The organism is Streptomyces sp. NPDC098781, from assembly GCF_044759995.1.
GTDB lineage: Bacteria > Actinomycetota > Actinomycetes > Streptomycetales > Streptomycetaceae > Streptomyces.
The window spans coordinates 1,022,959-1,079,576 of sequence record NZ_JBIWAK010000003.1 but is presented as its reverse complement, the minus strand read 5'-3'; the positions used below and the strand labels follow the sequence as shown (position 1 = coordinate 1,079,576).

The 56,618-nt window shown below is 70.8% G+C and carries 51 protein-coding genes, 1 tRNA gene, 3 pseudogenes and 1 riboswitch (2 of these 56 only partly in view); of the genes and pseudogenes, 30 read left to right on the top strand and 25 right to left on the bottom strand.

The features are described from left to right. The 6 genes from hpnH to ACIQWG_RS16575 form a co-directional block, all read left to right on the top strand. A protein-coding gene (hpnH, locus tag ACIQWG_RS16600) for an adenosyl-hopene transferase HpnH (RefSeq protein ID WP_404095681.1) crosses the window boundary here: on the top strand, window positions 1–129 show its 3' end. 894 nt of this gene lie to the left of the window's left edge; 129 of the gene's 1,023 nt are visible here — the last part of the coding sequence; the start codon falls outside the window, past its left edge; the stop codon is at window positions 127–129. 4 nt (window positions 130–133) lie between these two features. After that, window positions 134–1,309, top strand: a complete 1,176-nt coding sequence (gene ispG, locus ACIQWG_RS16595; RefSeq protein ID WP_404095679.1) for a flavodoxin-dependent (E)-4-hydroxy-3-methylbut-2-enyl-diphosphate synthase — start codon at window positions 134–136, stop codon at window positions 1,307–1,309. Window positions 1,310–1,340: 31 nt separating this feature from the next. Further along, window positions 1,341–3,284 carry a 1-deoxy-D-xylulose-5-phosphate synthase gene (gene dxs / locus ACIQWG_RS16590; protein WP_404095676.1) on the top strand — a complete coding sequence of 648 codons (1,944 nt, stop codon included), beginning with the start codon at window positions 1,341–1,343 and terminating at the stop codon, window positions 3,282–3,284. Further along, window positions 3,281–4,666: an aspartate aminotransferase family protein gene (locus ACIQWG_RS16585; RefSeq protein WP_404095673.1), complete on the top strand. Its 1,386-nt coding sequence runs from the start codon at window positions 3,281–3,283 to the stop codon at window positions 4,664–4,666. Before dxs ends, ACIQWG_RS16585 begins: the two co-directional genes overlap by 4 nt. Window positions 4,667–4,811: 145 nt before the next feature. Further along, on the top strand, window positions 4,812–5,456 hold the full coding sequence (locus ACIQWG_RS16580) for a helix-turn-helix domain-containing protein (protein ID WP_404095670.1): 645 nt from the start codon (window positions 4,812–4,814) through the stop codon (window positions 5,454–5,456). Continuing rightward, window positions 5,453–5,575: a DUF6126 family protein gene (locus tag ACIQWG_RS16575; RefSeq protein WP_108709603.1), complete on the top strand. Its 123-nt coding sequence runs from the start codon at window positions 5,453–5,455 to the stop codon at window positions 5,573–5,575. The genes ACIQWG_RS16580 and ACIQWG_RS16575 overlap by 4 nt, the downstream gene beginning before the upstream one ends. Window positions 5,576–5,605: 30 nt before the next feature. Here the strand turns inward: ACIQWG_RS16575 and ACIQWG_RS16570 are convergent, their stop codons facing one another. Then, window positions 5,606–6,403, bottom strand: coding sequence for a tyrosine-protein phosphatase (locus tag ACIQWG_RS16570; protein ID WP_404095667.1), 798 nt, complete (start codon window positions 6,401–6,403; stop codon window positions 5,606–5,608). A 180-nt stretch (window positions 6,404–6,583) separates the two neighbouring features. On the opposite strand from ACIQWG_RS16570, the pseudogene ACIQWG_RS16565 reads away from it, so the two are divergent. From ACIQWG_RS16565 to ACIQWG_RS16555, 3 genes and pseudogenes are all read left to right on the top strand, one after another. After that, window positions 6,584–8,655, top strand: a pseudogene (locus tag ACIQWG_RS16565) (alpha-galactosidase). 307 nt (window positions 8,656–8,962) lie between these two features. Beyond that, window positions 8,963–9,120, top strand: a riboswitch (cyclic di-AMP (ydaO/yuaA leader). Between the two features lie 4 nt (window positions 9,121–9,124). Continuing rightward, window positions 9,125–10,087 (top strand): LysM peptidoglycan-binding domain-containing M23 family metallopeptidase, encoded by a 963-nt coding sequence (locus ACIQWG_RS16560; protein ID WP_404095665.1) that lies wholly within the window; start codon window positions 9,125–9,127, stop codon window positions 10,085–10,087. A gap of 264 nt (window positions 10,088–10,351) precedes the next feature. Further along, the gene (locus ACIQWG_RS16555; protein ID WP_404095663.1) at window positions 10,352–11,137 is read left to right on the top strand and encodes an SGNH/GDSL hydrolase family protein; all 786 of its coding nucleotides are present in this window, start codon (window positions 10,352–10,354) and stop codon (window positions 11,135–11,137) included. A 166-nt stretch (window positions 11,138–11,303) separates the two neighbouring features. On the opposite strand, the gene ACIQWG_RS16550 is transcribed toward ACIQWG_RS16555, so the two are convergent. Together ACIQWG_RS16550 and ACIQWG_RS16545 are read right to left on the bottom strand one after the other, a co-directional pair. Then, entirely contained in the window at window positions 11,304–11,924 is a 621-nt protein-coding gene (locus tag ACIQWG_RS16550) for a TetR family transcriptional regulator C-terminal domain-containing protein (RefSeq protein ID WP_404095661.1), read from the bottom strand. A 68-nt stretch (window positions 11,925–11,992) separates the two neighbouring features. Next, a complete protein-coding gene (locus ACIQWG_RS16545) occupies window positions 11,993–13,171 on the bottom strand; it encodes a Glu/Leu/Phe/Val dehydrogenase dimerization domain-containing protein (RefSeq protein ID WP_404095659.1) in 1,179 nt (392 codons plus the stop codon). A gap of 275 nt (window positions 13,172–13,446) precedes the next feature. Here ACIQWG_RS16545 and ACIQWG_RS16540 point away from each other — a divergent pair, with 275 nt between their 5' ends. From ACIQWG_RS16540 to ACIQWG_RS16515, 6 genes are all read left to right on the top strand, one after another. After that, window positions 13,447–14,622, top strand: a complete 1,176-nt coding sequence (locus ACIQWG_RS16540) for an MBL fold metallo-hydrolase (protein WP_404095657.1) — start codon at window positions 13,447–13,449, stop codon at window positions 14,620–14,622. Between the two features lie 677 nt (window positions 14,623–15,299). Continuing rightward, a complete protein-coding gene (locus ACIQWG_RS16535; protein ID WP_404095654.1) occupies window positions 15,300–17,960 on the top strand; it encodes an ATP-binding protein in 2,661 nt (886 codons plus the stop codon). Window positions 17,961–18,052: 92 nt separating this feature from the next. Next, entirely contained in the window at window positions 18,053–18,487 is a 435-nt protein-coding gene (locus ACIQWG_RS16530) for a roadblock/LC7 domain-containing protein (protein WP_404095651.1), read from the top strand. A 2-nt stretch (window positions 18,488–18,489) separates the two neighbouring features. Next, entirely contained in the window at window positions 18,490–18,861 is a 372-nt protein-coding gene (locus ACIQWG_RS16525; protein ID WP_383401643.1) for a DUF742 domain-containing protein, read from the top strand. After that, window positions 18,839–19,438, top strand: a complete 600-nt coding sequence (locus ACIQWG_RS16520; protein ID WP_126396810.1) for an ATP/GTP-binding protein — start codon at window positions 18,839–18,841, stop codon at window positions 19,436–19,438. Before ACIQWG_RS16525 ends, ACIQWG_RS16520 begins: the two co-directional genes overlap by 23 nt. A 61-nt stretch (window positions 19,439–19,499) precedes the next feature. Next, complete coding sequence (locus tag ACIQWG_RS16515; RefSeq protein ID WP_404095648.1) at window positions 19,500–20,078, top strand: GAF domain-containing protein; 579 nt, start codon at window positions 19,500–19,502, stop codon at window positions 20,076–20,078. A gap of 161 nt (window positions 20,079–20,239) precedes the next feature. On the opposite strand, the gene ACIQWG_RS16510 is transcribed toward ACIQWG_RS16515, so the two are convergent. Then, entirely contained in the window at window positions 20,240–20,845 is a 606-nt protein-coding gene (locus tag ACIQWG_RS16510; protein WP_404095645.1) for a GPP34 family phosphoprotein, read from the bottom strand. Window positions 20,846–21,213: 368 nt separating this feature from the next. Between ACIQWG_RS16510 and tdh the strand changes: the two genes are divergently transcribed. The 9 genes from tdh (at window position 21,214) to ACIQWG_RS16465 (ending at window position 28,184) form a co-directional block, all read left to right on the top strand. Beyond that, complete coding sequence (tdh, locus tag ACIQWG_RS16505; RefSeq protein ID WP_404095643.1) at window positions 21,214–22,242, top strand: L-threonine 3-dehydrogenase; 1,029 nt, start codon at window positions 21,214–21,216, stop codon at window positions 22,240–22,242. Between the two features lie 28 nt (window positions 22,243–22,270). Next, window positions 22,271–23,464: a glycine C-acetyltransferase gene (locus ACIQWG_RS16500; protein ID WP_404095640.1), complete on the top strand. Its 1,194-nt coding sequence runs from the start codon at window positions 22,271–22,273 to the stop codon at window positions 23,462–23,464. Between the two features lie 37 nt (window positions 23,465–23,501). Next, a complete protein-coding gene (locus ACIQWG_RS16495) occupies window positions 23,502–24,404 on the top strand; it encodes a LysR family transcriptional regulator (protein WP_404095637.1) in 903 nt (300 codons plus the stop codon). Window positions 24,405–24,450: 46 nt separating this feature from the next. Continuing rightward, window positions 24,451–25,041: a helix-turn-helix domain-containing protein gene (locus ACIQWG_RS16490; RefSeq protein WP_404095634.1), complete on the top strand. Its 591-nt coding sequence runs from the start codon at window positions 24,451–24,453 to the stop codon at window positions 25,039–25,041. After that, complete coding sequence (locus ACIQWG_RS16485; protein ID WP_404095631.1) at window positions 25,038–25,568, top strand: GNAT family N-acetyltransferase; 531 nt, start codon at window positions 25,038–25,040, stop codon at window positions 25,566–25,568. The genes ACIQWG_RS16490 and ACIQWG_RS16485 overlap by 4 nt, the downstream gene beginning before the upstream one ends. Before the next feature lie 82 nt (window positions 25,569–25,650). Then, entirely contained in the window at window positions 25,651–26,136 is a 486-nt protein-coding gene (locus ACIQWG_RS16480) for a YfbM family protein (protein WP_404095628.1), read from the top strand. Window positions 26,137–26,206: 70 nt separating this feature from the next. Continuing rightward, window positions 26,207–26,566, top strand: coding sequence for an MmcQ/YjbR family DNA-binding protein (locus ACIQWG_RS16475; protein ID WP_404095625.1), 360 nt, complete (start codon window positions 26,207–26,209; stop codon window positions 26,564–26,566). A 140-nt stretch (window positions 26,567–26,706) separates the two neighbouring features. Next, window positions 26,707–28,008 (top strand): MFS transporter, encoded by a 1,302-nt coding sequence (locus ACIQWG_RS16470; RefSeq protein WP_404095623.1) that lies wholly within the window; start codon window positions 26,707–26,709, stop codon window positions 28,006–28,008. A 102-nt stretch (window positions 28,009–28,110) separates the two neighbouring features. Further along, window positions 28,111–28,184, top strand: a tRNA-Pro gene (locus ACIQWG_RS16465). Window positions 28,185–28,261: 77 nt separating this feature from the next. Here ACIQWG_RS16465 and ACIQWG_RS16460 read toward each other — a convergent pair. From ACIQWG_RS16460 to fae, 5 genes are all read right to left on the bottom strand, one after another. Next, a complete protein-coding gene (locus tag ACIQWG_RS16460; RefSeq protein ID WP_404095620.1) occupies window positions 28,262–29,422 on the bottom strand; it encodes an iron-containing alcohol dehydrogenase family protein in 1,161 nt (386 codons plus the stop codon). 54 nt (window positions 29,423–29,476) lie between these two features. Then, window positions 29,477–30,403, bottom strand: a complete 927-nt coding sequence (locus tag ACIQWG_RS16455; protein ID WP_404095617.1) for an NAD(P)-dependent oxidoreductase — start codon at window positions 30,401–30,403, stop codon at window positions 29,477–29,479. 74 nt (window positions 30,404–30,477) lie between these two features. Continuing rightward, window positions 30,478–31,998 carry an aldehyde dehydrogenase gene (locus ACIQWG_RS16450; protein ID WP_404095614.1) on the bottom strand — a complete coding sequence of 507 codons (1,521 nt, stop codon included), beginning with the start codon at window positions 31,996–31,998 and terminating at the stop codon, window positions 30,478–30,480. After that, the gene (locus ACIQWG_RS16445) at window positions 31,995–33,107 is read right to left on the bottom strand and encodes a mandelate racemase/muconate lactonizing enzyme family protein (RefSeq protein WP_404095612.1); all 1,113 of its coding nucleotides are present in this window, start codon (window positions 33,105–33,107) and stop codon (window positions 31,995–31,997) included. The genes ACIQWG_RS16450 and ACIQWG_RS16445 overlap by 4 nt, the downstream gene beginning before the upstream one ends. Continuing rightward, window positions 33,104–33,643: a formaldehyde-activating enzyme gene (gene fae, locus ACIQWG_RS16440; protein ID WP_404095609.1), complete on the bottom strand. Its 540-nt coding sequence runs from the start codon at window positions 33,641–33,643 to the stop codon at window positions 33,104–33,106. The genes ACIQWG_RS16445 and fae overlap by 4 nt, the downstream gene beginning before the upstream one ends. Before the next feature lie 228 nt (window positions 33,644–33,871). On the opposite strand from fae, the gene ACIQWG_RS16435 reads away from it, so the two are divergent. The 3 genes from ACIQWG_RS16435 to ACIQWG_RS16425 all read left to right on the top strand — a co-directional run bounded on the left by ACIQWG_RS16435 (window position 33,872) and on the right by ACIQWG_RS16425 (window position 37,722). Then, window positions 33,872–34,660, top strand: a complete 789-nt coding sequence (locus ACIQWG_RS16435; protein WP_404095607.1) for an IclR family transcriptional regulator — start codon at window positions 33,872–33,874, stop codon at window positions 34,658–34,660. 166 nt (window positions 34,661–34,826) lie between these two features. Next, window positions 34,827–36,302 (top strand): NAD-dependent succinate-semialdehyde dehydrogenase, encoded by a 1,476-nt coding sequence (locus tag ACIQWG_RS16430; RefSeq protein ID WP_404095604.1) that lies wholly within the window; start codon window positions 34,827–34,829, stop codon window positions 36,300–36,302. A 64-nt stretch (window positions 36,303–36,366) separates the two neighbouring features. After that, window positions 36,367–37,722, top strand: a complete 1,356-nt coding sequence (locus ACIQWG_RS16425) for an MFS transporter (protein WP_404095601.1) — start codon at window positions 36,367–36,369, stop codon at window positions 37,720–37,722. A gap of 62 nt (window positions 37,723–37,784) precedes the next feature. Here ACIQWG_RS16425 and ACIQWG_RS16420 read toward each other — a convergent pair whose 3' ends face one another. The 4 genes and pseudogenes from ACIQWG_RS16420 to ACIQWG_RS16405 form a co-directional block, all read right to left on the bottom strand. Then, window positions 37,785–38,543: an NPP1 family protein gene (locus ACIQWG_RS16420; RefSeq protein ID WP_404095599.1), complete on the bottom strand. Its 759-nt coding sequence runs from the start codon at window positions 38,541–38,543 to the stop codon at window positions 37,785–37,787. Between the two features lie 13 nt (window positions 38,544–38,556). Continuing rightward, on the bottom strand, window positions 38,557–39,666 hold the full coding sequence (locus tag ACIQWG_RS16415) for a glycoside hydrolase family 19 protein (RefSeq protein WP_404095895.1): 1,110 nt from the start codon (window positions 39,664–39,666) through the stop codon (window positions 38,557–38,559). Between the two features lie 93 nt (window positions 39,667–39,759). After that, window positions 39,760–41,910, bottom strand: coding sequence for an RICIN domain-containing protein (locus tag ACIQWG_RS16410; protein ID WP_404095894.1), 2,151 nt, complete (start codon window positions 41,908–41,910; stop codon window positions 39,760–39,762). Between the two features lie 144 nt (window positions 41,911–42,054). Then, window positions 42,055–42,942, bottom strand: a pseudogene (locus ACIQWG_RS16405) (chitinase); the annotation flags it as partial. Between the two features lie 346 nt (window positions 42,943–43,288). Between ACIQWG_RS16405 and ACIQWG_RS16400 the strand changes: the two are divergent. After that, window positions 43,289–43,930: a TMEM175 family protein gene (locus ACIQWG_RS16400; protein ID WP_404095596.1), complete on the top strand. Its 642-nt coding sequence runs from the start codon at window positions 43,289–43,291 to the stop codon at window positions 43,928–43,930. A gap of 21 nt (window positions 43,931–43,951) precedes the next feature. Here the strand turns inward: ACIQWG_RS16400 and rox are convergent, their stop codons facing one another. The 11 genes and pseudogenes from rox to ACIQWG_RS16345 all read right to left on the bottom strand — a co-directional run bounded on the left by rox (window position 43,952) and on the right by ACIQWG_RS16345 (window position 54,172). Further along, on the bottom strand, window positions 43,952–45,379 hold the full coding sequence (rox, locus tag ACIQWG_RS16395) for a rifampin monooxygenase (protein ID WP_404095593.1): 1,428 nt from the start codon (window positions 45,377–45,379) through the stop codon (window positions 43,952–43,954). 185 nt (window positions 45,380–45,564) lie between these two features. Then, window positions 45,565–46,092 (bottom strand): NUDIX hydrolase family protein, encoded by a 528-nt coding sequence (locus tag ACIQWG_RS16390; RefSeq protein WP_404095891.1) that lies wholly within the window; start codon window positions 46,090–46,092, stop codon window positions 45,565–45,567. Between the two features lie 42 nt (window positions 46,093–46,134). After that, a pseudogene (locus ACIQWG_RS16385) lies at window positions 46,135–47,288 on the bottom strand (amidohydrolase family protein). Window position 47,289: 1 nt separating this feature from the next. Then, window positions 47,290–48,693, bottom strand: a complete 1,404-nt coding sequence (locus ACIQWG_RS16380; RefSeq protein ID WP_404095590.1) for a glutamine synthetase — start codon at window positions 48,691–48,693, stop codon at window positions 47,290–47,292. A 57-nt stretch (window positions 48,694–48,750) separates the two neighbouring features. After that, a complete protein-coding gene (locus ACIQWG_RS16375) occupies window positions 48,751–49,560 on the bottom strand; it encodes an SAM-dependent methyltransferase (protein ID WP_404095587.1) in 810 nt (269 codons plus the stop codon). Between the two features lie 161 nt (window positions 49,561–49,721). Next, complete coding sequence (locus ACIQWG_RS16370) at window positions 49,722–50,540, bottom strand: hypothetical protein (RefSeq protein ID WP_404095585.1); 819 nt, start codon at window positions 50,538–50,540, stop codon at window positions 49,722–49,724. A gap of 163 nt (window positions 50,541–50,703) precedes the next feature. Beyond that, window positions 50,704–51,516, bottom strand: a complete 813-nt coding sequence (locus ACIQWG_RS16365) for an SAM-dependent methyltransferase (protein ID WP_404095582.1) — start codon at window positions 51,514–51,516, stop codon at window positions 50,704–50,706. 48 nt (window positions 51,517–51,564) lie between these two features. Then, on the bottom strand, window positions 51,565–52,221 hold the full coding sequence (locus ACIQWG_RS16360; protein ID WP_404095580.1) for an endonuclease: 657 nt from the start codon (window positions 52,219–52,221) through the stop codon (window positions 51,565–51,567). Between the two features lie 57 nt (window positions 52,222–52,278). Continuing rightward, on the bottom strand, window positions 52,279–52,611 hold the full coding sequence (locus tag ACIQWG_RS16355) for a DUF3140 domain-containing protein (RefSeq protein ID WP_404095577.1): 333 nt from the start codon (window positions 52,609–52,611) through the stop codon (window positions 52,279–52,281). 140 nt (window positions 52,612–52,751) lie between these two features. Beyond that, window positions 52,752–53,234, bottom strand: a complete 483-nt coding sequence (locus ACIQWG_RS16350; protein ID WP_404095574.1) for a Dps family protein — start codon at window positions 53,232–53,234, stop codon at window positions 52,752–52,754. Window positions 53,235–53,362: 128 nt separating this feature from the next. Next, entirely contained in the window at window positions 53,363–54,172 is an 810-nt protein-coding gene (locus ACIQWG_RS16345; protein ID WP_404095573.1) for a lysophospholipase, read from the bottom strand. A 135-nt stretch (window positions 54,173–54,307) separates the two neighbouring features. Between ACIQWG_RS16345 and ACIQWG_RS16340 the strand changes: the two genes are divergently transcribed. Beyond that, a complete protein-coding gene (locus tag ACIQWG_RS16340) occupies window positions 54,308–55,495 on the top strand; it encodes a thiolase family protein (protein WP_404095571.1) in 1,188 nt (395 codons plus the stop codon). A gap of 66 nt (window positions 55,496–55,561) precedes the next feature. Next, a complete protein-coding gene (locus tag ACIQWG_RS16335; protein WP_404095568.1) occupies window positions 55,562–56,335 on the top strand; it encodes a sulfite exporter TauE/SafE family protein in 774 nt (257 codons plus the stop codon). Here the strand turns inward: ACIQWG_RS16335 and ACIQWG_RS16330 are convergent. Next, window positions 56,321–56,618 carry the final stretch of an HAD-IIA family hydrolase gene (locus ACIQWG_RS16330; RefSeq protein WP_404095566.1) on the bottom strand. Its footprint extends 521 nt past the window's final position, so 298 of the gene's 819 nt are visible here — the last part of the coding sequence; its start codon lies beyond the right edge, outside the window; the stop codon is at window positions 56,321–56,323. The genes ACIQWG_RS16335 and ACIQWG_RS16330 overlap by 15 nt on opposite strands.

Below are 56,618 nucleotides of genomic sequence, written 5' to 3'. Positions count from 1 at the left end.
AAGGACCCGCGCTGCGCCAACTGCATGGCGCACTGCGGCTACGAGCCCACCGCCGTCCTCGCCACCATGGGCTCGCTGAAGGAGTCGCTGCGCGCCATGCGCGAGACGGTCTCCGGAAACCGGGAGTGAGGCCATGACCGCCATCCCCTTGGGCGTCCCCGAGGTACCGGTCCGGCCGATCGCCGAGCGGCGAGTGTCGCGGCAGATCCAGGTCGGCCCGGTGGCGGTCGGGGGCGATGCCCCGGTGTCGGTGCAGTCGATGACGACGACCCGTACGTCCGACATCGGCGCCACCCTCCAGCAGATCGCCGAGCTGACGGCCTCCGGGTGCCAGATCGTGCGCGTCGCCTGTCCGACACAGGACGACGCGGACGCGCTGGCGACCATCGCCCGCAAGTCGCAGATCCCGGTGATCGCGGACATCCACTTCCAGCCCAAGTACGTGTTCGCCGCGATCGAGGCCGGCTGTGCGGCCGTACGCGTCAATCCCGGCAACATCAAGCAGTTCGACGACAAGGTCAAGGAGATCGCGCGGGCCGCGAAGGACCACGGCACTCCGATCCGGATCGGCGTCAACGCGGGGTCCCTCGACCGGCGGCTGCTCCAGAAGTACGGCAAGGCGACACCCGAGGCGCTCGTGGAGAGCGCGCTGTGGGAGGCGTCGCTGTTCGAGGAGCACGACTTCCGGGACATCAAGATCTCGGTCAAGCACAACGACCCGGTCGTGATGATCGAGGCGTACCAGCAGCTCGCGGCCCAGTGCGACTATCCGTTGCACCTCGGCGTGACCGAGGCCGGGCCCGCCTTCCAGGGCACGATCAAGTCGGCGGTCGCGTTCGGCGCGCTGCTGTCGCGGGGCATCGGCGACACCATCCGGGTCTCGCTGAGCGCCCCGCCCGCCGAGGAGGTCAAGGTCGGCATCCAGATCCTGGAGTCGCTGAACCTGCGGCAGCGGAGGCTGGAGATCGTCTCCTGCCCTTCGTGCGGGCGCGCGCAGGTCGACGTCTACAAGCTGGCCGACGAGGTCACGGCCGGCCTGGACGGCATGGAGGTGCCGCTGCGGGTGGCCGTCATGGGCTGTGTGGTCAACGGCCCCGGTGAGGCACGGGAGGCCGATCTGGGGGTCGCCTCCGGCAACGGCAAGGGGCAGATCTTCGTGAAGGGCGAGGTCATCAAGACCGTTCCCGAGTCGAAGATCGTCGAGACGCTGATCGAAGAGGCGATGAAGATCGCCGAGCAGATGGAGCAGGACGGGGACGCCACGGGCGCCTCCATCGTCACGGGGGAACCAGAAGTGACTGTGAGTTGAGGCAAGGCACGGACCGAGAGGGGGCCCGAGCGTGACGATTCTGGAGAGCATCCGGGGACCACGCGACCTGAAGGCGCTGTCCGAGGCGGAACTCGGCGAACTGTCCGACGAGATCAGGGAGTTCCTGGTGCACGCGGTCGCCAGGACCGGCGGACACCTCGGACCCAACCTGGGGGTGGTGGAACTCTCCATCGCGCTCCACCGGGTCTTCGAGTCGCCGGTGGACCGGATCGTCTGGGACACCGGTCACCAGAGCTATGTGCACAAGCTGCTGACCGGCCGTCAGGACTTTTCCAAGCTGCGCGGCAAGGGCGGCCTGTCCGGCTACCCCTCCCGTGAGGAGTCCGAGCACGACATCGTCGAGAACAGCCACGCCTCCACCGCGCTCGGCTGGGCCGACGGGCTCGCCAAGGCGCGCCAGGTGCAGGGGGAGAAGGGGCATGTCGTCGCGGTGATCGGCGACGGCGCGCTGACCGGCGGGATGGCCTGGGAGGCGCTGAACAACATCGCGGCGGCCAAGAACCGGCCACTGATCATCGTCGTCAACGACAACGAGCGGTCCTACGCCCCGACCATCGGGGGTCTCGCCAACCACCTGGCCACGCTGCGCACGACCGACAGCTACGAGCGGGTCCTGGCCTGGGGCAAGGAAGTACTGCAACGCACGCCCGTGGTCGGCAACACCGTCTACGAGGCACTGCACGGCGCCAAGAAGGGCTTCAAGGACGCCTTCGCGCCGCAGGGGCTCTTCGAGGATCTGGGCCTGAAGTACGTCGGCCCCATCGACGGACACGACATCGGCGCCGTCGAGTCCGCGCTCAGGCGTGCCAAACGTTTCCACGGGCCCGTGCTGATCCACTGCCTCACGGAGAAGGGACGCGGCTACGAACCCGCCCTCGCCCACGAGGAGGACCACTTCCACACCGTCGGCGTGATGGACCCGATGACCTGCGAGCCGCTCGCCCCGTCCAACGGGCCTTCCTGGACGTCGGTGTTCGGCGAGGAGATGGTACGGATCGGGGAGGAGCGGGAGGACGTCGTGGCGATCACGGCGGCCATGCTGCACCCGGTCGGGCTCGGCAAGTTCGCGGAGCGGTTCCCGGACCGGGTGTGGGATGTGGGGATCGCCGAACAGCACGCGGCCGTGTCGGCGGCGGGGCTCGCGACGGGCGGGCTGCATCCGGTCGTCGCCGTCTACGCCACGTTCCTGAACCGTGCCTTCGACCAACTGCTGATGGACGTCGCGCTGCACCGCTGCGGAGTGACGTTCGTGCTGGACCGGGCCGGCGTCACGGGCGCCGACGGGGCCTCCCACAACGGCATGTGGGACATGTCGATCCTCCAGGTCGTCCCCGGCCTCAGGATCGCCGCCCCGCGCGACGCCGACCAGCTGCGGGCACAGCTGCGCGAGGCCGTGGCCTGCGACGACGCGCCCACGCTCGTACGGTTCCCGAAGGAGTCGGTCGGGCCGTCGATCCCGGCGGTCGACCGGGTGGGCGGGCTGGACGTGCTGCACCGGTCCGGGCCGGAGGCGGACGTCCTTCTGGTCGCCGTCGGCGTGATGGCTCCGGTGTGCCTCCAGGCGGCCGAGCTGCTCCAGGCCCGCGGGATCGACTGCTCGGTCGTCGACCCGCGCTGGGTGAAGCCCGTCGACCCCGCACTCGCGCCGCTGGCCGCACAGCACCGGATGGTGGCCGTGGTCGAGGACAACAGCCGTTCGTCGGGGGTCGGCGCAGCCGTCGCGCTGGCGCTGTGCGACGCCGATGTCGATGTGCCGGTTCGGCGGTTCGGCATCCCGGAGCAGTTCCTCGCGCACGCCAAGCGGGCCGAGGTGCTCGCCGACATCGGGCTCACACCCGTGGAGATCGCCGGCCGGATCAGCGCGAGCCTGGCCCTCAAGGAGGCCGAGGGCGGCCCCGCCGACGACGGCCAGGACGGTCGTACCGTCGTACCGGTCAAGGAGAAAGCCGAATGACCACGGAGTTCGACCTCGGCCGCCTGCTCGCCGAGCGCGGGGCCGAGCGTTACGAGCTGCACGGCAAGCACCTGAACCACCAGCTGCCGCGCATGCTGCACACCATCGGCTTCGACAAGGTCTACGTGCGGGCCGAGGGCGCGTACTTCTGGGACGCGGACGGCGACGACTACCTGGACATGCTCGCCGGCTTCGGGGTGATGGGGCTGGGGCGCCACCATCCCGTCGTCCGCAAGGCGCTGCACGACGTCCTGGACGCACAGCTCGCCGACCTCACCCGCTTCGACTGCCAGCCGCTGCCCGGGCTGCTGGCGGAGAAGCTGCTGGCGCACAGCCCGCACCTGGACCGGGTGTTCTTCGGCAACAGCGGCACGGAGGCCGTGGAGACCGCCCTGAAGTTCGCGCGGTTCGTCACCGGCAGGCCCAGGATCCTGTACTGCGAGCACGCCTTCCACGGGCTGACCACCGGTTCGCTGTCCGTCAACGGCGAGTCCGGCTTCCGGGACGGCTTCGCCCCGCTGCTGCCGGACACGGCCGTACCACTCGGCGATCTCGACGCCCTGGCGCGGGAGCTGAAGAAGGGCGACGTGGCCGCCTTGATCGTCGAGCCGATCCAGGGCAAGGGCGTGCACGAGACGCCGCCCGGCTATCTGCGGGCCGCCCAGGAACTGCTGCACCGGCACAAGGCGCTGCTCATCGCCGACGAGGTGCAGACCGGGCTGGGCCGCACCGGGGACTTCTACGCCTACCAGCACGAGGACGGGGTCGAGCCGGACCTGGTGTGCGTGGCCAAGGCGCTGTCCGGCGGGTATGTGCCCGTGGGCGCCACGCTCGGCAAGGACTGGATCTTCAAGAAGGTCTACTCGTCGATGGACCGGGTGCTGGTCCACTCGGCGAGCTTCGGGTCCAACGCGCAGGCCATGGCGGCCGGGCTCGCGGTCCTGTCCGTGCTGGAGAACGAGCAGATCGTCGCCAACGCGCGGGCGACCGGGGAGCAGCTGAGGTCCCGGCTCGCGGCGCTGACCGACAAGTACGAGCTGCTCGCCGACGTCCGCGGCCGGGGCCTGATGGTCGGCATCGAGTTCGGCCGTCCCGACTCGCTGAAGCTGCGAAGCCGCTGGACCATGCTCCAGGCCGCGCGCAAGGGCCTCTTCGCGCAGATGGTCGTCGTACCGCTGCTGCGACGGCACCGCATCCTCACGCAGGTCTCCGGCGATCATCTGGAGGTCATCAAGCTGATCCCGCCGCTGATCATCGGCGAGCGGGAGGTGGACCGCTTCGTCGACGCCTTCACCGATGTGATGGACGACGCACACAGCGGGGGCGGGCTGATGTGGGACTTCGGCAAGACACTGATCAAGCAGGCGGTCGCCAACCGCTAGAGGACATCGACGCGCGCCCGGTCGCCGCGGTCGCACGCGCAGGCGGCGGCCTTCACCGCCGCCCTCCGTCTCGGGCACTCGCCGGTCGTTTGCCTCTGAGGCAATAAATTTGCCGCAGAGGCAAGCCTGGGGCTGAATGGAGGGCATGAGCTCTCCCGACACCGAGCCGGAACCCGGGGTCGCGGCCGACGAGACGGGGCTGGTCGATGCCCTGCCCGCCGTCGCGCCCCAGCTCCGCGCGCTGCGCCGCCGCGCCTCCCTCACCCTGGAGGCCGCGTCCCGCGCCGCCGGACTGTCGCCCGCCCACCTCTCCCGACTGGAGACCGGGCAGCGCCAGCCCTCCCTGCCGATGCTGCTCGCCCTCGCCCGTATCTACGGTACGACGGTCTCCGAGCTGCTCGGCGAGACGGTCGCCGACCGGCACGCCGTCGTACGCGTCGACGACATGGAACCGACCGCGGCCGGCGGCTGGACCTACCGGCAGGCCGGCGCACCCGGGCGCGGGATGCAGGCGCTGCGCGTCCATGTGCCCTACGACACCCAGGGCGACATCGTGCGCGTGCACCCCGGCGAGGAGTGGCTCTACGTGCTCCACGGGCGGCTGCGCCTGCGCCTCGGAGACACCACGCACCGGCTCGCGCCCGGTGACAGCGCGCATTTCGACTCGCTCACCCCGCACCGGATCGCCGCCCAGGACCAGGGCGGGGTCGAGTTGCTGTTCGTCCACACCTTGCTACAGAGCCCCACGGCCGCCCTGTGCCTGGGCCCCACGATCGGAGAGACGCCATGAGTGACATGGAGGAGAAGTTCCCGCGCGCCCTTTGGGTGCGGCTCATCATCTACATCGCGGTGGGACACGTCTTCGCCGCCTTCGTGTACTTCCTGTTCGAGGCGGGCGGCGGGCAGTAGGCGTCGCGGGCGCGCGGCAGCGGCCGGGCGTCAGTCGAGCAGCCGCTCCCGCAGGCGCTCCCGGGTCTCCGGAGTGATCCGCAGGCCCTGCTCCAGGTAGGTGTCGACGCCGCCCCAGGTCTCCTCGATCGTCTCGAAGGCCGCCGTGAGGTACTCGGCCCGCGCGTCGAACAGCGGGCTGAGCAGCTCCATGATCTCGGGCGAGTAGACCGAGGCACCGCTGCCGTTGCGCTTCACCTTGTAGCGACGGTGCTTGGCGTTGGACTCCAGGTAGTCGGCGACGATCGCCTCGCGCTCCACGCCGAGGGAGAGCAGCGTCACAGCGATGGACAGGCCCGCGCGGTCCTTGCCGGCCGCACAGTGCATCAGGGCCGGCACGCTGTCCTCGGCCAGCGCGTGCAGCACCTGGGAGTGCTCGCCGGTGCGCTCCTTGATGATCGAACGGTAGGAGGCGATCATCCGGTTCGCCGCCTTGCCGTCCGCCAGGATCTCCCGCAGCTGGTCGAGATCGCCGTCCCGGACCATCTTCCAGAACTCCGCGCCGTCCGCCGGGTCCGACAGCGGCAGGTTCACATTGCGCACGCCCGGCAGCTCGACGTCCGGCCCTTCGAGCTTCTGATCGGCCGCGTTGCGGAAGTCGAAGATCGTGTGCAGCCCCAGGGAGTCGAGGAAGACGGCGTCCTCGGCGGTCGCGTGCGCGAGATGGCCGCTGCGGAAGAGTACCCCCTGCCGCACCCGTCGCCCGTCCACCGTCGGCAGTCCACCCACGTCACGGAAATTGCGAACCCCGGCCAGTTCAGGCTCGGTCGACGGGATCTGCTGCGTCACGGGGGCTCCTCCCAGTCGGCCCCGGCGGCGCGGCTCTGCGGTGCGGCCGACGGGGTGCGCTCTTGACGATACGACATGGATTCCGGGGCCAATGAGTTGTCCACAGGCGTTGCCCCGGGGCCGCCCGGCCCTAGATGATGTTGGTACTTGATCGCACCTGTTCGTCTCTGTGGGGGCTTGATGCTGGAGATCTCCGAAACGGGCCGTATCTGGCTCCTCTCCGGGCCGACCAGCAGTTACGCCGTCCATCTGACCGAGGGCGACGAGCTGCTGCACCTCCACTGGGGCCCGCGGATCGAACTCGCCGACGCCGAGGCCCTCGCCGTACGTCCGCTGCCGGAGCACTCGTCCTTCGAGTCCCCGCTCGACGGGCACGAGGAGTACCCGGTGGAGGGCGGCCCGCGTTTCGTGCGCCCCGCGCTGTCCGTGCGCGCCGAGGGGCGGCGCGGCACCGAGTGGGATTTCGTGCGGTACGAGTCCGAGGGTGACGAGCTGCGGTTGCGCTTTCGTGACGGCGGGCTGAACGTCACCCTGCACTACCGGATGCGCGACGACGTGGTGGAGCGCTGGGTGGCTCTGGACAACGAGGGGCCCGCGCTGGAGCTGCTGCGCGCCGACTCGGCCACCTGGACGCTGCCCTACCGGGAGGACTGGCGGCTGTCCCAGCTGCACGGCCGCTGGGGAGCGGAGTCCCGGCTGGTGCAGGCCCCGCTCACGTACGGCGAGAAGGTCATCGGCAGTCGCCGCGGGCACACCGGGCACCAGCATCTGCCGTGGGTCGCGCTCGACACGGACGCCACCGAGGAACGCGGCGAGGTCTACGGCTGTGCCCTCGCCTGGTCTGGGTCCTGGCGCATCGCCGTCGCCCAACTTCCGGACGCGCGCGTGCAGATCACCGGCGGGGCCGGACACGACGACTCGGGCCTGCTGCGGCTGGCCGCGGGGGAGTCCTTCACGACGCCCGTCTTCGCCGGCCTATGGAGCGACGGAGGCTTCGGCGGGGCCAGCCGCGCCTGGCACGCGTACCAGCGCGCGTATGTGATCCCTGACGCCGATACCAGGACCGGCCGGTGCTGTTCAACTCCTGGGAGGCGACCGAGTTCGACATCTCCGAGGAACAGCAGAGCGCGCTCGCTCGGCGGGCCGCGGCCATCGGTGTCGAGCTGTTCGTGGTGGACGACGGCTGGTTCGGCGCGCGCACCAGCGACCGCGCCGGGCTCGGCGACTGGACCCCCAACCCCGAGCGCTTCCCGTCCGGCCTCAAGCCGCTCGCCGAGCACGTGCACGAGCTCGGCATGCAGTTCGGCATCTGGGTCGAGCCGGAAATGGTCAATCCGGACAGCGAGCTGTATCGCGCCCACCCGGACTGGGTTCAGCACCAATCGGGACGAAAGCGTACGGAATTCCGCAATCAGCTCGTACTGAACCTCGCCCGCGATGACGTCCAGGAGTACCTCTGGGAACAGCTCCACGGGCTGCTCTCCAGCGCGCCGATCGACTATGTGAAGTGGGACTTCAACCGCTGCTTCGCCGACGCCGGCTGGCCCGGTGAGCCGTATCCGCAGCGCCTGTGGGTCGACCATGTGCGTGCCCTGTACGGCTTGCTCGACCGGCTGCGCGCGGCTCATCCCGGTGTCGCCTTCGAGTCCTGCTCGGGTGGCGGCGGACGGATCGACCTCGGCGTGCTGAGCCGCACGGACCAGGTGTGGACCTCGGACAACACCGACCCCCTCGACCGGCTCGCCATGCAGCACGGCTTCAGTCAGATCCACCCCGCCCGGGTCATGGCGGCCTGGGTCACCGACAGCCCGAACACCATGTTCAACGGGCGCGCGAGCTCGCTGCGCTTCCGTTTCGTCAGCGCCATGGCGGGGGTGCTCGGGGTCGGCGGCGACCTGGAGCGGTGGACCGAGGAGGAGCTCGCCGAGGCGCGGGAGTGGGTGACGCTCTACAAGGAGATCCGCCCCCTCGTGCAGCGGGGCCACCTGTACCGGCTGCGGCCCCCGCGGGGCGGGCTGAGCGCGGTGCAGTACGTGCTCGGGGACGAGACGGTCGTTCTCGCATGGCTTCAGGCTCAGAGCTTCGGCGAGCCCCTGCCGGCTCTGCGGCTCCGCGGTATCGACCCGACAGGTAGGTATGAATGCCCTGAAACGGGCGAAGTTCACCGAGGGGCTGTACTGGTGCATCACGGGCTGAAAGTCGACCTTCGGGGCGATCTGGATGCGGCAGTTATTCACCTCCGTCGCATCTAGCCGTTCTGTCCGAATTGCTGCCTTCATTCCAACTCGCTCTGGAATGAAGGAAGCTGGAGCGGTGTCACGTGAGCAGGGTCATATTCGTGACCGTGCGTCGTCCGTCATGTCCACGTAATTCACATGTTTTTCAAGGGGCTTTGAGTCGGGCGACGCCCCCAGAATTCACTCAGGGTGACCGGTAATTCCCACAAGGGATCAACAGGAACGCATTCGGACGGAACCCCTCACTTGTTCCCGTGCGTCTTCCTCGCTTACGTTCACGACCAATCCGGACGGACGCCTAATCCTGCCGCCGACCGGATCCCGCGCTAACTCACCCGTCCACGGCAGGAGCGGGGGACCCACAGGTACAACCGCCTGTTCCGGTCTCCGGAACGGCTTGGGGTCAAGTCGCGTCCCGACGCGGCCGGGCATCTCCAGCCCGCACCCGACAGCTCACCTCGCAGGCGCCGGAGAGGAATTCGCCATGCCCGCGAAGGGTAAGCACCGACGCCCGAAGTCCCTGCGCTTCACCCGCTCCATCGCCGTCGCCGGAACCGGTGGCGCCGCTCTCGCTCTCCCGCTGATGGGGGCCGCCGGCGCCCACGCCGCTCCCCAGCAGTCCGTTTCGGAAAAGGCCGTTCAGTCCCTTCCGGTCACCGGTGAGAAGGCCGCCGAGAAGAAGGCCGGCGACAAGAAGGCCGACGTGCGGACCTATTCGGTGAAGGTGGGCGATTACCTTTCGAAGATCGCCGACGAGCAGAACGTCAACGGTGGCTGGAAGCGGCTCTACGCCGACAACCGCTCGGCCGTCGGCGAGGACCCGTCGCTGATCCACCCGGGTCTGAAGCTCACGATCAACGGCAAGAAGGCCGCGACGAGCGCCCCCAAGTCCTCGTCGCCCGCCCCGTCTTCGTCCTCGTCGAAGACCCCCTCCAAGACCTCCTCGAAGCCGTCCACCGAGTCGGCCGAGAAGGATTCGAGCGCCTCGAAGGCGGCCGCGAAGACGACTTCGGCCGCCGACACCACGAGCACCGTCAACGGGTTCTCCGCCCCGCTGTCCGGCGCCTCCCTCGGCACCGGCTACAAGGTCGCGGGCAGCATGTGGTCCAGCGGCTACCACACCGGCGTCGACTTCGCCGCCGCCACCGGTACCCCGCTCAAGGCGGTCGGCCAGGGCACCGTCGTCTCCGCCGGCTGGGGTGGCGCGTACGGCAACCAGGTCGTCATCCAGCTCGCCGACGGCTACTACGCCCAGTACGCCCACCTGTCCTCGCTCTCCGTCTCGGCCGGCCAGACCGTGACCGCGGGCCAGCAGATAGGCCTCTCCGGCGCGACCGGCAACGTCACCGGCCCGCACCTGCACTTCGAGATCCGCACCACGCCGGACTACGGCTCCGACGTGGACCCGGTCGCCTACCTCCGCTCCAAGGGCGTCGCCATCGGCTGACGGCCCCCCGCGAAACCACCTGCCTGACACGCAGCCGAAGGCCGGACCCCCGATCCCCGGGTCCGGCCTTCGGCATGCCTGTGGTCCTGGTGCGGTGATCGGCCGTCCAACAGCCCTGCTCGGAGGGTTATTCCACGTTTGGTGAACACTTGGGGAGTGGCTTATCTCACCGCTCGTCAACCCCTGCCTACGGTCGCGTAGGTCACATCCAAAGGTGAATCATGTCCCGATGTGACAGGCGATTCGAAGAGTGACAGCAGATCAGTGATCGGGTCGTACGTCGCGGTGGGGGACAGCTTCACCGAGGGCGTCGGCGACCCCGGCCCCGAAGGGGCGTTCGTCGGCTGGGCCGACCGCTTCGCGGTCCTGCTCGCGGACCGGCGCCCCGAGGGCGACTTCGATTACACCAACCTCGCCGTGCGCGGCAAACTCCTCGACCAGATCGTCGAGGACCAGCTTCCGAAGGCCGTCGAACTGGCCCCGGACCTGGTCTCGTTCTGCGCGGGCGGCAACGACATCATCCGGCCCGGAACCGACCCCGACGAGGTGGCCGAGCGCTTCGAGCGGGCCATCGTCCGGCTCACCTCAGCCGTCGGCACCGTCATGGTGACGACCGGCTTCGACACCCGCGGCGTGCCCGTGCTGAAGCACCTGCGCGGCAAGATCGCCACGTACAACGGTCATGTGCGGGCCATCGCCGACCGGTACGGCTGCCCCGTGCTCGACCTGTGGTCCCTGAAGACCGTTCAGGACCGCCGGGCCTGGGACGGCGACCGGCTGCACCTGTCTCCCGAGGGGCACACGCGCGTGGCGCTCCGCGCCGGTCAGGTCCTCGGCCTGGAGATTCCCGCGGACCCGGACCAGCCCTGGCCGCCGCTCCCGCCGCGCGGCACGCTGGAGATCCGCCGGGACGACGTCCAGTGGGCGCGTGAGTACCTGGTGCCGTGGATCGGGCGGCGACTGCGCGGTGAGTCCTCGGGCGACCACGTGACGGCCAAGGGCGCCATGTCTCCGGACGACATCAAGATGCGGATCCAGTCGGTGGCTTGAGTGCGGTGCGCGAGTGATCGGTCGGTGGCTTGAGTGCGGTGCACGAGCCATCAGGCCGTGGCTTGAGAGCGGTGCGCTAGGCACCGGTGCCTCCGGGCCGTACCGAAGACTGGTCGGTGCGGCCCGGACGTATGTCCTCCCGAAGGGAACCCGGCGTCCGCGCACCTCACCGAGTCGACGCCGTCAACGCCTCTCGCTCCAGGCCCAGTTCCCGGGCCAGCGCCTCGTCCGCCCACTCGCGTGCACACGCGCGGGAGACCGCGCCCGGGTACGACGTCAGCTGTACGGCCAGCCCGTCGAGCAGGGCCGTCAGGCGCAGTGCCGCGCCGGTCGGGTCCGGACAGCGGAACTCCTCCGCGGCGACACCCTCGGCGATGACCTCGGCGATGGCCGCCTTCCACTGCCGGTCCAGACCCCGGATGACCTCCTGGAGCGCGGGTTCGCGCAGTGCCGCCGCCCAGCCCTCGATCCACAGCCGCCAGCCCTTGGCCTGGCCGGTGGGCGCGTACCAGCGCACGGCCGCCCGCAACCGTCGTAGCGCCGTCGTGCGGCGGCCCAGAAGCTTGCGCAGATGAGCCAGGTCGTCCGCTGCCGCATGGGTGAAGGCGGCCGCGACGAGCTTCTCCTTCGTCGCGAAGTGATAGAGCACCAGAGCGTTGCTCACGCCGAGCGACGAGGCCACGTCGGCGATCCTGACCGCCGCCACGCCCCGCGCCTCTATCTGCTCCACGGCGGCGCGCAGCAGTTCCTCCCGCCGCTCCGCCACGCTCAACCGCACTCTTGCCACGCCGTCACCCTAAAGCCTCGCCACGAGCCACCCCTCGGCCGCTGCCGAGGAGGTCCCCGCGGCCGGTGTCATCGGTGCCAGCCGAACCGCTCGGTGATCTCCGGAAGCCGGTCCGCGGCGATGGCGTGCGCGGCGGCCCTGGGGGCCGTCCCGTCGGCCTCGGCGCGGGCCAGGGTGAGATCGGTCAGGTCGCGCATCGAGCGTCTGATGTGAGCGAACGCCTCGTCCGCGTCCGGGCCCATGTCCCCGAACAGCGTCCACCACCACCAGGCGTTGGTGGCCGAGTTCACCACGACGTCCGGCAGTACCGTGACCCCCCGCGCGGCCAGCATCTCCTCCGCGTCGGGCCGTACGGGCATGTTGGCCGCCTCGGCGATCCAGCGGGCGGTGACCCGCGCCTGGTTCGCGGCGTCGATCGCGTACGAGACCGCCGCCGGAACCAGCACCTCCGCCTCGGCCGACAGCCAGGCGTCGCCCGGCAGTTCACGGTCGCCGGGGCGCAGCGCCGCGCGGTCCACCGTGCCGTGGGCGTCGCGCGCCGCCAGCAGGGCCTCGATGTCGAGGCCCGCCGGGTTGGCGATCGTGCCCTTGATGTCGGCGACCGCCACGACCGTGAGCCCCGCGCGCGTGAGGAAGCGCGCGGTGGCCCCGCCCATGGTGCCCAGACCCTGCATCGCGACGCGGGTCCTCCAGTACGGCACACCTGCCCGGTCCAGAGCCGTCAGGACCGACTCCGCGACCCCGCACCCGCCGACCAGCTCGTCGAGGCCGATGCCGTCGACCTGGACCGCGAACGCCTCCGCGAGCCGGCGCCGGGCACCCGCCTCGTCGTCGAGCAGCGGATACACGGCCTGGACCGACGACACGAGCCCCGCCTCGGCCGCCGCGCGGTCGACCACGTCCTGGCTGAGCCCGAGGTCCTCGCCCGTGGTCCAGAAGTTCTCGATGTACGGCCGCATGCTTCGCAGGTAGCGCACCAGGAGCCCGTACGCCTCCGGATCCCGGGGATCGCAGTCGATGCCGCCCTTGGCGCCGCCCAGGGGGACATACCGCGCCTCGGGGTCGTAGTGCAGCGCTTCCTTCATGCTCATGCCGCGGGCCAGCCCGGTGACCTCGTCCAGCGTGCAGCCCGGCCGCATACGCAGCCCGCCGCTGGCCACTCCGCGCACCAGCCGGTCGACGACCAGGAAGCCCTGGCGGCCGGTGACGTGGTCGGTCCAGGTGAGCGACAGCAGGGGGGTGGTCATGGGGTCTCCGGGGTCGGGGCCGGTCCCGGGGTGGGCGCCCCGGTGCGGCTACTGAACGATGAGTCAGTATTGAAGTAGGAAGGGGACATGTCAACGCGCTCGGTGGATCTCGGTGGAACCCGGTGGAACCAGGGGGATCTCGGTGGAACCCGGTGGATCTCGGTGGGGAAGCGGCCCGCCCGGGGTCGTCGGAGCCCGACGGACCGGGGGGTATCCGGAGGTGTCGGTGGGGCCGCCCATAATGGGATTACTCACCGACTCCACCTGGAGGTACCGTGGCCGGTTTCCGTTTCCCGAGCTCCGGGCTGCGCGCCCTGCGGCCCGAGGCCTTCGGCGTGGACCCGAGCGGTGAGCGCATGGCGCGCATCCGCAGATCCCCGCACTTCCAGAACGGCGTGTTCCAGAACCCCGGCGGTGAGGCGCGGACAAGACCGTCCGGGTCGATGCTGGAGTTCGCCAAGATCTACTTCGACAAGGAGGCCCGGCCCCGCCGCGCCCCGAAGAGCACCGTGCCGGTGCACCCCACCACCTACGCCGACCTGGCCAAGCCGCCCGCCACAGGGCTGCGCCTGACCTGGATGGGGCACTCCAGCGTCCTCGCGGAGATCGACGGCCACCGCGTGCTCTTCGATCCCGTGTGGGGCGAGCGCTGCTCCCCGTTCCCCTTCGCCGGACCCAAGCGGTTGCACCCCGTACCGCTCTCGCTCGCCGCGCTCGGACCGGTCGACGTCGTCGTCATCTCGCACGACCACTACGACCATCTCGACCTGCCCACGATCAAGGCGCTCGCCGGTACCGACACCCTCTTCGCGGTACCGCTCGGCGTCGGCGGCCACCTCGAGCACTGGGGCGTGTCCGCCGACCGGCTGCGTGAGCTGGACTGGCACGAGCAGACGAAGGTCGGCGGGCTCACCCTGACCGCCACCCCGGCCCGCCACTTCTGCGGCCGCGGACTGCGCAACACCCAGCACACCCTCTGGGCGTCCTGGGTCGTCGCCTCGGACGAGCACCGGATCTACCACAGCGGTGACACCGGCTACTTCGAGGGCTTCAAGGACATCGGCGCCGAGCACGGCCCGTTCGACGCGACGATGATCCAGGTCGGCGCCTACTCGGACTTCTGGCCCGACATCCACATGACGCCGGAGGAGGGCGTCCGGGCCCACCTCGACCTCCAGGGCGGCGATCCGACCGCGGGCGTCATGATGCCGATCCATTGGGGGACCTTCAATCTGGCGCCGCACCCGTGGGCGGAGCCGGGGGAGTGGATGATGCGGGCCACGCACAAGGCCGGCGTCGCCATGGCGGCCCCGCGCTGCGGCGAGCCCTTCGAACCGGCCTCGCCGACGCCTCTGACGCCCTGGTGGCGGGATGCGGCCGAGGCGCCGGCCGAAGGGTGGCCGGCCTGGCCGCCGGTTGCTTCGGAGGCGGGGGACGCGGCGGTCGCCTAGGGGGCGGTTGTGCCGGGCGGGCTCGAGACGCGTTGGGCCGAGTGAGGCCGAGTTGGGTTGAGTGAGGCTGAGTTGGGCCTCGTAAGGCCGAGTTGGGCCTCGGGGTGGGTACATCTCAGGCTTGAGCAGCCGTCGCTCGGTCGCTCGGTCGTGGCGGCGGACGGCGTGCGCGCCCACGTTTTGGCGCTTCGCGCGGGGCGTGCGGGAGCACTGTGGGGCGCCCGGCTGGCGATGTGCGCCGTTACGGGGGGTGACGTTCAGGGGTTGGCGCGCCGGGTGCGCGGAGTGCTGAAACGTCCCGGCCGGGGCGGGCGTCGGTGAAGAGGAAACGCGTTTACGGGGGGCGGGGCATGGAAAATGCCCCGCCCCTCGACTTTTGCCTGTGACCACTTCTGACCAGGTCCGATCGTTCAATTGCTCCTTGTGGGCGAACGGTGAGATCGGTTATCGGTCTGTCGTACGAGGCCTCATACCAGAGCGGGACGCCACCTGCGGGAGTTTGTCAACTGCCCACCGCACTTGATGCACAGGCGACTACCGTGAGTGTCCGTCGGGCGACGTGGAGCCGAATTTCGTCAGCTCTGTCGACCGACATCGCGATGGCGCATGCCCCGCGGGCCGCGCAGACCGCGTGCACGCCCAAGGCCCCCCACCGACGGACCAGTACGAGGATCCCGATGTCTCAAACACGCGCCCCGGCCGCACGCGCAGACCGCCGTGAGGGCGGGCGGCACGGGCGCCCGGCCGCCCGCACCGCACCCGCGCTGCCCGAGACCCATATACGGCCCCAACTGCTGCGGCTGGCGGTGCTGCCGCCGGTCGCGGTCACCCTCAGCGCCTGCGCGGTCGTGCTGTTCCTTCTGCGCTCCACCGGGGTGCGCCCGAGCCTCACCCTGTGGGCAGTGCTCGCCGGCGCGGTCTCGGTCACCCTTGCGGGCATCCTGATCGCCGCAGTGGCAGCCAACCGCGCCGCCAGGTCCGTCAGCGACCGCGTCCGCGCACTGCGCCGCAGTAGCGCACGCGCCGAGGCCGATCTACGTGCCCTCGTGGAGACCCTGCGACGCGGGGAGGCTCCGCCTGCGAAGCGCAAACCGCGCGGCGGTCCGCCCGACAGCGCCGACGACTTCGAACTCCTCGCCGCCGACCTGGCCCGCGCCCACGACGGAGCCGTCACCGCCGTCGTCCAGGCCGCCCAGCTCTCCAGCCAGGCGGGCAGCGAGCAGAAGCTGGAAGTCTTCGTCAACCTCGCCCGGCGGCTCCAGTCGCTCGTGCACCGGGAGATCTCCATCCTCGACGAGCTGGAGAACGAGATCGAGGACCCCGACCTGCTCAAGGGCCTCTTCCACGTCGACCACCTCGCCACCCGGATCCGTCGCCACGCGGAGAACCTCGCCGTGCTCGGCGGCGCCGTCTCCCGCAGGCAGTGGAGCAACCCGGTCTCCATGACCGAGGTGCTGCGCTCGGCCATCGCCGAGGTCGAGCAGTACTCGCGGGTCAAACTGGTGCCGCCCATCGACGGCACCCTGCGCGGGCACGCCGTCGCCGACGTCATCCACCTGCTGGCCGAACTGGTCGAGAACGCCACGGTGTTCTCCGCCCCGCACACCCAGGTACTGCTCCGCGCCAACCTGGTGACCTCCGGTCTCGCCGTCGAGGTCGAGGACCGCGGGCTCGGCATGCCCGTCGGCGAACAGAACCGTATGAACGCCCTGCTCACCGATCCCGATCAGGTCAACGTCGCCAGCCTGTTGGCGGACGGGCGCATCGGACTGTTCGTCGTGTCGCAGCTCGCGAAGCGGCACGGCATCCATGTGCGCCTCCAGACCAACATCTACGGCGGTGTGCAGGCCGTCCTCGTCGTGCCGCAGGGGCTGTTGGGGGCGGAGCCGGGGGCGGCGCGTGCTGCCGCGGCTCGCGGGCAGGAGCCGTCGGGGGCGGTCGGCACGGGCGCCCCGCCGCAGTCGGGCGCGGCTTCTCCGTCCCAGGGGCGTTCCCAACAGGGGCCGCCGGTGCAGTCCCAGCTGCCTCGGCATTCCGGGGCGACGGGCACGCCGCCCTCGGCGAAGGCGTCGTCGCCGGCGGCCGGGGTGGACAGCGGCGGGCAGGCCGGTGTGACGGAGGCGTCGCGGCCGATGGGGGCGCAGGATGCCCCACTCTGGCAGAGGCAGCAGCCGCCGAGCGGGGGAAGAGGTACGACTCCGGGTGCGAACGGCACCGGACCCGCGCCGCTGCCCGTGCGTGGCTCCCGGGAGGAGCGGGCCAACCCGGCGGAGGCCGTGCCCGGCATCAGGCCGGACGAACGCCGGCTCGTCGAGGAGAACGCCGGCACACCGCCGACGCCGCGCCTCAGCGCCGTCCGGGGCACCATGGGCAAGCCCACGCTGCCCCGGCGCAAGGCGCAGGAGCACATCGCACCCCAACTGCGGGGAGGTCCCGCACCACGCCAGGAGTCGGAGCATCTCGCCGGGCACGACCCGGGGTTGATGGCGGCCTTCCAGCGGGGGGTCGGGCTGGCGGAGACGCAGCAGCACATGGACTCGGCGGGTGGGGATGCCGAGGCTGTGGGTGGTGGGCCTGTGGGCGGCGGGTCTGTGGGTGGTGGGTCCGTGGAGGCTGGGCATGTGGGTGCGGGGCCTGTGGACGCCGGCCATATGGGCACCGGGCACATGGGCGGCGCGCACGGGGGTTCCGGCCCTATGGGCGAGGGCTACATGGGCCAGGAGCACATGGACCGGGAGCACATGGACCAGGGCCACACGGGTCAGGGGCGTATGGGTGCAGGCCACATGGGTGCCGTGCACACAGCGTCGGGTCACACCCTTCTGGACCACACGGCGGTCGGCCACACATCACTCGGCCACACAGTGTCCGGCGCCGTGAACTCGGACCACGCGAACACGGACGAGAACCACACAACTGCGAGCCACACAACTGCGAGCCACGCGAACGCCGGTCACATGGATGCGGCACACACCGCTACCCCACACGGAAGCACGCCGGCCTACACCCCCTCACCCCGTACGGCCCCTGACGCCGCGTCACGGCTCTCGGAGTCGAGCCCGTCGAACCCCACGCCGCCCCCACCCACCCGCCTCGACTCCGTCCGCCCGGCACCGAGCCACTTCGATCCCACCAGCCTCGACACGAGGCGACCGCAGAGTCCCCCACTGCGCCCGACGTCCATGGATGCACCCCCCATGGATGTGACCTCCATGGCCACCCGCCCTCACATGGGCGTGTCCCCCATGGACCCGGCCCACGTAACCGAGCCGCACCCCGGGCCGACGCCCGGTACCGACCACACCCCCTGGCCCGACGGGAGCGCACCAGCCGGATGACCACGACCGTGACCAGCTCGAGGTCCGCCTGGGAGTCCACCCCCGACCCCAGCGCTCCCGCAGACCTTCGTACCTCAAGGAGTCGATCCATCATGGCGAGCGAAGCGCCGACCGCCCATGTCTCCGACCTCGACTGGCTGATGAGCGGGCTAGTGCAGCGCGTGCCGCACACAAGCAGCGCGGTCCTGCTGTCCTGCGACGGGCTCGTGAAGTCGGTCCACGGCCTCGACCCGGACAGCGCCGACCACATGGCCGCCCTGGCCTCCGGCCTGTACTCGCTCGGCCGCAGCGCCGGGGTCCGTTTCGGCGACGGTGGAGAAGTGCGTCAGGTCGTCGTCGAACTGGACTCGACCCTGCTCTTCGTGACCACCGCCGGCTCCGGCACATGTCTCGCCGTGCTGGCCGGACGCGAGGCCGACGCCGCGGTGCTGGGCTACGAGATGGCGATGCTCGTCAAGAGTGTCCGCCCGTACCTGGTCACCGCTCCCCGGCAGCATGCCGTCGAACCCCCGGCGATGAGGCCTTGAACGTGACGGCGGCCGGCGACGGGCCCTGGCTCGACGACGCGGCCGGACGGCTGGTGCGCCCTTTCACGGTCAGCAACGGCCGTACCAGGCCCACCGTCGCGCTCGACCTGATGTCGCAGGTGATGGCCACTGGGGCGACCCCCCTCGGCTACCTCGGCCCCGAGCACGAGCAGGCACTCGATCTGTGCCGCGCCCCCGTCTCGATCGCCGAGGTCGCCGCCCACCTGAAGCTGCCGGCGGCCGTCACCAAGGTGCTGCTGGCGGACCTCGTCGACTGCGGGGCGCTCACCACCAAGCCCCCCGAGTTCCACCACAACCCGACAGACCGGGCTCTTCTGGAGGCAGTGCTCGATGGACTACGACGACAGCTCTGACCCCTTCCCCACCGCACTGAAGATCTTGGTGGCGGGAGGCTTCGGGGTAGGCAAGACGACCTTTGTGGGTGCGGTCAGCGAGATCGCGCCGCTCAGCACGGAGGAACTGCTCACCACGGTCAGCGCCGCGACCGACAGCCTCGAGGGAGTCGAGAACAAGGTAGAGACGACGGTGGCCATGGACTTCGGCCGCATCACCCTCGATCCGGAACACGTCCTGTATCTGTTCGGCACGCCCGGACAGGAACGGTTCTGGTTCATGTGGGACGAACTCTCCGAGGGCGCGCTCGGCGCGGTCATCCTCGCCGACACCCGGCGCCTGGAGGACTGCTTCGCGGCCGTGGACTTCTTCGAGCAACGCGGTCTCGGCTTCATCGTCGCGATCAACGAGTTCGACGGTGGTTACCGGTACGACCCGGAGGAGGTCCGCGCCGCCATCGATCTCGACCCTGAGATCCCCGTCGTTCGCTGCGACGCCCGGATCTCCAGTTCCGGCGTCCAGACGCTGCTGACCCTGGTACGGCACCTCATTGCCCACACACCGGCACCCGCGCCCAGCCACGGTGCCCACATGTGACATTCGCACACACCAGCACGGAGCCGCATATGACCTACGCCCACAGTGACGGAATCCACCCATGAGCTACGGCCCACCCCATCCGGTCGCTCGCCTGCTGCTCACCCCCGAGGACAAGGAGGCCCCCGCCCGCGCCCGGCGGCTGCTCCGACTGGGGTGGGGGGACCATGCCGACCCGGCTCTCGATGTCTTCGCGGGCCATCTCGCCGAGCTCACCGGTGCGCCGTACGCCATGGTCAACTTCATCGGCGAGAACGGGCAGTTCTTCGCGGGACTGCATGCCCGGCCCCGGGTGACCCTGACGCGGGCCGACGACGCCAAGCCGGAGCTGGGCCGTCATATGGAGCGAGACCATGGGTTCTGCCCACATGTGGTCGTGCGACGCAAGGCGCTGGTCCTGGAGGACGTCTGCGACTATCCGCGGTTCGCGGGGAATCCGGTCGTCGACGAGTTCGGTATCCGCTCCTATATGGGCGCACCACTCATCGACAGTACGGGGATGGCGCTGGGCACGGTGTGTGTCGTGGACGTGGAGCCGCGGCCATGGGGGAGGGCCGGGCTGGAGACCATCAAGGCGTCGGCGGTGGATCTGGTCACCCGGCTGGAGCGACGGGAGGCCGACGGACTCCCGCTGCTCTGACAACCGTGGACCACAAAACGCCGCCGGGCCCGGCCGACCCCTGACTGCCGACTGCCGACTGCCGACTGCCGACTGCCGACTGCCGACTGCCGACCCGCGGACCGGCGGACCGGCGCCCGCGGACCATCGCCCGCGGACCGGGCCGGCCCCTGGCGGCCCCCCTAATAGCCCCGCCACACGTTGTCGTACGCGGCGTCCTCGATCCCCCGCCGCTGCCGTACGGCCTCCAGTTCCATCACCGCGTCGCCGACCGCGGCCAGGACGGTCGTGACCGTCTCGTCGGTGAGGCCCTCGGCGTCGTCGGCAGACTCCTCGTGGATCCCGGCAGCGGTGGCCAGGGCGGTCAGCACCGGATCCCCCGATGCCCAGCGCTCTTCGGCCCGGCGCTTGTCCGCGGAGTCGAGCGGCGCCGTCCGCGGGGCACGCAGCGAGAACCGCGGGCCGCGTGGCCGGCCGGCGAGCCCGGCACGCTCCAGATCCTGGACATAGGCCGCCGCCAGTCCGCGGCCCCGGCGCCACAGCCAGTCCTCGACCGACTCGTACGGCTGCTGCCGTACGAGGGACGCCGCCGCCTCGTCCAGCAGACGGTCGCCCGTCGGCGCCTGCGCGCTGGGGGAGATGAGGTCGCCGTCCAGGACGAGGGCCTGGGCGTCGAGGAGGTCGAACACCTCGCCCGCCGCGAGCGCGAGAGACAGGTCGCCCTGTTCCACCGGGTGGTCCGGTGCCCTGTCCAGAGCGACGATCGCTAGGTCCCGTGCGGTGTTCATGAGCGGCTCCTGGTCAGTCGGCCGAGTGCGGGGCGCGGCATGAGGCCGCCTCGTGGGTCGGGCGCCCCGAGCCGATTCTCGCTGCCGTTCGGGCGCCGTGTGGCCTACTACCAGCATGTCGTGCGAGGAGCCGATTCTCAGCACGGCGGCGGGCGGCGCACCGCGCGGGGGAGAAGGCCCGAACGTCTCCGGCGCTCCGGTCGCGTGCTTCGCGCGGGGCGTGAAGGATAGCTGTGGCGCCGCTTAAGAAATCCTCGATGGACCAGGGCGCCGTCGTAGGGCAGATTTCTAGGCGATTCCACTCCCTCCCCGGTCGCGGGCTTCTTCGGTGTGTGCGCGGCAGGGACTCACGCACAGGAGCCGTAGCGTTGAAGGCGCTGGTCAAGGAGAAGGCGGAGCCCGGGCTGTGGCTCGTGGACGTTCCGGAACCGGCCGTCGGACCGGGCGATGTACTGATCAAGGTGCTGCGCACCGGCATCTGCGGCACCGATCTGCACATCCGGTCCTGGGACGGCTGGGCGCAGCAGGCGATCCGCACCCCGCTCGTGCTCGGGCACGAGTTCGTCGGGGAGGTCGTGGAGACCGGCCGGGACGTCACCGACATCGCGATCGGCGACCGGGTCAGCGGTGAGGGCCATCTGGTGTGCGGGAAGTGCCGCAACTGCCTGGCCGGCCGCCGGCATCTGTGCCGCGCCACGGTCGGCCTCGGCGTCGGACGCGACGGTGCCTTCGCCGAATACGTCGCCCTGCCCGCGTCCAATGTGTGGGTGCACCGGGTGCCCGTCGAGCTCGATGTCGCCGCGATCTTCGACCCGTTCGGCAACGCCGTGCACACCGCGTTGTCGTTCCCGCTGGTCGGCGAGGACGTCCTGATCACCGGCGCCGGTCCGATCGGCCTGATGGCGGCGGCGGTGGCCCGGCACGCGGGTGCGCGCAATGTCGTGATCACCGACGTCAGTGAGGAGCGGCTGGAGCTGGCCCGCAAGATCGGTGCGAGCCTCGCGCTGAACGTGTCCCGGGAGAGCATCGCGGACGGCCAGCGCGAGCTCGGCCTGCGCGAGGGCTTCGACATCGGTCTGGAGATGTCCGGCCGCCCCGAGGCCATGCGGGACATGATCGCCAACATGACGCACGGCGGCCGTATCGCCATGCTCGGCCTGCCCGCCGAGGAGTTCCCGGTCGACTGGGCCCGCATCGTGACCTCGATGATCACCATCAAGGGCATCTACGGCCGCGAGATGTTCGAGACCTGGTACGCGATGTCCGTGCTGCTGGAAGGCGGCCTCGACCTCGCGCCCGTGATCACCGGCCGGTACGGCTACCGCGACTTCGAGGCGGCGTTCGCCGACGCGGCGAGCGGCCGTGGCGGCAAGGTCATCCTGGACTGGACCGCGTAAGTCACCTGCATTTCCTAGGAGCCTCTTCATGTTCGACTCCGTGCGCGACGACCTGCGCACCACCCTCGACGAGATCCGCGCCGCGGGCCTGCACAAGCCCGAGCGGGTCATCGACACCCCGCAGTCCGCGACCGTCAACGTCAGCGCCGGCGGCCGCCCCGGCGAGGTCCTCAACTTCTGCGCCAACAACTACCTCGGCCTCGCCGACCACCCCGAGGTGATCGCCGCCGCCCACCAGGCGCTGGACCGCTGGGGCTACGGCATGGCGTCGGTCCGCTTCATCTGTGGCACTCAGGAGGTGCACAAGGAGCTGGAGGCGAGGCTGTCGGCGTTCCTCGGCCAGGAGGACACGATCCTGTACTCCTCCTGCTTCGACGCCAACGGCGGTGTGTTCGAGACGCTGCTCGGCCCGGAGGACGCGGTGATCTCCGACGCCCTCAACCACGCGTCGATCATCGACGGCATCCGGCTGTCCAAGGCCCGCCGCTTCCGCTACGCCAACCGTGATCTGGCCGACCTGGAAACCCAGTTGAAGGAGGCCCAGTCGGCCCGGCGCCGGCTGATCGTCACCGACGGCGTCTTCTCCATGGACGGCTATGTGGCACCGCTGCGCGAGATCTGCGACCTCGCCGACCGCTACGACGCCATGGTCATGGTCGACGACTCGCACGCCGTCGGCTTCGTCGGCCCCGGTGGCCGCGGCACCCCCGAGCTGCATGGCGTCATGGACCGCGTCGACATCATCACCGGCACCCTCGGCAAGGCGCTCGGTGGCGCGTCCGGCGGCTATGTGGCGGCCCGCGCCGAGATCGTCGCCCTGCTGCGCCAGCGCTCCCGGCCGTACCTCTTCTCGAACACGCTGGCCCCGGTGATCGCCGCGGCCTCCCTCAAGGTCCTCGACCTGCTGGAGTCGGCGGACGACCTGCGCGTGCGGCTCCGCGAGAACACGGCGCTCTTCCGCCGCCGTATGGCGGAGGAGGGCTTCGAGATCCTCCCTGGCGACCACGCCATCGCGCCCGTGATGATCGGCGACGCCTCCAAGGCGGGCCGGCTGGCGGAGCTGCTGCTGGAGCGGGGGGTGTATGTGATCGGCTTCTCGTACCCGGTGGTGCCGCAGGGGCAGGCGCGCATCCGCGTCCAGCTGTCCGCCGCGCACTCGACGGACGACGTCAACCGTGCCGTGGACGCCTTCGTCGCGGCCAGGGCGGAACTGGAAGGCTGACGTCCGGCCCGCTCCGGACCTTGCGATAATCGATCTCATGATCGAAGCGCGGCGGCTCCACATCCTCCGTGCGGTGGCCGACCACCGCACCGTGACGGCGGCGGCCGCCGCGCTGTATCTCACGCCCTCCGCGGTCTCCCAGCAGCTCGCTGCCCTGGAGCAGGAGACGGGGCACCGGCTGGTGGAGCGGGGCGCCAAGGGCGTACGGCTGACCCCGGCGGGCGAGATCCTGCTCAGCCACACCAACGCCGTCCTCGCCCAGCTGGAGCGGGCGGAGGCCGAGCTCGCGGCGTACTCCTCGGGCGCGGCCGGCACGGTCACCGTAGCCTCCTTCGCCACCGGGATCGCCCTGGTCGTCGCGCCCGCGGTGGCCCGCCTGGCCCGGACGTCGCCCGGCATCCGCATCCGCGTCCAGGACGCCGAGGGCGATGCCAGCCTGCCGATGGTGCTGGACCGGCAGATCGACATCGCGGTGGCGGTCGAGTACCGCGGGGCGCCGCCTGCCGACGACCCCCGTCTGTCCCATGTGCCGCTCTACTCCGAGCCCTTCGACGCGGTGGTCCCGGTCAGCCACCGGCTGGCCGACGTCCCGGAGGTGCCGCTCGCCGAGCTGGCCAAGGACTCCTGGATCGGCCAGTACCCCGGCAACCCCTGTCATGACGTGGTCGTCCTGGCCTGCGAGAACGCCGGTTTCCAGCCCCGACTGGAACACTCCTCGGACGACTTCCGCGCGGTCGTCGCCCTTGCCTCGGCCGACGCGGGAGTGGCGCTCGTACCGCGCTCGGCACTGCGCGGGATGGACCTCGCGGGGGTGGTCGTACGCCCCGTCGACGGGGTGGCACCCACGCGCCGGGTCTTCGCGGCCGTACGGCGAGGAGCCGAGGAGCATCCCTTGATCCGCCCGGTGCTGGAGGCGCTCGGGCAGGCGGCGGAGGAGTGAGCCTGCCGTAACACCGACGTTTCATATCTGGGATAGCTTCTCGGATATGAAACAGGAACCACCGAGGGACAGCGAGGCCCCGGACCCGGTCGACACCCGCCTCGGCGCCCGCCTCGCCGAGCTGCGGGCCGAACGCGGCTGGTCGCTGGGCGAGTTGGCGGAACGCAGCGGCATCAGCCGCTCGACCCTGTCCCGGGCCGAGCGGGCGGAGACCAGTCCCACGGCCTCATTGCTGAACCGTCTCTGCCATGTCTACGGCCGCACCATGTCCCAGCTGCTCAGCGAGGTCGAGTCCGAGCCCGCGCTGCTGGTGCGGGCAGCGGACCAACCGGTGTGGGAGGACCGTTCCTCCGGATTCGTACGGCGATCCGTCTCGCCGCCGCACGCCGGGCTGCGTGCCGAAGTCGTCGAGGGGCGGCTGACCGCGGGCGCCGACATCGCGTACGACCGACCGCCGGTGCCGGGGCTGGAGCAGCACATCTGGGTGCTGGAAGGGGCGCTCGACGTGACGGTTCAGGAGACCGAGCACCGCATCGGGGCCGGTGACTGTCTGCGGATGCGGGTGTGGGGGCCGACGCGGTTCCGGTGCGCGGGGCCGGAGGCCGTGCGGTATGCGCTGGTGGTGGTGTTGCCGTGATCGTGACACGACTGGACGAGGTCCAACTGCTGGACCGGATCGAGGACTTGGCCGACCTGCTGGTGGACACCGTGGCCGACGGCGCCTCCGTCGGCTTCCTGGCGACCCTGGACCGTACGGCGGCCCTGGCCTGGTGGAAGGAGCGCTCGGCCGCCGTGGCCGCCGGGCGGCTGGCGGTGTGGGTGGCGCGGGACGGTGAGCGGACCGTCGGTACGGTCGGCCTCGACTTCCCCGACAAACCCAACAGCCGTCACCGGGCCGAGCTGGTCAAGCTGATGGTGCACCGGGACGCGCGCGGACAGGGCCTCGGCCGCAGACTCCTGACGACCGCCGAGCAGGCGGCCGCCGAGGCCGGTGTCACCCTCCTCCACCTGGACACCGAGACGGACAGCCTCGCCGAGCGGCTGTACGGCTCGGCCGGCTGGACCCGAGTCGGGGTGATCCCCGACTACGCGGCGAGCCCGGCGGGAGTGCCGCGGCCGACGACGATCTACTTCAAGCACGTGTCCGGCGGACCCTCCCGCTGATTGTCAGTGCCGCGTGGAACACTCACCGCCGTTGACCGGCCGAGGGGTCGAACCAGCAGAAGAACAAGGGGGATTGCCTGCCATGAGCGTGACCATCTCGTTCATCAGCGCGACGACGCAGGAGCTGGACCGGGCGGAGCGGGACCCGAGTTGGGCGGACGAATACGCCGACTCGCTGTACGACAGCGACGTCTACGCGTCGCCGGACCGCCCCGACGCCGGGCCGGACAAGGCGTGGGCCGGCCTTCAGTTCCTGTTCGAAGAGTCCGGGGTGGGCCCCGACTTCCTGATGGACGGGTTCATGATCGTGGAGGAAGGAACCCTGTTCGGCTGGACCGCCGAGCAAATAGCCAAGCTGGCGAGCGAGTTGGGGGCGACTCCCTGGGAGCGGTTGGCGGCCCACTACGACCCGGTCCGGATGACGGAGAACGAGGTGTACCCCAACATGTGGAGGTTCGACGCCGAGGGTGAGCTGGAGTGGCTCCGACACGCCTACGAGGAACTCGTCGCGTTCTTCGCCGCGGCCGCCGAGCGGGGTCTCGGGGCCTTCATGAACTTCAGTTTCTAGCGCACGCTCCCTGGGCCGCGGTAACCCTCTCACCAGGAGATTGTCAGTGCTGGGCGCTACCGTGCGTCTCATGCCGGATGCCGAAGACGTACGCCGTATCGCCCTGTCCCTGCCGGACACGACCGAGAAGATCGCCTGGAGCATGCCCACGTTCCGGGTCGCGGGCAAGATGTTCGCCACGCTGCCCGAGGAGGAGACCTCCATCGCGGTGCGCTGCCCCAAGGAGGAGCGCGACGAGCTGGTCCTGGCCGAGCCGGACAAGTTCTGGATCGCCGACCACGAAGCGCAGTTCGCCTGGGTACGGGCCCGGCTCGGCGCCCTGGAGGGCGAGGCGGAGCTGCGCGACATCCTCGCCGACTCCTGGCGCCAGGCCGCCCCGCCCCGTCTGCTGGAGGCGTATCCGGACCTGGGGCTGCCCACCGGGGACTGAAACCCGTGGGGCGTTGTCAGTGCCCCGTGCAATGATCCGAGGGCAGGTGTGGGAGCCGGGGCGGAGGGGGCCTCGGCCACCACAGGGGGCTGGTGTGACGGCATGGCCGAGGGGGCTCGGCCGGGAGGGGCCGACGGGGCATGGACAGGGGCAAGGGGACAGGGCAGCGCCCCGTGTGGTCGCGGGACTTCGCCCTGTTCTTCGTCGCGCGGGCCGTCGCCCAGCTCGGCGACACCATGCTGCCGGTGGCCCTCGCCGCGGGCCTCCTCCAGCACGGCTACGGGGCGGGCGCGGTCGGTCTCGCCCTCGCCTCGACGTCGGCCGCCTTCGCCGGGCTCATCGTGTTCGGCGGGGTCATCGCCGACCGGTTCAGCACCCGGCGTCTGATGATCGGCGCGGACCTGGTCCGCCTGTGCACGCAGGCCCTGGCCGCCGCGCTCTTCTTCTCCGGCCATGTTGTGCTGTGGCAGATCTGCGCGATCGGCTTCGTCAACGGCGTGGCGGGCGCCGTGTTCCAGCCCGGCGTCGCCGGCACGGTCCGGCGGCTCGCCACCGACGTGCAGGGTGCGAACGGCGCCATACGGATCGCCGAGGCCGTGGCCCAGCTCTCCGGCCCGGCCCTCGCCGGTGTGCTCGTCGGCTTCGCGTCACCCGGCGGCGTGTTCACGGCCCATGCGACCACGTACGCGATCAGCGCGCTGTGCCTCCTGCTGCTGCGTCTGCCCGTGCGGTCCCGGCGACCGTCCGGCAGTGACGCCGCACTGCGCGGGGCCAGGGCGTTCCGCGCCGATCTGGTCGAAGGCTGGCGGGAGTTCAGAGCCCGTACCTGGCTCTGGGGCGTCATAGCCGTCTGGTGCCTCTACATGATCACCGTGTGGGGCCCGAGCGTCCCGCTGGTCGTCACGGAGGTGGTCCAGCAGCACGGCGCCCGTTCCTACGGTCTGATTAACTCCGCGCTCGGCGCGGGCACCGTCGCCGGCGGCCTCCTCGCCCTGCGGCTGCGGCCCCGGCGGATGCTGCGCGCCGGCTCGATGGGTGTCTTCGCGTTCGCCGCGTTCCCGGTGGCGGTCGGCGCGGAGCTCGGCGTTCCGGCCATGGCGGCGGGAGCGGCGGTCGCCGGGGCCGGCATGGCCTTCTGGAGCGTGATGTGGGCGACGAGCGTCCAGACCCAGGTCCCGGCCGACGTCCTCAACCGCATCCACGCCTACGACGTGGCGGGCTCGCTGGCGATGATGCCGGTCGGGCAGTCCCTCGCGGGCCCGGCCGCCGCGGCCCTCGGCGCCGATCGTGTGCTCCTGATCGCCGGAGTGATGAGTTTCGTCGTCGCGGGCGCGCTGCTGTCGACGCGCTCGATCCGGGACCTGGTGCGGGCGGACGCACCGACGACCCCGGGGCCGGCCCCGGTCACCGCGGACGAGTGCGTGCGGCCCGAGCGGCACTGAAGCGGGCGGGCACCACGAATAACGAGTGCGCGACCATCGACCCGAGTGCGGTATTGTTTTCCTGCACGTTCGGCCGGGGGAAACCCCAGGTCAGGCGGGCATCGGGACGTGGCGCAGCTTGGTAGCGCACTTGACTGGGGGTCAAGGGGTCGCAGGTTCAAATCCTGTCGTCCCGACTTGTGAAGCAGCAAGTCGGAGGCCGTATCGGAATTGCCGATACGGCCTCTTCGTTTGCCGGGAGCCGGGCCGTTGGCTAGTAGGCCGCTTCGAGGATCCCGAGGATCTCCTGCTCCGTCGGCTGTCGCGGCGCGTTGCCGGTCACGGCGTCCGCGAGGGCGCCGGCGGCGATGGAGCCCAACAGGTCGGGGCCGACACCGAGTTCACGCAGGGGCTGCTTGATGCCGAGCCCGCCGGAGATCTCCCGGACGGCGTCGATCGCGGCACCGGCCCAGTCGCCGTCGGCGGGCGGGTCCAGGCGCAGCGCGCGGGCGGTCTGCTCGTAGGCGTCCAGGGCGGCCGGGGCACTGAACTCCAGGACCTCCTCCAGGACGGCGGCCAGGGCGACACCGTGCGGGGTGCCGGTGTGAGCGGTCAGGGCGTGGCCGATGCCGTGCACGAGACCGAGCCCGGAGATGGTCAGCGCCTGGCCCGCGAGATGGGCGCCGAGCATCAGCTGCGCCCGTGCCTCCAGGTCCGAGCCGTCCCGGTGGGCCACCGGCAGCCAGCGCCCGACCATGGCCACCGCCTGGGCCGCGTACGCCGTGGAGACCGGGTTGGCGCCGCGCGAGGCCAGGGACTCGATGCCGTGCACCAGGGCGTCGATGCCGGTGGCCGCCGTGATCCGGGCGGGCAGACCGAGCGTCAGCTCGGGGTCGAGCAGCGCGATCCGCGGCTTGACCGAGGGGTGCCCGAGGTACACCTTGCGGCAGGCGGCGGTGTCCTCGATGACGCCGAAGCCGTTGGTCTCCGCTCCGGTGCCCGAGGTGGTGGGGATCGCGATCAGCGGCAGTCCGTCGAGCGCCTCCCACAGCGCGTCGGCGTCGGCCGCCGCCGCGTCGACGTTGCCGACGAGGAGCGAGATGCCCTTGGCGGCGTCGAGGACGGATCCCCCGCCCAGGGCCACGACGGCGGAGGGGCCGAAGGCACGCGCCCGGGCGGCTCCCTCGTCGACGTTGCCCGTGGACGGGTTGGCGCCCACCCCGTCGTACACCCCGTGCTCCACGCCCGCCGCGTCCAGGACCTTGAGGACCTGGTCGACGATGCCGGCCGCCCGCAGCCCGCGGTCGGTGACCAGGAACGCCCGGTCCATGCCGAGGGAGGAGACCAGCTCCGGCAGGTGCGCGAGCCGGCCGGCGCCGAACTCGATACGGCAGGTGGGATCGATGGTCAGCTGGCTGGTGAGGGACTCGCCCATGGCGTACGGCTCCTGGAAACGCGGCGGGAAAGGGGGTGGGAAGGGTCCGGTGGATCAGGCGGTGCTCAGCAGGGCCTCCTCCGGGCGGGGGAGGCGGAACTCCCGTCCGGCCAGCGCCTCGTACAGACGGACCGGGCTCATCTCCCCGGCCAGGTCGCCGTGCTGGGCCCGGGAGCGGCGGAAGATCTGCTCCACGAGAGCGGACAGTTCGGTGGAGACCCCCACGTCGCGGCCGAGATCGACGGCGAGGCCGAGGTCCTTGCAGGCGAGGGCCATGGCGAACGAGTCGTCGTAGTCGCCGTCGACCAGCACGGACAGCACGTCGTGCTCCAGGAACTGCGAGGCGGCGGGGCTGGCGAGCAGCGAGGCGCGCAGTACGCCGAGGTCCACGCCCGCCTTGGTGCCCATGGCCAGCACCTCGGACGAGGCGACGAGGTGCGTGAACCACAGCAGGTTGATCATCAGTTTGACCGTGTAGCCGGCTCCGAGGGGGCCCACGTGCAGCACCTTGTCGGGGTCGCCGACGGTCTCGAACACCGGCAGGCACATACGGAAGTCGTCCACCGTACCGCCGACGAATATCTGCAACCGGCCCGCCTCGGCGCCGTGCGCCATGCCGCTGACGGGGGCGTCGAGCCGGCGCACGCCGCGCCGGTCCAGCACCTCGGCGGCGATCCGGTCCGCGGCGGCCGGGGTCGAGGTCGACATGTCGACCCACAGGGCACCCTCGGGCAGGGCCTCGGCGGCGCCGCCGCGCAGCAGCACCTCCTCGACGATGCGCGGGTTCGGCAGCATCGTGATCAGCAGTTCGGCGTCGGCCGCGCACTCCGCCGGGGTGTCGGCCCAGCGGGCGCCGAGCGCCAGATGCCCGACGGCGGCCTCGGGCCTGGAGTCGTGCACGGTGACCAGGTGTCCCGCGTGGATCAGATGGCGGGCCATGTGGCTTCCCATGTTGCCCAGGCCGATGAAACCGATCCTCATCGATGTCCTCGCTATGTACCGGTGAAGGGATGTACGGGTGGAAGGGGAGGTGCAGGTGGAAGGGGTACGGCCGTTCAGGCCAGGTCGATCCAGGTGGTCTTGAGGGCTGTGTACGCGTCGAGCGCGTGCAGGGACTTGTCGCGGCCGGCGCCGGTGGCCTTGAAGCCGCCGAAGGGGGTGATGACGTCGCTGGCGTCGAAGGTGTTGATCCACACCGTGCCGGCCCGCAGCCGCCGGGCGGTGCGGTGGGCGACCTTCACGTCCCGGGTCCAGACGGAGGCGACGAGCCCGAAGTCGCTCTGGTTCGCCAGCCGTACGCCCTCGTCGACGTCACCGTCGTAGGAGACGACGGCCAGCACCGGGCCGAAGATCTCCTCCTGGCCGACGACGGACGTGTTGTCCACGCCGTCCAGCACGGTCGGTTCGACGAAGGTGCCGCCGGATTCGGTGAGTGTGCGCCCGCCGCCCAGCAGAACGCGCGCACCGTCCTGCTTCCCGCGCTCGATGTAGCCCAGGATCTTGGCCAGTTGGCCCTCGTCGACGATCGGACCCATCACGGTGGCCGGGTCCAGCGGGTCCCCGACGCGGAAGGTCTCGGCGGTGATCCTCCGTACGGCGTCCAGGAGCCGGTCCTTGACCGACGCGTGGACGACGACCCGCGAACCGGCGTTGCAGGTCTGCCCCGCGTTGTAGAAGATCCCCCAGGCCACGGCGGACGCGGCGGCGTCGATGTCGGCGTCGGCCAGCACCAGCTGCGGCGACTTGCCGCCGGCCTCCACGGCGACCTGCTTGCCGTTGGACTCGCCCGCGTACACCTGGAAGAGGCGGGCCACCTCCGCCGAGCCGGTGAAGGCGATCTTGTCGACCTCGGGGTGCCGGCCGAGGGCCTGCCCCGCGATCTCGCCCCGCCCGGGGACCACATTGAGCACGCCGTCGGGCAGTCCCGCCTCGGTGGCCAGCGCGGCGAGCCGCAGAGCGGCGAGCGAGGTCTGCTCGGCGGGCTTCAGCACGACGCTGTTGCCGGTGGCGAGCGCCGGGCCCAGCTTCCAACTGGTGATCAGCAGCGCGTAGTTCCACGGCACGACCGCACCGATGACGCCCAGCGGCTCACGGGTGATCAGCGCCAGCGCGTCGCCGGGGGTGGGGGCCACCTCGTCGTAGGTCTTGTCGAGGGTCTCGGCGTACCAGGCGATGGTCTCGGCGGCCTTGTCCACGTCGATGCGCACCGACTCGGTGATCGGCTTGCCCATCTCCAGCGTGTCGAGCAGGGCCAGTTCCTCGGCGTTCGCGCGGATCAGCTCGGCCCAGCGCAGCAGGATCCGCTTGCGCTCCCTGGGCGCGAGCTCCCGCCAGCGGCCGTCCTCGAATGCGGCCCGCGCGGAACGTACCGCCCGGTCCACGTCCTCGGCCCCCGCGGCCTGCACCTCGGCCAGCACCGCACCGTCACGCGGCGAGACGCTGGTGAAGCTGTCACCGGAGGCCGCGTCGGTGAAGGCACCGTCGATGAACGGACGCGTCTCGAAGGAGAGCTTGCCCGCGGCGGCCAGCCAGTCGTCGTAGGAGCGTGCCAGCAACTCGTCGATCGTGTACGTCACTTGATCCTCCAACGGTCGATCGCGTCCTCGTCCAGCTCTACGCCCAGACCCGGCTTGTCCGGGACCTCCAGGTCGCCCTCGGCGTTCACGCGGACCGGTTCGGCGAGCATGAAGTCGCGGCGCTCGGGGGTCCAGCCGGGCGGGTCGTAGGGGAACTCGAAGTAGGGGCCGCCGCCGACGCCCGCGGCGACATGCAGATTGGCGAGCACGCCGATGCCGTTGGTCCAGCTGTGCGGGGTGAACTGACGGTGCTTCAGCTGCGCCAGCTCGGCCAGGGTGCGGGCGCGCTGCATGCCGATCGCGAGCACCACGTCCATCTGGTAGATGTCGAGGGCGTCCTCTTCGAGATAGCGCAGCAGCTCAGTGGGGGAGTGGTGCATCTCGCCGGCGGCGATCCGCACACCGGGGTTCTCCGCGCGCAGCCGCTTGAAGCCGTCCAGGTCGGCGTACGGCAGCGGCTCCTCGACCCAGAACACGTCGAGCTCGGCGAGGCGGGCGATGGTCTTGCGGGTCTTCGCGAGGTCGGAGGCGTTCGCCGTGTCGCCCGCCATCCGCCAGGACTGGTTGAGGTCGACCATGATCTCGAAGTCGGCCCCGAGCTCCTCGCGTACGGCGCGCACCGCGGCGACGCCCTCGTCGATCCGGTTCCGGTCGATCCGGATCTTCAGGGCGCGGAAGCCTGCCTCGCGGACCTTCAGGGCGGTGGCGACCCGCTCCTCGGGGGACTTGAGCTCGCCGGAGGAGGCGTAGGCGGGGAGCTTCTTCGCCGCGTTGCCGAAGAGCTCCGACACCGGGCGGCCGTGCACCTTGCCGATGATGTCCCACAGCGCGGCCTCCAGGGGCCAGTAGTGCGCTCCGTGGAAGTTCGCGGTCTCGATCGCCTTCACGTGCCGGGTGATGTCGAGCGGGTCCTCACCGACGAACAGGTGTTTGTACGTCTCGAAGCCGTCCATCAGATCGCCGGAGCCGATGCCGGTGACACCCTCGTCGGTGTGGACACGGACGATCGTGGCGTCGAAGGCGCGGCGCGGCTCCGGGTCCCAGGCGGCACGGAAGGGCGGGTCCAGCTCCAGGCGAAGCCGGTCCAGGGTGATGTCGGTGATCTTCATCGGGCGAGCACCTCGGCGGTCGGCGTGTAGAACGGGTTGGCCGGGCCTTCCTTCGCGGCGGCCTGGATCTCCGTGACGGTGGGTGTACCGGTCACCGCGGCCCGTACCGCGCCGTACGCGGCGGCGCGCTGGTTGCGGAAGGAGACGTCCAGGTCGTCGACGGCCGGGTTGACCCACACCGCGGCGATGATCAGCAGGTCGTCGGCCTCCTCGGCCGGGACCAGACCCTCGTCGACCGCGTCCGCGACGCCCTGGGCGAGGCCGGCCTGCGCCGAGCCCCAGGTGGCCCGCTGGTGCAGCTCGCCCTCCGCGGCGGCCTTGGCCACGAACAGCGTCAGGGGCTTCACCGGTACGGACGGCCGTACGACCGTCATGAACGGGACGTGCCCGGCGCTCGGGGTGGCCAGCGCCGTCGCCCAGGCGGTCTCGACGGGGCCGCCCTTGCGTCCGATCACGATGTTCGTGTGCGCGGCGTTGGCGCCCTCACCGACGAAGGACTCGCCGATGAGCGCGGTCGGGGCAAAGGGCGAAGGCATGGAATCTCCTGGATCTCCGGGAGCGGGGAGCGGCGGTGGACCTGGGGTCGGCGGGGTGAGAGCAAAGCTCGCATACCTCGCAGTTCATCCGGCCCGATGCGGCGAATCTAGGTCCGACGGCATCCCCTCGCAAGGCGCTCGCGGGAATCGAAATGCCCGTTGCTCTCCTGACAACTTCCGGTCTGACCTGGGGGTTCCCCTACCCCAGGGCGCGCATACGATGGCCCCGTGACCGACTCTTCCTCGGCCTCCCGCGGACATGGCCTGCGCCGGGACATCGACCTGCTGGAGGCCCTCGCCTCCGACGAGGCGCAGAACGCCGGCGGCCTCGGCGTGGTCCGCCTCGCCCAGCTGGTCGGCCGGGAGAAGACCCAGGTCTCCCGGGCCCTGAAGGCACTCGCCGCCGAGGGCATCGTCGAGCGCGACCCGGACACCCTGGAGTACCGCCTGGGCTGGCGGCTGTTCTCCCTGGTGGCCCGGACCTCCGAGAGCCGGCTGGTGCGGGTGGCCGAACCGGTCATGCACACGCTGTCCGCGGACCTGGAGGAGACCAGCCATCTGTGCGTGCTCAGCGACCGCGAGGTCCTCACCCTGCTGTCGGTCTCCGGACACTCCTTCCGCGTCCACGGCTGGGAGGGGCGCGGAGTGCCCGCCTGGCGGCTGTCCGCCGGTCGCATGCTGCTCGCCGACGCGACCCCGGACGAGCTGTACGTCCGCTTCGGCACGACCGGTGAGATGCCGGTGCAGGAGCTGTGGTCGCTCATCCAGGACGCCAGGCGGCAGGGGTACGCGCGGGTGAGCGAGGAGTTCGAGGAGGGGCTGGTCGGCGTGTCGGCGCCGGTGCGGGACTTCCGGGGCCGGGTCGTCGCGGCCATCAACATCTCCGCCCCCAAGGCCCGGCTCGGCGACCGTCTCGACGAGGCGGGGCGTACCACGGCCCGGGCGGCGGCACGGGTGTCGTCGCTGCTGGGCTGGGAGCCGCGGCGCACTCCGCAGGTGCGGGCCCGGCTGACCTGACGGCCGCGGCCCGCCCGTACGCCCGTACTCCCGGCCATGATCGGCGAGTTGCCCTCAGAGCAACCCCCGTTTCGATCCGCCGGAGTGGCCTTGTCCGCCGTATGACGCGCTCGTAAATTCACCGCGCATCGGACAGCCCCGTCCGGAACGGAGAAATGAGCAGCTCATGAACCTCGCCGGTATCGATCTCCTGGCCAAGGCCCCGCTCGCGGAAGGCGATGTGTTCCTCGGCGGCCGATGGCTGCCGGCCGCCGACGGACGGACCTGTCCCGTCCACGACCCGGCCACCGGCGAACTGATCCGCGAGGTCTCCTCGGCGGGCCCGGAGGACGCCCGCGCGGCGACCGAGGCGGCCGTGGCCGCCGCAGCCGGCTGGCGTGCGACACCGCCCCGGCGGCGCTCGGAGATCCTGCACCGCACCTTCGAACTGATGCATGAGAACAAGGACGCTCTCGCCCGGCTGATCGTGCTGGAGAACGGCAAGGCCTACCGGGACGCGGCGGCCGAAGTCGGTTACGCCGCCGAGTTCTTCCGCTGGTTCGCCGAGGAAGCGGTCCGCGTCGGCTCCTCCTTCGGGGACGCCCCGGCCGGCGGCTACCGGCATGTCGTACGCAAGCACCCCGTCGGCGTCACCGCATTCGTCACCCCCTGGAACTTCCCGGCCGCCATGGCCACCCGAAAGATCGCCCCGGCGCTCGCGGCAGGCTGCCCCGTGCTCCTCAAGCCCGCCCCGGAGACCCCGCTCACCGCCCTCGCCGTCGCCGCGCTGCTCGCCGAAGCCGGCCTGCCCGACGGCCTGTTGAACGTCCTGCCGACCGACCGCGCCCCCGAGGTCGTCGCCGCCTGGCTCGGCGACGAACGGGTCCGCAAGTTCTCCTTCACCGGCTCCACCGCCACCGGCAAGCTGCTCCTGGAGCAGGCGGCGGCGAACGTCGTCAACGTCACCATGGAGCTCGGCGGCAACGCCCCGTTCGTCGTCTGCGCGGACGCCGACGTCGACGCGGCCGTGAGCGGCGCGATGGACGCCAAGATGCGCGGCGGCGGCGAGGTCTGCATCGCCGCCAACCGGTTCTACGTCCACGAGTCCGTCGCCGCCGAGTTCACCGAGAAGTTCGGGGCCGCCATGGCCGCCGTACGCGTCGGACCCGGCCTGGAGGACGGCGTCGCCCTCGGCCCCATGATCAACGGGGCGGCCGTCGACAAGATCCGTTCCCTCGTCGACGACGCCCTGGCGCGCGGCGCGCGGATCGCCGCGCAGGGCGAGACACCCGAAGGACCCGGCCACTTCCACCCCGCGACCGTCCTCGTGGACGTCCCCGACGACGCCCGCCTCCTGCACGAAGAGGTCTTCGGCCCGGTCGCGCCGCTCACCACCTTCACCGACGAGGACGAGATGCTCACCCGTGCCAACGCCACGGTCCACGGCCTCGCCTCGTACGTCTACTCCCGCGACGTCGGCCGTGCGCTGCGCATCGCCGAACGCCTGGAGGCCGGCATGGTCGGCGTCAACCGCGGGCTGCTGTCCGACCCCGCGGCCCCGTTCGGCGGCGTCAAGCAGTCCGGCCTCGGCAGGGAGGGCGGCCGGGAGGGCATCGAGGCCTTCCTGGAGACGCAGTACATCGCCCTCGACTGGCCCCTGTGATCCTCGCCCCTCGCCTCCCCGCCCCACCTCTCCGCTCTCCCGCCGCTCATGACAAGGACCGCCCATGGCAATGACGCCTGCGACCCAGCACCAGCCCAGTACTCCTGAGGTCTCCGGGCACGACCGCGAACGCCGTCGTCTGCACATCAAGTTGAAGCTCGCCACGCAGATCGGGCAGGGCATCGACGGCTACATCATCGGCGGCATAGGCATGGCGATGGCCGCGCTCACCACCGACCTCCACCTGTCCACCTTCATGCAGGGACTGGTCGGCGCGTCCCCGCTGATCGGCATCTTCATCGGCGGACCGCTCTTCGGCCGGCTCGCCGACCGCTTCGGGCGGCGCCCGGTGTTCCTCGTCGACATGCTGATCTTCCTGATCGGCTCGGTCCTTCAGTTCTTCGTCACCGACGGAACCCAGCTCTTCCTCATCCGCCTGCTGATGGGCGTCGCGATCGGCGGCGAGTACGCGATCGGCGCGCCCCTGCTGTCCGAGTACGCGCCCCGGCACGGCCGCGGCCGGCTGCTGGCCAGCCTGGAGATCAGCTGGTACGTCGGCTACGCGCTGGCGACGGTCGTCGGTGCCCTGTTCGCGGACGTCGACGGCGGCTGGCGGTGGTCCCTGTCCAGCAGCGCGGTGATCGCCGTGGTGTGCGTCGCGCTGCGCGGCGGCATCCCGGAGTCGGCACGCTGGCTGCTGAGCAGGGGGCGCCGCGAGGAGGCCGAGGCGCTGATCGAGAAGTACGGCATCGAGGTGGACGTCGCCGCCGAAATCGACGAGTCCCAAGCGCCCGCGCGGGAGGGGTTCCGGGCCCTGTTCAGCCGGCGGCACCTGCGCAGCACGGTGTTCGCCAGCGTCTTCTGGGCGGCGCTCGTCCTGCCGTACTTCGCCATCGGCACCTTCTGGACCCAGGTGTTCGAAGCGCTGAACATGGGGGACAACGCGGTCGCGGCGCTGCTCGTCTACTCCTTCACCGCGGTGGCCGGCGTGACGGCGGGCTGTCTCGTCGTCGACCGGATCGGCCGGCGCAGGCTGCTCATCCCGCCCTTCTGGATCACCGCCGGCGCTCTCGCCCTGGTCGCGTTGTGGCCCACGTCCACCCCGGTCATCGTCGGCGGCTTCCTGTTCTTCATCTTCCTCAACGCCGCCTCGAGCGCACTGACCGCCATCTATCCGCTGGAGGTCTTCCCGACCTCCCTGCGCACCACCGGTGTCGGCTTCGCCACCGCGATGAGCCGGGTCGGCGCGGCCATCGGCACCTTCCTGCTGCCGATGGGCCTGGACCGGTACGGGGCGGAGTTCGTGCTGCTGATCGGTGCGGGAGTGCTCGCGCTGGGCGGTTTGGTCTCGCAGTTCCTCGCCCCGGAGACCACCGACATGGACCTCGCCCGGGCGGCGCGCAAGGCACGCGGAGCCTAGCCACCGCACGAGAAGCGACGGCCCCGCAGGCGAACGCCTGCGGGGCCGTGCGCCGTCGAGCGTCAGGCGTAGGCGTCGAAGGGGATCCCGGACGGCTTCGCGTAGTTGAGCGCCCACTGGAAGTCGCCGTCGTCGATCTTGACGGTGGCCGATCCGAAGTCGGCGCTCATGAGCTTGTCGCGGTACCCGGCCGGATAGCCGTTCCAGCCGACCAGGCGGGGGAAGAACCAGTTGCCGGTGGCGTTCTCCGCGGGTTCGTCGTTGGCGTTGGCGAACCGGAAGCAGTGACTGGAGACGCCGTCCTTGTGATAGACGATCTTCGGATGGGTGCCGTCGAAGCGGATCGCCGAACGGGCCGCCAGTTGGTAGGTGTTGTGCTGGGACACCGACACGTACTCGGCCTGGTTGTCCTTGACCCACACGATGACGTGTTCCCAGTCGTGGGTGTGCCCCAGTGCCGCCGGACCGAGGGTGATCTGGTCCTTCTCGAAGTAGCTGGCGTACATCACCGCGCACCAGCCGTTGTTGCACTTCGCGCGCGAATAGGTGTTGGCGTTCGCCAGCTGGGCGTAGTCATGGCACTTGCCGTTGACGTCACCGCCGAGCCTGAGACCCGGGTTGAGGGTCCCGTCGGCTCCGATGGCGGCCGTGGCGTAACAGCCGTCGCCGTCGTAGTCGTAGGCCGGGGAGAACGTCTGCTCCAGGCCGTCGGCGTTCTGGGGCAGCAGGGTCAGGACACTCGCCTGGGCGCTCGCGGGGAGGGCCACAACGAGTGTCATCGCACCGAGAACGGCCATCACGAGGGTGCTCGACTTGCGCATCACGGCTCCCGGTTCAGCAGTAGAGGTTGCCGCCCGGCGAGACGCCGAGGATCGAGGTGAACCGGTTGTATGCGTCGACGCGGCTCTGCACCTGGGCCGGGTTCTTGCCGTCGCACTCCAGGGAGCCGTTGATGGAGCGGATGGTCTGGCCGAAGCCGGCCTGGTTGACCATGGCGTTGTGGGGGGTCATGGTGCCGGGGCCGGACTGGGTGTTCCAGTACCAGAGGCCGGTCTTCCAGGCGACGGCCGACTCGTTCTGCACCCGCCAGGGGTTGTTGAGCAGATCGATGCCGAGCGCGTCACCGGCGGCCTTGTAGTTGAAGTTCCACGACAGCTGGATCGGACCGCGGCCGTAGTAGGCGGCCTGCCCCGCCGGACAGCCGTAGGGCCGGCTCCAGTCGCAGTAGTGGGGGTAGTTGGCGGTGTTCTGTTCGACGATGTGGACGAGCCCGCCGGTCTCGTGGTTGACGTTGGCCAGGAAGGCCGCGGCCTCCTGCTTCTTCACCGTGTCGCTGCCGGTGGTGGCGAATCCCGGGTAGGCGCTCAGCGCGGCGGTCAGACCGCTGTACGTGTAGAACGAATTCCGGTTCGGGAACATCTGGTTGAACTGCGCCTCGGTCACCACGAAGCCCGACGGGTTGCCGTTGCCTCCGCTCGCGGGCGCGTTCCACTTCTGGTTGGCGGCGCCGGTGCAGCTCCAGATCTGTAGCCGGGTGCCGTTGGCGCTGTTGTTCTCCCGCACGTCCAGGCACTTGTTCGCGGCCGGGTTGACGATGTCGCGCGCACCGGTGACGACCCACTGCTGGTTGGCGCCGCCCGAGCAGTCCCACAGCTGGACGGCGGCACCGTCGGCGGTGCTCCGGTCGACGACGTCGAGACACTTGCCGAGCGCGCGCAGCGTCCCGTCACCGGAGTTGGACCAGATCTGGGCGCCGGTACCGTTGCAGTCGTAGAGCTGTACGGCGGTGCCGTTGGCGTTGCTCGCGCCCGCCACGTCGACGCACTTGCCGGCGAGCCCGGTGATCGTGCCGTCGGCGGCCTGGGCGGGGGTCACGGTGAACAGCGCGGTGAGGACGGCGGAGAGCACGGCGAAGACCGCGAGGCGGGGTCTGAGCTGGGTCATGGACATGGTTGGGGACGCTCCCTGGAGGTGTCGGGGGGTGGATCGGCCGCCCCTCGGGACGAGGGGCGGCCGACGGTGGAGCTCAGTGGCGCGTTACGGGTAGCTCTTCAGATTGGCCACGTTGGTCGTGGAGTTGGACGGGCCACCCGTGTTGTTGACGACGTGCCGGATGGTGCCCGTACCGCCGAGGGAGACGGTCACCGTGCTGGTGAAACGCACTCCCGCGTTGTTCGGCGCCTCGATGGCCCGCTCGGCGGTCACACCCGGGTTGACGTTGAAGAAGCAGTAGCTGCCGAGGCCGTAGGCCTGGTGGCTGGTGACGGAGTCCGCGACCTTGTAGGCGGCGTAGCCCTGCGTGGAGCCGTTCATCCAGGCCGCCTGGTTGGGCGGGTCGTACGGCATCTCGTTCTGGTAGAAGTACGTCCGGCCGCCGTTGCCGTTCCAGATGGTCTGGTACTTCTGGTAGTGCTCGACGAACAGGCCGTACGCGGTGACGTTGTCGCCGTTGACGATCAGACCGGTGTCCCCGGTGTTGGTGTTCCAGCCGACACCGTTCCCGTGGTCGGCGCGCCAGATCCACATGTGGTCGCCGATGACGTTGTCGCTGTTGATGACGAGGCTGGTGGTCGCCTTGCCGACGGCGGCGCCGCCGACGCGGAAGTACACGTCGTGCAGCGAGGTCGGGTTGGCGGCGTGCGAGGCGGACGAGCCGCTCGGGCCGACCTCCATCAGGGTGGGCGAGTTGGTGGTGCCGGCGTCGAACAGGACACCGGCGATCTTCACGCCGTCCACGTCGGCCACCTTCATCGCGGTGACGCCGTTGTCCGGGATGAACGTGGCGAGACCCAGACCGAGTACGACCGTGTCGGCACGGTTCACCTGAAGCGTCTGGTTGAGGTGGTAGACACCCGGGGTGACCAGGAGGTTCTTGCCGGCCGCCAGAGCCGCGTTGATGTCGGCGGCGGTCGCGCCCGGCTTCACGACGTAGAAGGAGTCGAGGGACATCGACGTACCGGACGGCGCACCGCCCGCCCAACTGGTCGCCGTGGAGTTGGACCGCACCGACGGCACGAACACCTTGTACGCGCCGCCGCCGTCGACGTACAGGAACGGCTTCTCACGGCTGACCGGGGTCTGCGCGACCGTGGTGTACGGCGGGTTGGGGAAGCTGGTGCCCGGGACGCCCTGGCTGCCGACGAACACCATGTTCCAGTTGGAGCCGGTCCAGCTGCCGAGCTGGGAGTTGCGGGTCAGCCACTGCTGCTGGCTGCCCGAGTTGACCTGGCCGTCGACCTTGGTGTCGGCGAGCAGACCGCCGCTGGACCAGCCGCCGTCGTCCAGGGCGAGGTTGCCGCGCAGATGCATCCGGCGGTAGGCCGACGCCTGCGAGACCGCCCAGCGGTCGGCGCCGTTCGTCGGGTTGACGGACAGGTTCTCGGCGCCGCGCCAGAAGTTCTGGGTGGCGTTCTGCGGCGGGAACCAGTCCGCCTCGGCGTGCACCGCGCCGTTGATCGTGACCGCGTCCGGGGACAGACCGAGGCCGGCGACCTGGGTGTAGAAGCCGACGTTGACGTTCGCGTTGTAGGAGCCCGGCTTGAACAGGACGGCGTAGCGCTGGGAGCCGAACTGGTTGGTCTCCTGCTGCTGGAAGATGGAGTTCAGCCGGTTCTGGATGGTCGAGGACGACATGGACGGGTCGAAGACCACCACGTTCGGGCCGAGGTCCGGGTTGGCCGTCGACTGGTTCACCGGGACCACCTGGAACCGCTGGGCGGCGCTGCCGTTGCAGGTGTACTGCACGAACTGCACGCTGTCGGCGAGCGAGGCGCCCGGGTCGTCCAGGCACTTGCCGCTGTTGCGGTTGACGAAGCGGTAGACGCCGCCGCCCTCGTCGACCGGCAGCCACTGCTGGTTGGCACCGCCGCCGTAGGCCCACAGATGGACGGGTGCGCCGTCGGCGGTGGAGACGTCGGCGACGTCCACGACCTGACCGGTGTTGTTGCGGTTGTTGATGCGGACGTAGCCGTCACTGGTGGGCGTGAAGCTCCAGTTCTGTGCCGTGGAGCCGTTGCAGCCGTACTGCTGCACGACGGTGCCGTTGGCGGTGCCGGCCGCTCGCGGGTCCAGACACCGGCCGCTCGCGGCGTTCATGACGGTCGCGAAGTCGGCGGGCAGTGCGGCGGCGGCGCTCTCCGCGGCGCCGGCCGGGGCGGGGGCGGAGGTGAGCAGGGAGGCGGCTGCCAGGGTGACGAGGGTGACGGCGGTGGATCTGCGGAGGCGCTTGAGCGCCGGACGCGGGATGGGCACGGGTTCTCCTTGCCGGGCGAAGCGAGACGGAGGTTCCGGCCGAGGGCCGGTGAGGTGCGGTCGCTGGTGGGGGTGGCTGGTTCAGCCGGTGTAGTCGGCGAAGACGCGGGTGTAGTCCCAGTCGGACTGGCCGACGCCGGAACAGCTGTCGGCGGGGCCGCCGGTGCAGGGGCGGTCGCGGTTGACGGACCAGAAGGTGAGCCGGGCCAGGTGGTGTTGCTGGGCGTAGGCGAGCATGGTGCGGAAGTCGGCGACGGTGACGGTCTCGTTCTGGTCGGTGATGCCGTTCATCGACGAGATGCCCATGGACCGGTAGGCCTGATCGTCGCTGTAGCCGTACGCCGACTTCAGCGCGCTCTTGAGGCCTTCGGCGGCCCGCACGGACAGCTCGCCCATGTTCTGGCCCGCGCCGCCGAAGTTGAACGGCATGATCGTCCAGGCGTCCACCGTCAGACCGGTGTCCGCGGCCCGGTCGATCAGGCTGGTGTCGGGGCCGTTCTGACCGGTGCCGATGGTGATGTACACCTTCAGACCGGGGTTGTCGGCCTTGACCTTCTTCAGCGCGTCGACGGTGCGCTGCTGCACGGTCGGGCTGTCGTAGGCGTCGGCTTCGAGGTCGATGTCGATGGCCTTGAGCCCGAAGGCGCTGATGACCTTCTGGTAGGCGGCGGCCAGTGCTCCCGCGTCGGCGCAGGAGCTCTCCAACTTGTTGCCGCTCCAGCCGCCGAACGACGGCACGACGTCACCGCCGTTCGACCGCACGGTCTCGATCGTGCGCTGGTCGACACCGCCGGTCAGGGCCCGGCCGCCGTCCCACTGCGGGTCGCAGTAGCCGTTGCTGAGCACGAAGGCGAGCGTGAAGTTCTTGACGCCGGTGGCGTCGCTGACGGTGGTGGGGTCGGGCGGGCTGCCCCATCCGTTGTAGAGGTACGGCGCCACGGCCATCGGCGGTGAGGGAGCGGCCGGTGCGGGGGGCGCGGTGAGCAGATTGATGCCGAGGGCTAGGGCGGTGAGGGATATCGCCGCGGGAAGAGGCTTGGGCATGTGCGGGGCCCTTCGTGGGGGGTGGGCGAACCTGGTCCGCGTTCACCTTCTGAACGGTCGGTGCGTCACGCGGTGCCTGGCTGACCCGTGAACCTAAAGGTATGGACCACTTCCGTCAAGACGTGAAGTAAGCATTGGGGGAGATGAGTTGAGGGACCTCCCGGAACGGGCCCGCTCACCTCCCGGAGCCCCGCCCCGGTACGTGGTACTTCTTGCCTTCCCGGCCCCGCCGCCGTCCCCGACCGTCGACGATCAGCCTGGTGGCACCGATATGACGAACCGCCCCTTCGGCCTGCGCCGCCGTCACATGGTCGTGGGTCCCGAACGACTCCTCGCCCTCGGCGACGCGGTGTTCTCCATCGCGATGACACTGCTCGCGCTCGACATCACCGTCCCGGACGGTCTGCGCGACGCCCAAGTCGCCCACGCCCTGCGGGATGCCGTGCCCACCATCGGCGCCTATCTGCTCAGCTTCGCCGTCATCGGCACGCTCTGGCTGGCCCAGCACGCCCTGTTCCGCCTGATCAGCGCGCTCGACCGCTGGCTGCTCCTCCTCTACTTCGTGCTGCTGGCGCTCGTCGCGGCACTGCCCTTCCCGACCCGGCTGATCAGCGAGTACGGCGACACGACCACGGCGACCGCCTGCTACGCGGGCTCGATCGCCGTGGCCGTGGCCCTGGTGTGCGGCATGTACGTGAGGCTGCTCGTCAACCCCGCGTCGGCGGCCCCGCACGCCTCCCCCACGGTGCTGAAGGCGGAGATCCGCCATGGCGCCCTGCTGGCCCTGGTCTTCGCCACTTCGGTCCCGGTGGCCTTCTACTCGCCCACCCTCGCCAAATACTGGTGGCTGCTGGCCATCGGGGGACGGCTGCTGCTGCGCAGACGCGATACCCCGGCCGGTGCGGCCGAGTGACCCCCGCAGAACCTCCCGACCTCAGCCGGCGGCGGCGCCGAACCACCGGCCCAGTGCCTCGTCCAGCCCCCGCTGGTCCTCACCGACCCACGCCACATGGCCGTCCGGTCGCAGCAGTACGGCAGGGACGTCCAGTTCCTCGGCGGCGTCGACGACATGGTCCACCCGGTCCGCCCAGTCACGTACCGAGAGCTGCCCGGTCCGGTCGAGCAGCAGCCCGCGCCCGGTGTGCATCAGCTCATACAGGCGCCCCTGCTTCAGACTCAGGTCCCGCATGCGCCGGCCGAGGAGTGCGTGGCCCTCGCCGAGGTCGTAGCGGACGTCGACGGCGGTGATCATCCCGGTGACGTAACGGTTCACTTCCGCGAAGTCCATCAGCTTCGTGAACAGGTCCCGCAACGCGGTCGCCCCCGGGTCGGTGCCCAGCAGGGTGATCTGCGCACGGGTGTTGGCCAGTACGGCGGCGCCCACCGGGTGCCGTTCGGCGTGGTAGGTGTCCAGCAGCCCCTCCGGCGCCCAGCCCCGGACCGCGGCGGCCAGCTTCCAGCCGAGGTTGAAGGCGTCCTGGACACCGAGGTTGAGCCCCTGTCCGCCGGTCGGCGGATGGATGTGCGCCGCGTCCCCGGCCAGCAGCACCCGGCCGACCCGGTAGCGCTCGGCCTGCCGGGTGGCGTCGCCGAACCGGGAGAGCCAGCGCGGCGAACGCGCGCCGAAGTCGGTGCCCGCGACGGCCCGCAACCGCTCCTTGAACTCCTCCAGGGTCGGCTCGCCCGCCCGGTCCTCGGCCACCCCGGCCGCGGGCACGACCACGCGGTACCGCCCGTCCTCGGTGGCCGACGCGCCGAACCTCAGCTGGCTCCTGCGGACTTCGGCCACGACGGCGGCGATCCGGTCCGGATCCTCGGTCAGCTCCATCTCGCCCAGCAGCGTCTCGACGGTGGCGGCCTCACCGGGGAAGCCGACGCCGAGCCGCTTGCGGACCTGGCTGCGTCCGCCGTCGCAGCCGACGAGGTAAAGCGAGCGAAGCCGCGTGCCGTCCGCCAGTTCGACGGTCACCCCGTCCCCGTCCTGGCTCAGCCCCACCACTTCGCGGCCGCGCCGGATGTCGACGCCCAACTCCCCGGCACGCTCCTCGAGCAGCCGCTCAGTGACCGGCTGCGGGGTGGCGACGCCGTACGGATGGGCCGTGTCCAGCCTGTCCGGCCACGGCTTGGCGATGCCGCCGAAGAGTCCGCCGACCTGGAACTTATCACTGACCGCGAGAAAACGGTCCAGGAGCCCGCGCTGGTCCATGACTTCGACACTGCGCGCGTGCAGCCCCTGCCCCCGGGACTGCCCGGTCGGCTCGGTCAGCTTCTCCAGCACGACCACCTGAACGTCGTGCAGCCGCAGTTCGCAGGCCAGCATCAAGCCGGTCGGGCCACCGCCGGCAATGACGACATCGATCATCACAATCCCCGTTTCCGCAGGTCCTGGCTTCGGTTCGGCGATTGTGCGGGACGAGGGGGACCTTGCCGCAAGCCCCCCGGTGCGCTATAAGTTGAGAGTGGCAAGGAGATCCAACGACTCCTTGCCTTTGCTGTTTCCCGGCCCGACGCCGGCGCCTGCGACGGCCGCCTCGCCGCCCGGCCGCGTCAGATCACGCAGCCCACATGCGCCAGCGCCTGCTTCAGCAGCACCCCGTGACCACCCGGCATCTCGCTCTGCACCGCCGGTGACAGGGCCTCCTGCGGGCTGAACCAGACCAGGTCGAGGGCGTCCTGACGGGGCCGGCAGTCGCCGGAGACCGGGACGACGTAGGCGAGGGACACCGCGTGCTGACGCGGGTCGTGGAACGGCGTGATGCCGTGCGTCGGGAAGTACTCCGCGACCGTGAACGGCTGGAGAGAGGTCGGCACCCGGGGCAGCGCCACCGGCCCGAGGTCCTTCTCCAGATGGCGCAGGAGGGCGTCACGGACGCGCTCATGGTGCAGCACGCGGCCGGAGACCAGGGTCCGGCTGACCGTACCGTCCGGTCCGATCCGCAGCAGGAGGCCGATGCTGGTGACCTCACCGCTGTCGTCGACGCGCACGGGCACCGCCTCGACATACAGGATGGGCATGTTGGCGCGTGCCTGCTCCAGCTCGTCGCTGGTCAGCCAGCCGGGCGTGATCTCGGTCATGTCAGACATTGCTTGATCATACTTTCCGGGAATTGCGAACGCTCAGTCGCGAGAGGGACGGGGGACGGGTTCGGTGAGTCCGTAGAGACGGCGGGCGTTGTCGCCTGCCGCCCACGCCGCGATCCGCAGCGCGTCCGGCAGGCTCAGCTCGTCGGCGTCCACCCGTTCCTGGAGCAACTCGCCCAGGCCGCGACGGAACGCCAGTGCGCCGAGCCGGTACGACTCGGCCAGACCATAGGCGTCGGAGCTGTACAGCAGTTTGCGGAACGGGGTGATCTCCAGGGCCTCGGCCAGGATCGCCCGGGAGCGGGCCGGGCCGACGTGATGCAGGGTGAGGCCCACGTCCAGGTACACCTGCTCGAAGACGGCGGCCAGATAGGCGGCCTGGCGCTGGAAGGGCCAGCAGTGCAGGAGCAGCACCGGAATCGTGCCCTTGGTCAGATGCAGCCAGTCCGTGAGGTGGGACGGGTCCACCCGGTGCAGGCGGATGTCGTCGTCGCCGAAACCGGTGTGGAGCTGGAGGGGCAGCCCCAGGTCCACCGCCGTCCACAGCAGATGCCGTACCAGGACCGGGTCGGCGAGTCGGCCGCCGGCCGCGAGCCACTGCCGGGCCGCCGCGGCGACGAGGGCGTCCGAGGGACGTGCCGGGTCCAGCTCGAAGCCGGTGCGGTAGGCGGCCACCGACTTCACGGCGACCACACCGGGCCGCCGTACGGCCTCCTCGACGGCCCCACGGAAGGCCGCGGGGTACGCGACCGGCTCGACGCCCCCGGCCGCGACCGCTTCGGCGACCGACTCCAGCCGTACGACCTCGTAGGCCGCCGCGTCGGCGATGTCCGCCAGTTCCCAAGGCGTGGTGATCGGGTGGGGTGTGTACCCCGTGTCGACGCAGAACGCCTCGGTACCGGCGGAGGCAGAAGCCGACGGCTCACCTCCCGTCCGCCGAGTTCCGCGCGCCGGGCCAGATAGGCGTCGGCGGGGGCGTGGCGCGGCAGGTCCAGCAGGGGTGCGCAGTGGCGGCGTACGGCGATGCCGAGCGGGGTGTCGAAGGTCGAGACACCGGGCCAGGGCTCGCCCTCAGTGAGCAGGGACTCGAAGCCGGCCCGGTCCAGGTCCTCGGTGACGATGCCATGGCAGTGATGGTCGACGAGCGGCAGCGCCGCGAGCGCCTCGTGGACCGGTCCGGTGGCGCTCATGTCAGTACTTCCACCGGTAGGCGGCGGCCACCTGGTCGTCGTCCAGGCCCGCCACGGCGCCGATCTCGCCCTGCCGTACGGCGATCACGGCGTCGGCGAGCACCGGGCCCAGCGCGGACCGCAGCACCTGGTCGGTACGGAACTCCTCGACGGCCTCGCCCAGCGACGCGGGCAGCCTGCGGATGCGCCGGGCCGTCAGTTCGTCCGCGCTCAGCCGTGCCGGATCCCCGGTGACCTCCTCGGGCAGTGCCGCGCTCGACGCCACCCCGTCCAGCCCGGCCGCGATCAGGCAGCCCAGGGCGAGATACGGGTTGGCGGCCAGGTCCACCGGCTTGACCTCCAGGTTGGCGGCCTGGTCGCGGTGGCCCGCCGTGCCGGTGACGACCCGCAGTCCCGCCTCCCTGGTCTCCCGGCCCCAGGCGGTGAACACCCCCGCCCACTGCGAGGGTCTGAGCCGCAGATAGCCGGCCGGGCTCGGCACGGTCACCGCGGTGAGGGCGGGGAGGTGGGTGAGCACGCCGGCCGCGAAGGACTCGGCGTCGGGCCGCATACCGTGGCGGCGGTCACCGCCCGCGTGCAGATTGACCCCCTCGCGCCAGACGGAGAGATGGACATGGCCGCCGTTGCCGACGCCCTGCCCGACAACCGCCGGGGCGAAGGACACCGCGAGGCCGTGCCGCCGGGCCACCGCGCGGATCGTCTGCCGTACCAGCACACTGTGGTCGGCCGCCGCCACCGGATCGAGCGCGGCCACCGACAGCTCGAACTGCCCCGCCGCGTACTCGGGATGGAACTGGTCGACCTCCACGCCCTGCCGCGCGAGCCCCGCCAGCAGATCGGCCGCGCAGTCGCTCAACTCGACCTGGCGGGTGGCGCTGTACGCCGGGCCCGTGACCGCGGGCACGAACGCGCCGTCGGGACCCGGCGGTTGCGCCACGGCCCACTCGATCTCGATGCTCGCCCTGAAGGTGACGCCGTGCCGCTCGGCGGCCTCCCGGACCGTCCGCCGCAGGAAGGTACGGCCGCACGCCGGATGCCGCTCGCCCTCCTGGGTCACGCGGTCGACCGGCGCCCACGCCCACCCGGGCTGACCGGCCAGCTCCACCAGGCGGTCCAGGTCCGGGTAGAGACGCAGATCGCCGTCCGGGGAGCCGAGGACATCGGTGGTGACGATGGAGTCGTTCGCCAGGAAGGTGTCGAACACCGGCGACATCCCGACACCCCAGGCCGCCGCAGAGCCGAGCTTCGCCGTCGGGATCGTCTTCACCCGGGCGACACCCGCCGTGTCGACGTAGGCCAGCACGATCCCGTGCACGCCCCGCCCGGCCAGCTCGCCGCTCAGCGCGCCGGCCCGCTCGACGTCGCCGGGACGCCCGCCGGGGACGGGGTCGGCAAGGGTGGTCATACGGTCTCCTCGACGAGCTCGGCCGGTCGGCTCCGGTGCGTGCGGTCCCTGTCGGCGTCAGGGTTTCACGCCGACCGCGCCGTACTGCGGCACCGGGGCGGGAGAGTCGGGGGCACGCCACTGCGAGCAGGACACCATGCCCGGCTCCAGCAGCTCCAGACCGTCGAAGAAGGCGGCTATGTCGGCGCCGCTGCGGGCGGTGATCGGCGGCGTGGCGTTCTCGTTCCAGAACTTCATCGCCGGGATCTGGCCCTCCCCGCCGAGCTCGGCGTCGAAGGTCGGGTGGGTCAGCACCAGGAGGGAGCCGGAGGGGACGGCGGCCACGACACGCCGTACGATCTCGCGCGCCCGGTCGTAGTCCAGGACGAAGTTGAGGATGCCCAGCATCATCACCGCGACCGGCTTGTCGAAGTCCAGGGTCTGCGCGGCCCGTTCGACGATGGCGTCCGGGTCGTGCACATCGGCGTCGATGTAGGCGGTGACGCCCGCGCGGGTGCCGGTCAGCAGCGTGCGGGCGTGCACCAGCACGATCGGGTCGTTGTCGACGTACACGATCCGCGAGTCGGGTGCGATGCGCTGCGCGATCTCGTGCGTGTTCTCCGCCGTCGGCAGGCCCGTGCCGATGTCCAGGAACTGCCGTATGCCGCGCTCCTCGGCCACGAAGCGCACGGCGCGGCCGAGGAACTCGCGGTCCGCGCGGGCGATGTCCCGGATGATCGGGAACATCCCGGCGACCTGCTCGCCCACCTGCTGGTCGACCTCGTAGTTGTCCTTGCCGCCGATCCAGTAGTTCCACACCCGCGCGTTGTGCGCCACACCGGTGTTCAGCCTCGCCGACCCGCCCGACGGGGTGTGGCCATCACTCACGACTCGTCCTCTCCTCGCACGAACGACCGAAACCGGTCATCGTCGCCATTGTGCCGCTCCGTTGATCACGCTGTCCCCGGAATCGGGAGAGCAGGTACGGCCGTTGGCACGTGCGGGAAGAGGAACGAGAAGGGAAGGGACAGGGATGGAGCGGGCGCGTGCTACTCGATCTCGCTGGGGGTCGAGGCGGGCGACTTCCCGGCCAGGACGTCGTTCAGCCGCTGGGTGCCCAGCTTGACCGCCTGCTCGACGGAGTCGTGCTCGTCCCCGTCGAGGCCGCCCGCGGTGACCGTGATCGCGTCCATGCCGACCCGTACGGCGGCGATGTCCTCGGTGAGGGTGGCCGGTTCGCCGTCCGCCGTGCCCTGCACCGTGATGCGCAGGCCGGCGCGGTCGTCGCCGACGTCGGGCAGGGAGGTCTCGATGACCTGGACGGTGCTCTCCTGGCCGTTGTTGGTCACGGTGAACTCGTCGCACTCCTGCGGCAAAGTCTTCAGCCAGGCCAGGGACTCCTGCGGGTCGGTCCGCTCGTAGGCGGCCACCTGGTACAGCAGCCGGGACTGGTCCTGCTGGAACCCGCGCAGCGCGGACGCCCCTGCCGGCTTGCCCAGCAACTGGTCCGTGTAGAGACCGTCCAGCAGCCGCTGGCAGTCGGCGGCGTCCGTCTTGCCGGTGAGGAAGTCGTCGACGTCGACCGTGCCGATGATCAGGGTGTCGTGCCAGTTGGCGACCTCGGAGTCCTTCACCTGCGTCCAGTCGTCCTCGATGTCCGCCGCGGTGATCAGCGCGGTCTGCGCGCCGGACTCGGTGAGCGAGGCGGTGGGCGAGGCGGAGGGCGAGCCGGTCGACGTCTGCCGGGCGACGGCCGCGGCTTGGGAGACGTCGTCGCCGCCGTCCGAGCAGGCCGCGGTGGTCAGCAACGCGCCGGCGGCCAGGGCCGAGCAGAGAACACGGACAGATCGGGACGGGCGACGGGTCATCTGGGCAGCCTCCTGTGGACGTGACGCGTGCCCCCAGCGCACCACCGCCCCTGACGGTGCACCAGCTGTGCCGGACCGTTCGGGTGAGGTGCGCTGGTTGCCGGGGTGAGCGGGTCGCCGCCCGTCAGGGACGCGGTTCCCGGTCTTGAACCGGCGTCGCCCGTCAGCGCTTGAGTCCCACCCCGCCGTACAGCGACACGATCCCCTCGTCGTCTGACGTCCGGTCCTCGGCGGCATCCGGGTGCCAGTCCGTGAGGGACACGATCCCCGGCTCCATCAGGTCGAGCCCCGCGAAGAAGCTGTTCACCTCGGCCTGGGTGCGGGCGACGAGCGTGACGCCTCCCGCCGCGTACGCCGCGATGCCGCGCCGCACGTTCTCCGGCTCGAAGTCGGCGGTCATCGCGGACAGGACCAGCGCGCTGCCCGGCGCCAGCGCGCCGACCAGGGTGTCGACCATGTCGTGGGCGCCGTCCTCGTCCGCGATGAAGTGCAGCAGGGCGATCAGCGACAGGGCGACCGGCCGGTCGAGGTCCAGGACCCGCCCGGCCTGTTCGATGATCGTGCCCGGGTCCCGCGCGTCGGCCTGGAGGTACTCCGTCACGCCCTCGGGCGTGCCGCGCAGCAGAGCCTCCGCGTGGGCGAGGACGATCGGGTCGTTGTCGACGTAGACGACGCGCGCGTCCGGTACGGCGGCCTGCGCGATCTGGTGGAGGTTCGGCTCGGTCGGTATGCCGGTGCCGATGTCCAGGAACTGGCGGATCCCCGTGTCCTGGACGAGCCGGCGCGTGGTCCGCCGCATGAAGCGGCGGTTGGCGCGGGCGGCGCGCGGAGCGTCCGTGTTGATCGCGGTGATCTGTCTGCCCAGTTCCTCGTCGACCGGGTAGTTGTCCTTGCCGCCGAGGAACCAGTCGTAGACGCGGGCCGGATGCGGTCTGGTCGTGTCGATGCGACTGACGGCCGGCTCGATTCCGGTCACGCACGGACTCCTCTGCTCGACAAGATCTGTTCGAGCAGTCTTTCACGATCATGAGGCCTCGCGGAGGCTGTCTTCGGCCACCTCCTTGTCCAGCGAGGCACGCACCAACGCGACGGCGAGCACGGCCGGTTCGGTGTCACCGGCCAGGTCCACCAGCCGGTCCGGGTCCTCGGGCAGGCCGAGCCGCCGGGCGCCGGACAGCGCCTTGCCATCCAGCCGGGGCGCCACTTCGGGCCAGACCCGCTGCGCCTCGCGCAAGAAGATGTCGGCGCCGGACGGGCCCAGGCCGGGGAACTCCTGGAGCAGCCGGCGCAGTTCGCCGACGTCACCGTCCGCCTCTTCCCGCAGCCGCCGCAGATCGCCGTCCCAGCGGTCGGTCAACAGCTCGGCGGCGTCGCCGAGTTGCGTGGCCGTGCGCTCGTCGTAGCGCCGGTAGCCGCCCCGGCCGAGCGCGTCGACCCGCTCCTGCCAGTCGGCGTCGGCCATCCGGCGCGGATCGCGTAGCCCGGCCTCGTACAGGGCGCGGGCGGAGTCGACGGCGATCGAGCCGCGGATCCGGGCGCTGAGCAGATGCGCCAGGACCAGCAGCCGGTACAACGGCTGCGGGGTGTCCTTGAGCGGGATGCCCGCCTCCTCGGCGAACGTCTGCCCGTGGCCGCGCACCAGCTCCCGTACGACCGTCCTGTCGTCCCTGCGGCCGCTCATGGCGTCAGCCGTTCATGCGGCTCATGCCGCTCACGGTGCTCATGTCGTTCATGCCGCTCATGGCCTCAGAGGATCGTGGCCGATCGTCATCAGCTGATGGCGACGGCGCGTCTGGTCGGGCTCGGGCTCGTTCTCGAGGTCGGTCTCCGCGGTGACGGTGTCCACGACGTCGTACATCGTCTGGATGTCGTCGTCCGTGAGGTCCGTCCGCCGCTTCTGGAGGATCGCGAGGACATGCTGCCCGGCCGGCGTGCCCGCCTGGTCGGGCAGCGGCTCGGTCTCCTCGTCCGCGTCGCTCACCCGGAGCCAGGTGGCCAGCTCCTGCGAGGTCATGTTCACCACGCGGTGGAAGTCCTCCCACAGCGCGTCGAGTTCGAGGGCGTCGGTCACGGGTTCTGCCCCTGTTCTCAGTCGTCGTACGGGGGTTCTCGGCGTTCTCGGTCTGCGCGCGGCCGGTTCTCGGTGTTCTCGGTCTGGGCGCGGCCGGTTCTCGGTGTTCTCGGTCTGCGCGCGGCCAGTTCTCGGCGTTCTCAGTCTGGGCGCGGCCAGTTCTCGGCGTCGAACATCCAGCGCTGCTTCTCCAGGTCGCCCGTGATGCTGATCAGCAGGTCCTGGGTCACCGGGTCCGGCTCGGCGGTGGCGGCGATGCGTTCGCGCAGCCGCTCGATGGCCCCCTCCAGCGTGTCCACGATCAGCTGGACGACCTCGGCGTCGCGCACCCAGCCCTCCTTCGGACCGGGCAGGGTGTAGGCCGCCGCGATCGTCTCCGGCCGGCCGTCGGGCGGCAGGCCGAGCGCGCTGGACCGTTCGGCGACGGTGTCGGCGTGGGTGCGGGCCAGCGAGACGACCTCGTCGAGCTGGAGATGGATCGACCGGAACCGCGGGCCCACGATGTTCCAGTGCGCCTGCTTTCCGATCAGCGAGATTCCGAGAAGATCGACGAGCGTGCTCTGTAGGGCGTCCCCGGCGATCCGGCGGGCCGGCTCCGGGAGCGTGCTCTTGACCACGGTCATCACGCACTCCTCCTTCTGGCTTGGTCATGGCCGACGGAAGTGGTGCGGCGCCCTGACCACTGTGGACACCGCGACCCCTCCATGCCGGCGCGGGTGCCCAGGGCGAACCGTTGCAAACGCGACGCGTCTCAGGGAGTGAGCACGCCGTCCAGGAAGCGGACCAGGTCGGCGAAGACGTCCGCCTTGTTCGTCTCGTGGAACACCTCGTGCCGGGCCCCGGCGTAGACACGCTCGGTCGTGTCGTTGCCGCGCAGTTCCTCGATGCCGAGCCGGCTGCCCGGGAGCGGCACCAGCCGGTCGTCGTCGCCGTGCAGCCACAGCAGCGGCAGCCGCCCGATGGTCCCGCTCTTCGACACGGTGTCCAGCATCGCGGCGAACGCCCGCACCGTCGGCCGCTTCATCGGCCCGTGCCAGACCAGCGGATCCCTCGTGTACGCCAGGCCCACCTCCATGTCCCGGGAGAGCGCGGCCGGGCTGATCGGGGTGTCGGGGATCTCGTCCAGCGCGAGCAGCCGCCGGGGCAGTTCCCAGTCGCCGATCACGGGCCCCGACAGCACCAGCGCGGCGAGTCCGTCGCCGTGGAGCTGTGCGTACCGTGCCGCGACGAGCCCGCCCATGGAGTGCCCGACCAGGACGACCGGCAGGTCCGGATGCGCGGCCCGGGCGAGGCCGGCGACCTGGTGCACATCGGCGACGACGTCCTCGAAGTCCTCGATCACCACCCGTTCGCCCGCCGACTTCCCGTGCCCGAGGTGATCCGGCCCGAACACGGCCGCGCCATGTCCCACCAGTACGTCCGCCACCTCGGCGTACCGGCCGACGTGCTCGCCGTAGCCATGGACGATCAGCGCGACGTAGCGGGCCCGAGGGTTCGGCCACTCCCGTACGACGATCGTGCCCCGGCTTCCGTCGAGAACGTGTTCGTGGCTGTCGGCCATGGTTCCTCCGGCTGCGTTCGGCTGCGGCGGTTCCCGGGGATCTTCCCAGGGTGCTACGGGTCGGTCTATAGTCCAAAACTAGCGGTGCTAATTAATAGGGTGCCGATTTCATACTGCCCGGTCAGGAGTCCTGTCGTGCGTCCCGTCCACTTCGCGGCCGCCCGCCGCACCCCCATCGGCAAGCTGCGCGGCGCGCTGTCGTCCGTGCGGCCCGACGATCTCGCCGCCGCCGTCATCCGGGGCCTGGTCGCCGACGTCCCCGCGCTGGATCCGGCGCGCATCGACGACGTCTACTGGGGCGCCGCCAACCAGGCCGGCGAGGACAACCGCAACGTCGCCCGCATGGCCGCGCTGCTCGCCGGTCTCCCTGAGTCGGTGCCGGGAGCCACGGTCAACCGGCTGTGCGCGTCCGGCCTGGAGGCGGTGACGACCGCGGCCCGCACCATCGCCGCAGGCGAGGCCGACATCGTGCTCGCGGGCGGCTCCGAGTCCATGAGCCGCGCGCCCTTCGTCCTGCCCCGCCCCGACGAGGCGCTGCCCCACCGCGTCGAGACCTTCGACACCCGCCTCGGCTGGCGCCTGGTCAACCCGGCGATGAAGGAACTGCACGGACTGCTGTCCATGGGTGAGACGGCCGAGGAGGTCGCCGAGCGCCACGGCATCGCGCGCGAGCGGCAGGACGACTTCGCCCTGCGCAGCCACCAACGGGCCGCCGAGGCCCGCAAGAACGGCCACTTCGACGACGAACTCCTGCCGGTGGAGCGCCCCGACGCAGTGGTGGTCGTCAGCGACGAGTGCATCCGCGAGGACACCTCCTACGAGAAGCTGGCCCGGCTGAAGCCGGTCTTCCGGGACGGCGGCACGGTCACCGCGGGCAACGCCTCACCCATGAACGACGGCGCCGCCGGGCTCCTCCTGGTCAGCGAGGAGGCCCTCGACGAACTCGGCCTGGAGTCCCTCGGCCGCTATGTCGCCGGCGCCTCCGCCGGAGTCCACCCGGATGTGATGGGCCTCGGCCCGGTCCCGGCCACCCGCAAGGTCCTGGCCCGCGCGGACTGGACGATCGCCGACATCCAGGAGGCCGAGTTCAACGAGGCGTTCGCGGCACAGGCACTCGCGTGCGTGGACGAACTCGGCATCGCGGACGACCTGGTCAACCCGAGCGGCGGCGCGATCGCGCTGGGACACCCGCTGGGCTGCTCGGGCGCACGGATCCTGACGACCCTGCTGCACCGCATGCGGCGGACGGGAGCGGAGCGGGGACTCGCCACGATGTGTGTGGGAGTCGGGCAGGGAAGTGCGGTGCTGGTGGAGAGGCACTAGCGATCTCCCGACTGGCGAGACGGTGTTTACCGGTACCTGTTGTCTGCACATACCATCGGTCTCCGCATGGACACGATGACGCTGTGGCACATATCAGGCTGGGAGTTCGCCGCGCTCGCCTTCGCGGCCCTGCTCGTCGGCTTCTCCAAGACGGCCGTGAGCGGGGCCAACACGGTCAGCCTGGCGATCTTCGCCGCCATCCTGCCCGCCCGCGCCTCCACCGGCATCCTGCTGCCGATCCTGATCGCCGGTGACGTGCTCGCCGTCCTCACCTACCGGCGGCACGCCCACTGGCCCACGCTGTGGCGCCTGTTCCCTGCGGTCGCGGCCGGCGTGGTCCTCGGCACGCTGTTCCTGGTGTGGGCGGACGACGGGATCGTCCGGACGTCGATCGGCGCCATCCTGCTGATGATGGCGGGCGTCACGGTCTGGCGCCGCCGCACCGCGGAGAAGGCCGCCGAGCCGGACTCGGTCACCAGCCGGGCCGGCCGGGTCAAGGCCCGCTCCTACGGCGTCCTCGGCGGCTTCACCACGATGGTCGCCAACGCCGGCGGCCCGGTGATGTCGATGTACCTGCTGTCGGCGGGCTTCCGGAAGCTCGGGTTCCTCGGCACCTCCGCCTTCTTCTTCCTGATCGTGAATGTCTCCAAGGTGCCCTTCAGCGCCGGACTCGGCCTGATCGACGGCTCCTCGCTCCTCCTCGACGCGGCGCTCGTGATCTTCGTGGTGCCGGGAGCGGTGCTCGGCAAATGGGCCGTCGACCGGATCAACCAGCGGCTGTTCGAGCGGCTCGTGATCGCGGCGACGGTCGTGGGCGGCCTCCAGCTACTGCTCCGCTGATCCCCGCAGTTCCCCCAGCAGCGCGGGCAGGTCGGCGAAGGAGTCGATCACATGGTCGGGCGTGCCGTCGGCGGACCGGTGCGTCTGCGGCAGGTACTTCCCGGTCTTCACCAGCACGCCCATGACACCGGCCCGCTGGGCCGCCAGCACATCGGACTCGATGTCGTCACCCACCATCAACGCCTCGTGCGCACCGACCCCCACATGCGCCAGCGCCGCCTCGAAGAACGCGGCCTGCGGCTTCCCGGTGATCTCCGCCTCGACCCGCGCGGCCTTCTCCAGC

Excerpts from the sequence above, each read along its gene's own strand:
- ispG (WP_404095679.1), top strand. The coding sequence starts at position 134 with ATGACCGCCATCCCCTTGGGCGTCCCCGAGGTACCGGTCCGGCCGATC.
- ACIQWG_RS16585 (WP_404095673.1), top strand. The coding sequence starts at position 3,281 with ATGACCACGGAGTTCGACCTCGGCCGCCTGCTCGCCGAGCGCGGGGCC.
- ACIQWG_RS16580 (WP_404095670.1), top strand. The coding sequence starts at position 4,812 with ATGAGCTCTCCCGACACCGAGCCGGAACCCGGGGTCGCGGCCGACGAG.
- ACIQWG_RS16575 (WP_108709603.1), top strand. The coding sequence starts at position 5,453 with ATGAGTGACATGGAGGAGAAGTTCCCGCGCGCCCTTTGGGTGCGGCTC.
- ACIQWG_RS16560 (WP_404095665.1), top strand. The coding sequence starts at position 9,125 with ATGCCCGCGAAGGGTAAGCACCGACGCCCGAAGTCCCTGCGCTTCACC.
- ACIQWG_RS16545 (WP_404095659.1), bottom strand. The coding sequence starts at position 13,171 with ATGACCACCCCCCTGCTGTCGCTCACCTGGACCGACCACGTCACCGGC.
- ACIQWG_RS16535 (WP_404095654.1), top strand. The coding sequence starts at position 15,300 with ATGTCTCAAACACGCGCCCCGGCCGCACGCGCAGACCGCCGTGAGGGC.
- ACIQWG_RS16530 (WP_404095651.1), top strand. The coding sequence starts at position 18,053 with ATGGCGAGCGAAGCGCCGACCGCCCATGTCTCCGACCTCGACTGGCTG.
- ACIQWG_RS16520 (WP_126396810.1), top strand. The coding sequence starts at position 18,839 with ATGGACTACGACGACAGCTCTGACCCCTTCCCCACCGCACTGAAGATC.
- ACIQWG_RS16515 (WP_404095648.1), top strand. The coding sequence starts at position 19,500 with ATGAGCTACGGCCCACCCCATCCGGTCGCTCGCCTGCTGCTCACCCCC.
- ACIQWG_RS16510 (WP_404095645.1), bottom strand. The coding sequence starts at position 20,845 with ATGAACACCGCACGGGACCTAGCGATCGTCGCTCTGGACAGGGCACCG.
- ACIQWG_RS16500 (WP_404095640.1), top strand. The coding sequence starts at position 22,271 with ATGTTCGACTCCGTGCGCGACGACCTGCGCACCACCCTCGACGAGATC.
- ACIQWG_RS16495 (WP_404095637.1), top strand. The coding sequence starts at position 23,502 with ATGATCGAAGCGCGGCGGCTCCACATCCTCCGTGCGGTGGCCGACCAC.
- ACIQWG_RS16490 (WP_404095634.1), top strand. The coding sequence starts at position 24,451 with ATGAAACAGGAACCACCGAGGGACAGCGAGGCCCCGGACCCGGTCGAC.
- ACIQWG_RS16480 (WP_404095628.1), top strand. The coding sequence starts at position 25,651 with ATGAGCGTGACCATCTCGTTCATCAGCGCGACGACGCAGGAGCTGGAC.
- ACIQWG_RS16475 (WP_404095625.1), top strand. The coding sequence starts at position 26,207 with ATGCCGGATGCCGAAGACGTACGCCGTATCGCCCTGTCCCTGCCGGAC.
- ACIQWG_RS16470 (WP_404095623.1), top strand. The coding sequence starts at position 26,707 with ATGGACAGGGGCAAGGGGACAGGGCAGCGCCCCGTGTGGTCGCGGGAC.
- ACIQWG_RS16460 (WP_404095620.1), bottom strand. The coding sequence starts at position 29,422 with ATGGGCGAGTCCCTCACCAGCCAGCTGACCATCGATCCCACCTGCCGT.
- ACIQWG_RS16455 (WP_404095617.1), bottom strand. The coding sequence starts at position 30,403 with ATGAGGATCGGTTTCATCGGCCTGGGCAACATGGGAAGCCACATGGCC.
- ACIQWG_RS16445 (WP_404095612.1), bottom strand. The coding sequence starts at position 33,107 with ATGAAGATCACCGACATCACCCTGGACCGGCTTCGCCTGGAGCTGGAC.
- fae (WP_404095609.1), bottom strand. The coding sequence starts at position 33,643 with ATGCCTTCGCCCTTTGCCCCGACCGCGCTCATCGGCGAGTCCTTCGTC.
- ACIQWG_RS16430 (WP_404095604.1), top strand. The coding sequence starts at position 34,827 with ATGAACCTCGCCGGTATCGATCTCCTGGCCAAGGCCCCGCTCGCGGAA.
- ACIQWG_RS16425 (WP_404095601.1), top strand. The coding sequence starts at position 36,367 with ATGGCAATGACGCCTGCGACCCAGCACCAGCCCAGTACTCCTGAGGTC.
- ACIQWG_RS16420 (WP_404095599.1), bottom strand. The coding sequence starts at position 38,543 with ATGCGCAAGTCGAGCACCCTCGTGATGGCCGTTCTCGGTGCGATGACA.
- ACIQWG_RS16415 (WP_404095895.1), bottom strand. The coding sequence starts at position 39,666 with ATGACCCAGCTCAGACCCCGCCTCGCGGTCTTCGCCGTGCTCTCCGCC.
- ACIQWG_RS16400 (WP_404095596.1), top strand. The coding sequence starts at position 43,289 with ATGACGAACCGCCCCTTCGGCCTGCGCCGCCGTCACATGGTCGTGGGT.
- rox (WP_404095593.1), bottom strand. The coding sequence starts at position 45,379 with ATGATCGATGTCGTCATTGCCGGCGGTGGCCCGACCGGCTTGATGCTG.
- ACIQWG_RS16390 (WP_404095891.1), bottom strand. The coding sequence starts at position 46,092 with ATGACCGAGATCACGCCCGGCTGGCTGACCAGCGACGAGCTGGAGCAG.
- ACIQWG_RS16380 (WP_404095590.1), bottom strand. The coding sequence starts at position 48,693 with ATGACCACCCTTGCCGACCCCGTCCCCGGCGGGCGTCCCGGCGACGTC.
- ACIQWG_RS16370 (WP_404095585.1), bottom strand. The coding sequence starts at position 50,540 with ATGACCCGTCGCCCGTCCCGATCTGTCCGTGTTCTCTGCTCGGCCCTG.
- ACIQWG_RS16360 (WP_404095580.1), bottom strand. The coding sequence starts at position 52,221 with ATGAGCGGCCGCAGGGACGACAGGACGGTCGTACGGGAGCTGGTGCGC.
- ACIQWG_RS16350 (WP_404095574.1), bottom strand. The coding sequence starts at position 53,234 with ATGACCGTGGTCAAGAGCACGCTCCCGGAGCCGGCCCGCCGGATCGCC.
- ACIQWG_RS16345 (WP_404095573.1), bottom strand. The coding sequence starts at position 54,172 with ATGGCCGACAGCCACGAACACGTTCTCGACGGAAGCCGGGGCACGATC.
- ACIQWG_RS16335 (WP_404095568.1), top strand. The coding sequence starts at position 55,562 with ATGGACACGATGACGCTGTGGCACATATCAGGCTGGGAGTTCGCCGCG.